This window comes from Affinirhizobium capsici, from assembly GCF_977018625.1.
On sequence record NZ_CDRNXD010000006.1, the window covers coordinates 5,001 to 62,671 of the forward strand.

A 57,671-nucleotide genomic window follows, 5' to 3' on the forward strand; every position below is an offset into this window, starting at 1 on the left:
GGACAACCGAATTTCGGCTGCAACCCGCATTGAGGTGGTGACTGAAGGTGTGTTTGCCCGGATGATTCTGGAGGACCCTGAACTGGGCGGCATATCGGTCGTGCTATTCGATGAATTTCACGAACGGTCTCTGGACGCAGATTTTGGCCTGGCTTTGGCGCTTGATAGTCAATCCGCATTGCGGGACGATCTACGCATCATAGTCATGTCCGCAACGCTGGATGTCGAGCGCATCGGACACCTTATGGATCAAGCGCCCGTGGTGCGAAGCGAGGGCCGCGCCTTCCCCATCGAGATTCTCCACCGTGAGCGTAACGCGCAGGAACGAATTGAAGAAACTGTTGCCCGCGCAGTTTGGGGCTCGCTTGATTCAGAGCCGGGATCGATTCTCGCTTTCCTGCCAGGGCAGGCTGAAATTCGTCGAACAGCTGATAAGCTGGCGGTTAGCCTCCCAAAAGATGTAGTTCTTGCACCCCTCTATGGTGCGCTTTCGCAACGCGAACAAGATCTGGCGATCAAACCGGCTCCTGAAGGCCGGCGTAAGGTGGTTCTAGCAACATCCATTGCGGAAACCTCGATCACGATTGATGGCGTTCGAATTGTCATCGACAGCGGTCTTCAACGTCTCCCGGTTTATGAGCCATCCACCGGCATCACACGGCTGGAAACGGTGCGAGTGTCCCGCGCTTCCGCAGATCAAAGAGCGGGTCGCGCAGGACGAACGGAACCGGGCATAGCCATTCGGCTGTGGCATTCGGGCCAGACTGCGTCCTTGCCTGCTTTTACACCGCCCGAAATTCTGGCAACCGACCTTTCAAGTTTCGCACTCGACCTCGCCCATTGGGGGGTGCGCGATCCATCTACCCTTCACTTCCTTGATCAGCCGCCGCCCGCCGCCTTGGCAGAGGCACGTCAGCTTCTCAAGATGATGGGTGCATTGGATGAACAAGACAGCCTGACCTCGCTTGGCAAACGCATCCGCGACCTCGCGCTCCCGCCGCGTCTTGCTGCCATGGTCATCAAGGGTTCAGAGCAAGGGCAAGCTCTGCTCGCCGCTCGTCTTGCTATCCTGATGACTGAGCAGGGGCTTGGGGGCAACGATATTGATCTCGATGCGAGGCTACGCCAGTTCGGCTACGAGAAAGGTGAGCGTGCAGAAGCTGCGCGTGGTTTGGCGCGACGTATGGCTGAATCACTTGGAAAGCCGATGGACCAAACGACCTCCCTCACGGCTGGCCAGCTTCTTTTGCATGCTTATCCAGATCGTGTGGCCATACAACGAGGCGCGCGCGGACGATTTGTCATGGCCAATGGCAGAGGTGCGGAGATTCCAGAAACAGAGAGATTGGCAGCAGCACGCCACCTCGTCATCGCAGATTTGACCGGACGTGCAGCCCAAGGACGGGTCCTCGCCGCAGCGGAAGTAACCAGGCAGGATATTGAGTCGGAATTGACCCACGCAATTCAAAGAGGTGCCGAAAGCTTTTTTGAGCCGCAGAGCGGACAAGTTCGCGCGCGATCTGTCGTGAGGCTAGGCGCGCTCATGCTGGAGGAATCTCCCCTTGCCCGACCCACAGGCGCGGCAGCGGCGACAGGATTGGCAGATGGAGTGCGGCAACTCGGCCTAAGCGTGCTTTCCTTTACAAAGGAGGCTGAACAGCTGCGGGACCGCATTGGCTTTCTTCATAGGACGGTGGGTGAGCCATGGCCCGCAGTGGATGATGAAAGTCTCATCGCTCGGCTGGAGGAATGGTTCACTCCCTTCCAGACCGGACGAACCAGTCTCGCCAGCGTCGATGCCGGCAGCCTTATGGAAGGGTTGAAATCGCTGGTTCCGTTTGAAGTGCGGCATGATCTTGCACGCATGGCACCGACCCATTTCGAAGCACCAACAGGCCAGAGGCATCCTGTTCGTTATGATGGTGAGGAGCCAGTTCTCTCCATTCGCGTGCAGGAACTCTTCGGCCTGAAAACGCATCCCTCTGTCGCCGGTGGCAAATTGCCGCTACTGTTGGAGTTGACTTCGCCAGCTCATCGGCCAATCCAGACAACGCGCGATCTTCCTGGCTTTTGGGCCGGTTCCTGGAGAGACGTGCGGGCCGATATGCGGGGTCGCTATCCCAAGCACCCGTGGCCAGAAGATCCGGCAAATGCGGCACCGACGCACAGAGCCAAGCCTAGAGGCACCTGAAAATGGAAACCACTTCCATACGCCATGTTCGCTTTGGCCGCAGCAATCGCAGCCTTCGGCTTCAAACTCTGATCTGGCTTCGTTGGCTTGCAGTCGCAGGGCAAACACTGACCGTATTTATCGTGACGGTCGTTCTCCATTTCCAGATGCCCGTGCTGGAAACCGGCCTGCTGATCGTGGCGCTGGCTGTGGTGAACCTCGTACTTGCGTTACGCTATCCTCCCACCCATCGTCTACAGCCGGGAGCAGCTTTGGCGTTGTTGGGCTTCGATCTCTTGCAGATGGGAAGTCTGCTGTTCATGACGGGTGGATTAGCTAACCCATTTGCCGCCCTCCTCTGCGTTCCGGTCATTATATCCTTCGCATCGCTTCCCCTGCGCTACTCCTTGTGTCTGCTTGCCTTTGCGATGATCTGCACGACAGCGCTTTCGATTACGCCTTACGCGGTGCCTTGGCATGAGGGAGAGACACTGGTGGTGCATCCATTCCTTCAACTTGGCTTCTGGTGCGCTATCATTTCCATGATGGTTTTCGCAGCCTTCTATGCCTACCGTGTTTCCATGGAGGCGACGCTATTGGCCGATGCCCTTGCGGCGACAGAGCTGGTCCTGGAGCGCGAAAAGCACCTTTCCCAGTTGGATGGGCTGGCAGCGGCGGCAGCGCATGAATTGGGTACCCCTTTGGCAACCATCAGCGTCGTTGCAAAGGAGATGGAGCGTGAACTGAAGAATGACGAGAAGTTCGGAGAGGATGTGGCGCTTCTCAGAAGCCAGAGCGAGCGCTGCCGCGATATCTTGCGCAGGCTAACCTCTCTTTCGGCAGAAGGTGAGGACCACCTTCGCCGCTTGCCGCTCTCTTCCCTTATGGAGGAAGTCATTGCGCCTCACCGCCAATTCGGAATTGAACTTGTGCTGGTCGAAAAGGGCGAGAAATCCAGCGAACCAGTAGGCGCGCGCAACGCCGCAATCATGTATGGATTAGGCAACCTCATCGAAAACGCTGTCGATTTCGCCCGTGAAACGGTGACAATCACCGTGGAGCATACGGCTTCCATCGTTTCCATAACGATCGAAGATGATGGAACAGGCTTCGCTCCGGATGTTTTAACCCATATTGGCGAACCCTATATGTCCTCCAGGAGCCGGCAGGATGAACGCGCGGGCGGCTTGGGACTTGGTCTTTTCATTGCTAAAACGCTTCTGGAGCGTTCGGGCGCACAACTGACCTTCACCAACCGCGCAACGGGCGCTAGCGGCGCAAAGATCACGATCCTGTGGCCACGCGATGCAATGGATATCAAGGGCCGCGTTTGAGCTAAATCAGGTCGAAGCTCGTATAAGAATGTGAGGAATGATCTAAGGAGAATGAAGATGGATGTGAATAATATGGAGGCGCTCGAGCAAGCCGGCTCCGAAATGGACATTGGTCCCGATGCCTCCTTGCTCCTTGTTGATGACGATGTGCCATTCCTGCGGCGTCTTGCCCGGGCCATGGAGAGCCGAGGCTTTCAAGTGGAAACTGCGGAATCCGTCGCGGAGGGCATCGCCAAGGCCAAAGCAAGGCCTCCAAAATTTGCCGTGGTGGATCTCCGTTTGGGTGATGGAAATGGCCTGGACATCATCGAAGCAATCCGCAGCGGTCGAGAAGACACGCGCGTTATCGTCCTGACGGGCTACGGCAACATCGCCACGGCTGTCACAGCGGTGAAACTAGGAGCGGTCGACTATCTCTCAAAACCCGCCGATGCGGATGATGTCTTCGCTGCCTTGACGCAAAGGCCAGGAGAAAAGGCTGATGTGCCGGAAAACCCGATGTCGGCAGATCGCGTCCGCTGGGAACATATTCAGCGGGTTTACGAGATGTGTGAGAGAAATGTCTCTGAAACCGCACGGCGTCTGAATATGCATCGCCGCACACTTCAGCGCATTCTTGCCAAACGTGCACCACGCTGAACGATCCTATTCCATGTCCTCAAAGCTGCGGCCTGTGGCCCATTCCGCAGCCAACAAGCGTTGGGCAGCTATACGGCCGAAACTGAGTGTTACGCTTTTGCGCGTAGCCGGTGATAGTTTCGTCTCTGGTGCCTCTCGCATAACATAGGCGCCATAACCATCGGATACCAGAAGTCCGCACTCTTCTGGAAAAATGTCCAGCGGCACATCCGCATGGGTTGCGAAAAGCAGGCGATCACTAAAATCGCGATAATCTGGCCACTTCTTATCTGTCCGAAAATCCTCGATGGAGGTCTTGATCTCAATGATCCAGATCTCCCCCTTTGGTGAAAGGCTGATCAGGTCCGCGCGCCGGCCATTGGCGAGCGTCAATTCCGGCAGGACGGCATGGCGCATTTCGCTCAATAAAATTTGCACGCCTCGGCGCACCATCATGGCCCGCTGCGATTGGCGTCCATCAATGAGTGGGCTGGCCGACCCTATATTCACAAGCGTCATTCTTATCTTCCCAATTGCCGCTCTCTGCCTTTGGCAGGCAAAATGAGCGCGAATCATGTGGGTACATCGGTGCATAGCGCGAATTTGCGGGGATTTTCAGACATTCCCTTGAAGTGACAGAGCCGAGGTTGTGAGTGGAGATAGCGCTCATCCGCAGTAGCATCTGTTGCAAAAAGGCCATGCCTCATTTCATTTGTGCAACCGCGAAGAGTTCAACCCGCTCATGGCCTTGCCAAGCTTGGCATTCCCTCAATAAACCTCAATCAGAGGCGGCTTTCAACGCTGCCGTATACACCCCTAGTCCAAGAGAAATCCATGCGCATCCGCACCAGCATGATCGCGTCCGGCCTGGTTTCCATTCTTGCCTTGGCCGGCTGCTCCACGACCTCCTCCGGCACAAACCCTGAAACCAAGGTCGCTGCCGTTCGCACAGAAACCAATCAGATCTTTACGGATGCCTACGGCCCTGTAACGGATGCTGGCTACGCGCTTCCCGCCATTCCGATTAACAGGGTGGATAAGAAGTTCCAGCGTCAGATCGTGGATTTCGATAGCAAAGAGCGTCCTGGCACGATCATCGTGAACACGCGCGAGCGCTTCCTTTATTACATCCTGCCGAACGGCAAGGCTGTTCGCTATGGCATCGGCGTTGGCAAGCAGGGCTTTGCATGGTCCGGTGAAGCTTATGTTGCATGGAAGCAGGAATGGCCTATGTGGCATCCGCCGAAGGAAATGGCGGAGCGTCGTCCCGATGTGGCTCGCTATGTCGAAAAGGGTATGGAGCCCGGTCCCCATAACCCGCTTGGGGCTCGCGCCATGTATCTGTTTAATGAAAAGGGCCAGGACACGCTGTTCCGTCTCCATGGCACCCCTGAATGGGCTTCCATCGGCACCGCTGCCTCTTCTGGCTGCATTCGCCTGATGAACCAGGACGTGATCGACCTTTACAGCCGTGTCCGTCCGGGCCGTGCAACCAAGGTTGTCGTGATCCAATAATTACGGCTGACATCAGTCTCTTCAACGGCGCGCCATCGGTGCGCCGTTTTCGTTTCTCTCTGATATAAAACCGGTTTTGATCGACCTCAGGAAAAATGCGTCGATACGACTGCATCGACGCCCTCCTCAATAGAGTAAATCAGTCGAGAGGAATTATGCCTTTTTCATCTTAGCCTTGGCTTCAAGGCGACGACGGTGAAGAACCGGCTCCGTATAGCCGTTTGGCTGCTCCCTACCCTTTAGAACCAATTCGAGGGCCGCCTGGAATGCAACCGAATCATCGAAACGTCCAGCCATAGGCAGATAAGCCGAATCACCTGCATTCTGACTATCCACCACAGCCGCCATACGTTTCATGGTTTCAATGATCTGCTGTTCCGTCACCAGCCCGTGATGCAGCCAATTGGCCATGTGCTGAGCGGAAATGCGCAATGTCGCACGATCTTCCATCAGGCCGATATTGTTAATGTCCGGCACCTTGGAGCAGCCGACCCCCTGGTCAACCCAACGCACGACATAGCCAAGAATGCCCTGTGCATTGTTGTCCAATTCGCGCTGAACCTCTTCTGCCGTCCAATTTGGCCGCGATGAAACCGGGACGGACAGGATGTCGGACAGTTTGGCGCGAGGGCGAGATTTCAACTCGTCCTGAACCTCCGCCACGTTGACCTTGTGGTAATGCGTGGCGTGAAGGGTGGCAGCCGTAGGCGACGGAACCCAGGCAGTATTCGCCCCAGCCTTGGGATGCGCGATTTTCTGCTCCAACATTGCCGCCATCAGATCAGGCATGGCCCACATGCCCTTGCCGATCTGCGCATGACCGGAAAGACCGCAGGAAAGACCGATATCGACATTCCAGTTTTCGTAGGCGGAGATCCACGCCGCCTGCTTCATGTCGCCCTTTCGGATCATCGGGCCCGCTTCCATAGAGGTGTGAATTTCGTCACCCGTGCGATCCAGGAAGCCGGTATTGATGAAGACAACACGATCCTTTGCCTGGCGAATCGCCTCTTTGAGGTTCACCGTCGTGCGCCGCTCCTCGTCCATGATCCCCATTTTGATGGAGTTCTGAGCCATGCCGAGCGCCTTTTCCACGCGAGAGAAAATCTCACAGGCGAAAGCCACTTCCTCGGGCCCATGCATCTTTGGCTTCACGACATACATGGAACCAGCGCGTGAATTCATGCGGCGACCATTCGGTCCAATGTCATAAAGGGCGATCAAGGCAGTGATCATGGCATCCATGATGCCTTCCGGCACTTCGCGGCCGTCACGATCTAGAATGGCGGGATTGGTCATCAAATGCCCGACATTGCGAACCAGCATCAGCGAGCGGCCTGGAAGCACGGCTGCTGAGCCATCCGGCGCGGTAAAGGAAATATCCGCGTTAAGCGCTCGAATGAATGTATTGCCCGCCTTTGTCACCTCTTCCTGAAGGTCGCCCTTCATCAGGCCCAGCCAGTTGCGGTAAACAACAACTTTGTCTTCCGCGTCCACAGCGGCTACCGAATCCTCGCAGTCCATGATTGTCGTGATGGCTGATTCCACCCAGACATCGGAAATATGGGCGGGATCATCCTTGCCGATAGCCGTGGAAGCATCGATTCTGAGTTCGATATGCAGCCCATTGCGACGCAGCAACACATTCGTTGGAGCTGATGCGGCCCCCTTGTAGCCGGCAAATTGCTGAGGATCGGAAAGTGAGGTTATTTGCTCCCCGCGTTTCACGTGAATCGATCCATCACTTACTGAGAAGCCGGTGACATCAGTCCATTCACCGTCTTGCAAAGGCACCGATTCATTAAGGAAGTTGCGCGCCCAGGCAATGACCTTCGCGCCCCGAACCGGATTATAGCCCCTGCCCTTCTCGGCACCGTCGGCTTCCGAAATAGCGTCGGTTCCATAAAGAGCATCGTAGAGAGAACCCCAACGCGCATTAGCGGCATTGAGAGCATATCGCGCATTCATCACCGGAACGACCAGCTGGGGACCCGCGATGGTCGCGATCTCGGCATCGACATTCTCAGTCGAAACCGTGAAGTCCGGCCCTTCTGGCAGGAGATAGCCAATCTCCTTCAGAAAGCTCTCATAGGCTGCAAGATCAGAGGGTGAACCGTTCTTGCGATACCATTCGTCCAACTTCTCCTGGAGCGCATCGCGCTTGGCAAGAAGTTCACGGTTTTTGGGCGCAAGCTCATGCACGATATTGGAGAATTCCGCAAAGAAACGCTCTGGATCGACGCCACTGCCCGGCAAGGCTTCCTCCACCAGAAACCGGTGAAGTGTCTCATCCATTGCTAATCCGTTCACATCGATTCGGCTCATCGGCGTCCTCCATCATTCGCTTATGTTGCGGTTCTTGCGCGATGGAGGGGCTTAGTCAATGCGGCATTGGTGGGATGGCTCAAGATGAGCGTGCGGAAACCCGCATCGGAAGCCCGTCCTTCGGCTGCGTGGTCAGGCGCTGAACCGGCCAGGGTTTGAAATCTGCTACTGCATCAAAACGGAACTTTCGCATCAGAACCGCCAAGGCAATGACCGCTTCCTGAAGGGCAAAAGTTGCGCCGATACAGGTTCTCGGTCCCGCACCGAAGGGAAGATATTGAAAGCGGTCAATATTTCCTCGGTGTTCCGGCAGGAAACGCTCAGGGATGAAGGCGCGTGGCTTTTCCCAGTAGAGTTGATGGCGATGCAGCGTCCACGGCATAACCAGAATTGTCGTTCCCGCCGCGATATGCACCCTTTCACCAGCCGGGCTGGTCCAGCTATCATCCTTGATGGCGGCGCGGTTGATGGATGGAGCAGGTGGATAAAGCCGCATTCCCTCCTCGAAGGCGGCCCTCACGTGAGGCATCCGATCGAGCCATTCCACAGGCTCGGCACCGCTTTCGACCACGCTGTCGATCTCGGCTTCCATAAGCTCACGAAACTGTGGCGCATGGGCGAGACAATAGAGCGTCCAAGCCAGCGCTCGCGCCGTCGTCTCATGCCCGGCACCGATGAAAGTCAGGATATTGTCTTCGATTTCATCAAGCGTCAGCCCATCGGGACCATCCAGCTCCAATAGGAGCGTCAAAAAATCATCCGGCGTGTTGGCGCGATCCTGTCGCATCTGGTTCTTGCGCTGCTCCATCGTCAAGCGAACGATTTCGCGAAATTTGCCCAGCACCTTCGCGCCGCCTATCCGCGTTATGCGAGGCACCCAGGGAGGTGCTCGCAGAAGATCCATAGGATCGACTCGTCCCATGCGATGAAGAAGATCATCGACATCATCGGCAAAGTTATCGCTGGTGGTTACGATGTCGCCGGAAAACAGAGTTTCAGACAGGATGGCGAAGGCCAGCTCCGTCATATCGACGGAAATATCGAAGCTACGTCCTTGCCTGCCCACATCCTCATACTTTTCAAGAAATTCCTCGGATTTCGCCAGCATCTTGCCTGCAAAGCCCTTGGCATGACGTGGCGTGAACACGGGTGCCATGGCTTTGCGAGAGCGTTTCCACACCGGCCCCTCTGCCGTCAGAAGGCCATCGCGCAAAATTGGCCGCAGAATAAGCTGGCGGATTTCCGACATCTCGTAGTTCTGGGCATTATCCACTAACACATAGCGGATCAGACGCGGATCGTTGATGATCAAGGTACGTTCTGAAAAGAACTTCGAGTCGATCCACGGAAGCGTGTAGGAGGGTTCGCCCCAGAGTTCCAGCGGATTGCGGAACACCGTCCTGATGATATCGAGACGTGACGGAATCGTGGTGCGCGGCTGCGGTGCCGGTGGTTCGAAGGGTTCCGGTCGCATATCCATGGGCCTGTTCTCCAAAGAGATTAACAGACCTCTATATCAGCACTCAAAGAAGCGATTTCAATTCGGACAGCTTCTGATTGACCAACCAGCCGTAGTAATTTTCTTCCGGCAACGCGCCCGCACCATTGCGATTGCGGGCGGCAAGGGCTGCTGCACGGCTAGCGGAGTTGCCTACGTTATAGAGTGTCGCCGTGATACCAGGATTTTTCGAGATATCCATGCCAGCAATGTCTGCATAGTCATCGATGGAGCGGCGGATGGTCGCGGCCATATAGGCCAGCGTCTTGTCCGGGTCCATGATGGCTTTGTAGACGCCTTGCGCATCGGATGGCTCGAGCTTGGGATAGCCGGATTTGGCAGCCACCATGTCTGATTGCATCAAAGCCGTCAGCGGATTGATTTGTCCAAGGCCAAAGGTCTGACCGGCATAAAATGGCTGGAAGAAGACGGCGCTGAACCGATCATCGGGATAAGACTTGCCATCCACGGTCTTGCCGCGAAACGCCTGCTCCCACACCGCCTCACGGCAGGACCACAGGCGATAGGAATCACTGAAGCGGTCGCATTTGTCGAACTGGCTGCGCGACGTGAACTGATCGACAGACTCGCCTTTATAGCCAAAGCGGAAGTTGTCGCCCGCATAGGCCGCAGCCTTCACATAATAGGATTGAAGGCGATCATAAGCATCGACGTTGTAAGTGTGTTCCCCGACAATCGCCCCAATAATGTGAATAGGATCGATGTCATACCGCTGTGCCGTCTGCTTGATCTTGGAGATCAATGCGCGATCGCCTGCCAACAGATCACGGATCTTCTCATACTTGTCGTCAAAGGTCGTGCGACCCTCACGCGTGCGGCGAACCGAAGCGCCGGGAATGCGCGGTTGCTCTGCGTTACGGTTACCGGGCGGCACAACCGTCAGACTGGCAGCTTCCGCGAAAGGAAGGCTCCAGGCAAAAACCATGAGCAAGGCAAGAACGGCGCGCTTCAAGATCGACTATCCTAGGATGTGGTTGTTAGGGCTTTCACTCGGCTGATGTCGCGGCAGCGAATCACACGTAATTGTCGCCATCGACATGATTTAGGTGACCCATACTGAATTAAAGGCTGCGGAGTCGAGCCCACAGCCTTCAATTAACTGTCAGTGATCGTACGGTGCAAAAGGGCCGTTGCACCCTTGCCACGGCCCTTTTTGCAAATTCAAAGAATGTAGCGGGAGAGATCCGTATCGGCTGCGATGTCTCCAACATGCTCACGCACGTAGCCGGCATCGATCATCGCCGAGCTTCCAGACCTGTCAGGAGCATTGAATGAGATTTCATCCAATACCCGTTCCATCACGGTTTGCAGACGTCGAGCCCCGATATTCTCAACCGACGAATTGAGGTGCACCGCCACATCGGCCAGCGCATCAATCGCATCTTCCGTGAAGTCGAGCGAGAGTTGCTCGGTTTCCATCAGTGCTTTGTACTGTCGGATCAGGCTCGCTTCTGTTTCCGTAAGGATACGGCGGAAATCTTCCTTGGAAAGCGGCTTCAACTCAACGCGAATGGGCAAACGGCCCTGAAGTTCCGGCAAAAGATCCGAGGGCTTGGCCACATGGAAGGCACCGGATGCGATGAAAAGAATATGATCCGTCTTTACCGGGCCGTATTTCGTAGAAACCGTCGTTCCTTCCACCAGTGGCAGCAGGTCTCGTTGAACGCCTTCGCGGGAAACGCCAGCACCCACGCCGCCATCACGCGCCGCGATCTTATCGATTTCATCAAGGAACACGATGCCATCGTTTTCGACCGCCCGAACGGCTTCACGCTGAATGACTTCGTTATCAATTAACTTATCGGATTCATCCCGGATCAATTCGCCGTAAGATTTGGAAACGGTCGTGCGCACCTTCTTCGTGCGTCCTCCCATGGCCTTGCCAAACATTTCCGATAGGTTCAGCACGCCAATATTGGCACCTGGCATACCCGGAATTTCAAAGCCTGGCATCCCGGCACCGGTATCGGCAACTTCAATGTCGATTTCCTTGTCATCCAGCTCGCCAGCGCGCAGCTTCTTGCGAAATGTTTCACGTGTGGCAGGCGAAGCGGTGGAACCCACCAGTGCATCCAGAACACGTTCCTCCGCCGAGGCATGGGCCTTGGCCTGAACTTCCGCCCGTTTCTTTTCGCGGATAAGGCCAATGCCGATCTCAACGAGATCGCGAATGATCTGCTCCACATCACGGCCCACATAGCCCACTTCGGTGAACTTCGTGGCTTCAACCTTGATGAAGGGCGCGCCGGCGAGCTTTGCCAGGCGGCGCGAGATTTCCGTCTTGCCGACGCCCGTTGGCCCGATCATCAGAATATTTTTCGGCATCACTTCGTCGCGCAGACTTTCATCCAGCTGCTGACGACGCCAGCGATTGCGAAGCGCAATGGCAACGGCGCGCTTCGCTTCGTGCTGACCGATGATGTAACGGTCCAACTCGGAAACAATCTCTCTTGGAGAAAAAGTCGTCATGTCATCCTCTTGGCGTCTCAACTGCACCGGCTCATCAAGCCCGGTCGCAGGGACCCTGTTGATTGAAGGAAATTACTCGGCGTCCAAAGTCTCAACCACGAGATTGTGGTTGGTATAGACGCAAATTTCTGCGGCAATATCGAGCGCCTGACGGGCAATCTCTTCCGCGCTCTTGTCGCTATCCATCATGGCGCGGGCAGCGGCATAAGCGTAATTGCCGCCAGAACCGATGGCGATTGTGCCATGCTCAGGCTCCAGAACATCGCCGTTGCCGGTAATGGCAAGTGTGATCTGCTTGTCGGCCACCAGCATCATGGCTTCGAGGTTGCGCAGATATTTGTCGGTGCGCCAGTCCTTGGCAAGCTCTACGGCAGCGCGCATCAACTGCCCGGGATATTGCTCCAGCTTTCTTTCAAGCCTGTCCAGCAGTGTGAAAGCATCTGCGGTCGCGCCTGCAAATCCAGCAATCACCTCACCCTTGCCAATACGCCGAACCTTGCGCGCATTGCCCTTCATGACGGTCTGGCCAAGACTGACCTGACCGTCTCCTGCCATGATCACCTTGCCGCCTTTGCGCACGGTAATGATTGTCGTCATATCTACACCTGTCGTCCGCTCTGACGGACTTACCAAATTGCCGGCTTATTCCGACCGTTGGCTCTCATGTAAGTGCGTCGTTTGCGATTGCAAATGGCCGAAGACTTGTTCGCCATACATTCGGAATCGTTTGCACGGCAGCGGTGTCACTGATAAGCAGCGTTCAGTTTTCCGTGTTCAGGACGGGTGAGAAAATGAGCGAACGCCGCGCTTCCATATCGCGCAAGACCAACGAGACGTCGATTTCCGTCAGTGTCAATCTGGATGGAACCGGCACCTCGAAGATCGAGACAGGCATCGGCTTTTTCGATCATATGCTGGAACAGCTTTCCAGACATTCGCTCATCGACATGGAAATCGATTGCAAGGGTGATCTGCATATCGATGATCATCATTCCGTGGAAGATACCGGCATCGCTATCGGCCAGGCCATTTCGAAGGCTCTTGGAGACCGTCGAGGCATCACCCGTTACGCTTCGCTCGATCTCGCCATGGATGAAACAATGACCAAGGCGGCAGTCGATCTATCGGGTCGACCGTTCCTCGTTTGGAACGTCATCTTCACATCTCCCAAGATCGGCACGTTCGATACGGAACTTGTTCGCGAATTCTTCCAGGCCCTCGCGCAGAACGCTGGCATTACGCTGCATGTTCTCAATCATTACGGTGCTAACAGCCATCATATCGCGGAAACCTGCTTCAAGGCAGTGGCCCGTGTTCTGAGAACGGCAACCGAAATTGATCCGAGGCAGGCCGGACGCGTTCCTTCCACGAAGGGCACGCTCGTCTAAGTCTCGCAGGAGGGCTCTTGAAGAGTTTTCTCGTATTACTGCCTCCCGGCGGCCCGACAACCGACCATCGCACCACACGCTTTATTGCGGATAAGATGGTCTGGGCGGCGTTCGTCTTTCCCGGCCCCTGGTTGCTGTTGCAACGGTGCTGGCTGTGGGGAATTATCGTTTTCGCCGTGCAGATGTTTGCTGGTAGCCTGATGGAATGGCCAGGGTTTTTCTGGACAGGCTTTTGTGCCCAAATAGCGCTAGGAATTCTAGTTGGGCTTGAAGGCCGTCAGCTGGTGGTGCGTCGCCTGGTGAAGCGCGGCTGGACCCTTGATTCCGTCGTTACCGCACCCGATCTCTCTACTGCTGAGCAAATCTATTTTTCTGGTCCCGCAGGACGGGTTCAGCCACAGACAGTTCCAAATCCGGATTGGTCGCAGCGCAGTGCTGTAAAGCCGGCCCTTCAGGGGTCTGCGCCGGCTTTGGGTCTCTTCGATATAGGAAAGCACTGATGCGGGTGGCAATCATCGACTACGGTTCGGGCAATCTTCGCTCGGCCACCAAGGCTTTTGAACGCGCAGCGCGCGAAGCGGGTCTCGACGCTCAGATCGATCTCACCGATCACCCCGAAACCGTTGCTGCGGCAGATCGGATCGTTCTTCCGGGGGTGGGTGCCTATGCCGATTGCCGCAGGGGGCTTGCTGCAGTTTCCGGTATGGAAGACGCGCTGATGGACACTGTAAAGACGAAGGGTCGTCCCTTCCTCGGCATTTGTGTCGGTATGCAGCTGATGTCTACCCGCGGGCTTGAGAAGGAAACCACCAATGGTTTGGACTGGATTTCCGGTGATGTATGCGAAATGACGCCTGCGGATCCGAACCTCAAAATCCCGCAAATTGGCTGGAATACGCTGACCCTCCACCACCCTCATCCGCTATTTGAAGGCATTCCCACGGGGCCTGATGGTCTGCACGCCTATTTTGTCCACTCCTATCACTTGGCGGCCACCAATTCGGAAGATGTCATTGCCACCACTAACTACGGTGGCCCGATGACAGCCTTTGTTGCCCATGAAAACACGGCAGGTGCTCAGTTCCACCCGGAAAAGAGCCAGAAGCTCGGCCTTGCCATGATCGCCAATTTCCTCCGCTGGAAGCCCTGAACATGATCCTATTTCCCGCAATCGACCTAAAGGATGGACAATGCGTTCGGCTGAAGCTGGGCGATATGGATCAGGCGACCATTTACAATCCCGATCCCGCAGCACAGGCCAAGGCTTTTGAAGATCAGGGTTTTGAGTGGCTTCATGTCGTCGATCTCGACGGCGCTTTTGCCGGTGAGAGCCGCAACGGTTTTGCCATTGATGCAATCCTGAAGGCCACGAAAAATCCCGTGCAATTGGGTGGCGGCATTCGAACGCTTGAGCATATCGAGGCTTGGTTGAGCCGTGGTCTGGCTCGCGTCATTCTCGGCACCGTTGCCGTTCGTAATCCCGCTCTAGTCATCGAAGCCTGCCAAAAGTTTCCAGGTCAGGTCGCCGTTGGAATCGACGCGAAGGGCGGCAAGGTTGCGGTTGAAGGCTGGGCAGAAGCCTCCGAGCTCGGCGTTATTGAACTTGCGAAGAAGTTTGAAGGTGCCGGTGTCGCAGCCATTGTTTACACCGATATCGACCGCGACGGTATTTTGACGGGTATCAATTGGACATCAACGCTGGAACTGGCAGAGGCCGTTTCCATCCCCGTCATTGCATCTGGCGGCTTGGCCTCGTTGGAGGATATCAAGCGGATGCTTCAGCCCGACGCTGCCCGTCTTGGAGGGGCCATTTCCGGCCGCGCTTTGTATGATGGTCGGATTGACCCTGCCGAGGCTCTTGCTTTGATCCGCGCTGCCAAGGGAGAAAAGGCATGACCCTCAAGGCCCGTGTCATTCCCTGCCTCGACGTGAAGGACGGTCGCGTAGTGAAAGGCGTCAACTTCGTTGACCTGATTGACGCTGGTGATCCGGTAGAGGCTGCTAAGGCCTATGATTTGGCGGGCGCTGATGAGCTTTGTTTTCTGGACATCACCGCCTCATCGGACAATCGCGATACGATCTTCGACGTTGTGGCCCAAACGGCGGAACATTGCTTCATGCCCGTCACCGTCGGGGGCGGCGTGCGTGCGGTCAGCGATATCCGCAAGCTCTTGCTTGCCGGTGCCGACAAGGTGTCGATTAATTCAGCTGCGGTGAAAAACCCGGATTTCGTGGCGGAAGCAGCCGACAAATTTGGCAATCAATGTATCGTTGTTTCGATCGATGCAAAGCGCGCCTCCACAGACGGTGAAGCACCTCGCTGGGAAATCTTTACCCACGGTGGGCGCCAGGCGACTGGCATTGATGCGGTGGAGTTTGCGATCCGCATGGTCGAACGCGGTGCGGGCGAGCTTCTCGTCACCTCGATGGACCGCGATGGCACCAAAAGCGGCTACGATATCGGTCTGACGCGCTCGATTGCGGATGCCGTACGCGTGCCGGTCATCGCCTCAGGTGGCGTCGGCGATCTGGATGATCTGGTTGCTGGCGTGAAGGAAGGCCATGCAACCGCCGTTCTGGCCGCCTCGATTTTCCACTTCGGCACCTATTCGATTGGTGAGGCCAAGCGCTATATGTCTGAGCACGGCATTGCCATGCGGCTGGACGAGGGTGCGTGAATGAGCGAGTTTACCCTCAACCAATTGGAATCGATTGTTGCGGAACGCGCCCAGGCCGATCCAGCGCAATCCTGGACCGCAAAACTCTATACTGCCGGACAGGAACGGGCGGCCAAGAAACTGGGCGAAGAAGCGGTAGAAACCGTTATCGCAGCAATCCAGGGCGATAGGAACGACCTTACGTCAGAGGCAGCTGATCTTCTCTATCATCTCATGGTCGTATTGAAGATTGCCGATATTCCGCTACAGGATGTATTGGATGAACTTCAACGCCGAACGGCCCAATCGGGCCTGCAGGAAAAGGCGAACCGAAAGCCAGCATGACGATCGCCAGCCAGCCCATTGAAGCGGATATACCCTCGACGGACAGCAGTTACTCTCCTTTCTTTCTGTTCCGCTCCGAAGAATGGGCTCGCTTCCGCGCTGATACGCCTCTCACCCTGACGGGAGATGAGGTCAAGCGGCTGCGCTCGCTGCATGATCCCATCGATCTGGATGAAGTCAGGCGCATCTATTTGTCTCTCTCGCGCCTGCTCTCGGCCCATGTTGAAGCCTCGCAGCTACTGTTTCAGCAGCGAAATCGGTTCTTGAGCCTTTCCGATCAGGTGAAGACACCATTTGTCATCGGCATCGCTGGCTCGGTGGCGGTCGGCAAATCGACCACGGCCCGTATTCTGCAAGAACTTCTCAAACGCTGGCCATCGAGCCCCAAGGTTGACCTTATCACGACGGACGGATTTCTATTTCCGAATGCTATCCTGAAGCGCGATAACTTGATGGAGCGGAAGGGCTTTCCTGAAAGCTACGACATTGGTGCGCTGCTTCGCTTTCTTTCCGCGATCAAGGCGGGCAAGCCGAACGTAAAGGCGCCGAGATATTCACACCTCACTTACGATGTCCTGCCCGATGACTTCAGCATCGTGGACAGGCCGGACATACTGATTTTTGAGGGCATAAACGTGCTCCAGTCCCGCACATTGCCAGAGGATGGCACTGCCGTACCCATGGTCTCGGACTTCTTCGATTTTTCGATCTATATCGATGCTGAGGAAGACCTCATCCATAATTGGTATGTGCAGCGTTTCATGCGTTTGCGCGAAACGGCGTTTCGCGATCCAAGCTCCTATTTCAACCGATACGCAACCGTTGATGAACAGGCAGCCTTGGATATTGCCGAGGGCCTCTGGCAAAACATCAACCTCAAGAACCTCCGCCAGAACATTCTGCCGACACGTCCTCGCGCCGACCTTATCCTACGCAAGGGTAGTAACCACTTGGTCGAGACGGTTGCGCTTCGTAAATTGTAAGCGATCCATCGCTGACAATAGAAACAGATCGTTAGCGATTGACCCGTCTTAGGGTGAGATTTATACGGCCGCCGTTTTTTAGAAGCGTCGATGTACCTGGATAAATTCGATCCACGCCGTGAAAAGCCAGTCTTCCCTCCCCGCCCAGAACGACGATATCACCGCTTTGTAATTTCACAGAACTGGTTTTCGCTGCGCGCTCCAGCCCGCCGATGCGAAACAGGCAACTATTGCCGAGGGAGATCGAAAGCACTGGCGCTTCAAGATCCTGCTCATCGCGGTCTTGGTGAAGGCCCATCTTGGCGTCATCGGAATAGAAATTGATCAAACATGCTTCCGGGGGCTTGCTGCTTTTGGCGTAGATCGCCCAGAGATCAAACAGTTGCTGTGGCATTTCAGGCCACGGCTTGCCGGTTACCGGATGCGTTTCCTGATACCGATAGCCCTTGTCCTTATCAGTCACCCAGCCAAGCAACCCACAATTCGTCATCCGCACTGACATAGGCTTTCCGGTCTTCGGCATCACAGGCGTGTAAAGCGGTGCTTCGCTGACAATCTCGCGAATGACATCTACCAGTTGCTGCTGTGCGTCCCGGTCAAGTGCTCCAGGATGATGTTCAATGTCGAGCGGTAGACGAATGACTGCCATGATTCACTCTCCGTCTGGACGGCCTCGCATCTTCTTGACTTCCGAGCGGCCCGACTTTTCCTTCAAGCGGCGCTCGATAGCGCCTTTGCTCGGTTTCGTCTTGCGACGCGGTGGCGGTGGCGGTTTGGCAGCCTCCAAAAGAAGTTCCCTCAAGCGCTCCCGAGCATCCTCTCGATTGCGTTCCTGGCTCCGGAACCGATTGGCCTCGATAATCAGAACTCCCTCTTTGGAAAGGCGGCGTCCGGCGAGCTTAGCGGCGTTTTCCTTGATGCGATCCGGCAAGGAAGGGGAGCTCATCAGGTTGAAGAACAGTTGAACGGCTGTCGACACCTTATTGACGTTCTGACCGCCCGGACCGCCAGCCAGCACGAATTGCTCCGTCAGTTCCCATCCGGCAAGGGTCAGTCGGCTGTTGATGATGAGGGGGTCGCTGGCCATGATTTTCTCCGTGGCCTTCTATTCCACAGAGAATGCAAAAAGAAAACCGCCGGGCGCAACGCACCGGCGGCTGTCTGTGTTCCGAGTAATGCTTATTCGGCAGCAGCCAGAAGACCCGGCGCTGCATCGCGCACCTTGCTGTCCACGTGATCTTCGAACTTGGCAAAGTTAGTCGTGAACATCGAAACTAGCTTCTTCGCCTGCGCATCGTAGGCACCGCCATCCGCCCAAGTGGAGCGAGGATCAAGGATAGAGGTCTCCACGCCCGGCACATTCACAGGAACCGCAAACCCGAAGTTTGCGTCCGTGCGGAATTCGGCCTTCTTTAGCTCGCCGTTGAGGGCCGCCGTCAACAGAGCGCGTGTCGCCTTGATCGGCATACGGCGGCCCGTGCCATAAGCGCCCCCGGTCCAGCCAGTGTTGACCAGCCAGCAATCAACCTCATGACGCGCAATCAAGTCGCGCAGCAGGTTGCCGTACTCTGTCGGGTGGCGAGGCATGAAAGGTGCGCCGAAGCACGTCGAGAAGGTGGCTTCTGGCTCAGTAACGCCCTTTTCCGTACCGGCAACCTTAGCCGTATAGCCGGAGAGGAAGTGGTACATGGCCTGCTCAGGTGTGAGCTTTGCAATTGGCGGCATGACGCCGAAGGCATCTGCCGTCAGCATGATGATCGTCTTCGGATGCGGTGCAATGCCGGTGGCAGACGCATTCGGAATGAAGTGCAGCGGGTAGGCGCTACGGGTGTTTTCGGTCAAAGACGAATCGTCGAAATTCGGAACGCGGTTTTCGTCCATAACGACATTTTCGAGAACGGTGCCGAAGCGGCGGGTCGCAGCGTAGATTTCCGGCTCGGCCTCTGCGGAAAGACGAATGGCCTTGGCATAGCAGCCACCCTCGAAGTTGAAGATGCCAGTTTCGCCCCAACCATGCTCGTCGTCGCCGATAAGTGTGCGGTTCGGATCAGCAGAAAGCGTGGTCTTGCCGGTGCCGGATAGACCAAAGAACACAGCCGAATCACCCTGCGGGCCAACATTGGCGGAGCAGTGCATGGGCATAACGCCTTTTTCCGGCAGCAGGTAATTGAGAACAGTGAAGACCGACTTCTTGTTTTCACCTGCGTAGGAAGTTCCGCCGATCAAAACGAGACCGTTGGCGAGATCGCAGGCAATCACGGTTTCCGAACGGCAGCCATGACGGGCTGGATCTGCACGGAAGCTCGGCAGGTTGATGATGGTCAACTTTTGCTGGAAGCTCGCAAGCGTCGAACGGTCCGGGCGAATCAGAAGATTGCGGATGAACAACGCGTGCCAGGCAAGTTCGGTCACAACGCGTGTCGGCAGCGCATTTTCCTTATCGGCACCGCCAATCAAGTCCTGCACATAAAGCGTCTTGCCAGCAGCATGAGCCAGCATGTCCTTCTTCAGGATTTCGAAATGCTCTGGCGAAAACGGCTTGTTGTTATCCCACCAGATCTTGCCTTCCGTCGTCGTGTCACGAACCACGAACTTATCCTTTGGAGAGCGGCCTGTGTGTTGACCGGTCACAGCGCGCAAAGCTCCATCCACCGTCAACTCAGCTTCACCATTGCGCAGAGCCGCTTCATAAAGCTCACTCTCGTTCAGGTTATAGTTGACGCGTTGAGCACCAACCAGACCGAGGGCTTCGATGCCGTTTGACGGGTTATGAACTCCGTGATGCTCCATGACGCGCTATCCTTTGGATCATGTTAACAATTGGCCGAACGCTAGCCATGGTTTCCTCCAAAGAGCAAGAGCAAAATGAAGAAAATATCAATAAAATCATATAATTAATCGATTTAAAGAATTTTTTGCTTTTTTAAATCGTTTAGATGACCATTGTATTCCGCCTCCTTCTAACGGACCAGAAAGGCCTTTTGACTGACCTTCTTCTGCCTACCCCTTTATCTTTGCCACAATTTGTTCCACCTTTATCCTCAAACACACGCTGAACTCGGGCGCGGCCCGACTGGGCCACAATCCAGGAGAAGCGTGACAGTATGGCGGAGACAGATAGAATGCAGACGATCGCCCTTGTAGATGACGACCGTAACATCCTCACTTCGGTTTCCATCGCCCTGGAAGCAGAGGGATACCGCGTCGAGACCTATACGGATGGAGCCTCTGCTCTGGACGGACTTCTTGCCCGTCCACCGCAACTGGCAATCTTCGACATCAAGATGCCCCGTATGGATGGAATGGAGCTTCTGCGCCGTCTCAGACAGAAGTCGGATCTCCCTGTTATTTTCCTCACCTCCAAGGATGAGGAGATCGACGAGTTGTTCGGCCTGAAAATGGGTGCGGATGACTTCATCACCAAGCCCTTCTCGCAGCGCCTTCTCGTTGAACGTGTCAAAGCCATTCTGCGCCGTGCGAGCGCCAAGGACGGCGCTGTTGCAGCCGGTGGCGCGCCGAAATCCGCAGCGGACCTGGCTGCCCGTACGCTTGAGCGCGGCCAGTTGGCGATGGATCAGGAGCGGCATACCTGCACATGGAAGGGCGAACCCGTTACGCTGACCGTGACTGAATTCCTTATCCTGCATTCGCTGGCGCAGCGCCCCGGCGTGGTGAAGAGCCGCGATGCCCTGATGGATGCCGCCTATGACGAGCAGGTCTATGTAGACGACCGCACCATCGACAGCCACATCAAGCGGCTTCGCAAGAAGTTCAAGATGGTCGACAATGATTTTGATATGATTGAAACGCTCTACGGCGTCGGCTACCGCTTCCGGGAAGCTGCCTAAACATTGAGTGGCTGGCAAATTTTTGCCTGCCCTCTGCCGTCAAACGCAAGCGACGGTTATAAAGCGCGAATCAAGCAATGCGCTTTCGGTTGCCTTCAGTATGGGACCGCGGGAAAGGAATTGGCCTTGGCCGATCAGGCACTCCATTCTGACGATGCAGGTGCGGGAGAGCAAGACGCTCCCCGCCCCACACGTCGGCTATGGAGGCATCCCTTTACCCTGATCCGGCGCATTTTCGGCAATGCGGTCTTTTCGAGCCTCACGCGCCGAATCCTGTTCTTCAACATTGCCGCGACAGTGGTTTTGGTCGCAGGCATTCTCTACCTCAATCAGTTTCGTGAAGGCCTGATTGATGCGCGAGTGGAGAGCCTGCTGACCCAGGGCGAGATTATTGCGGGTGCCATTTCTGCTTCCGCATCCGTGGATACCAACTCCATTACCATCGACCCGGAGAAACTGCTGGAGTTGCAGGCCGGTCAAAGCATCACGCCTGTTCCAAACGATGAAGATCTCGATTTCCCGATTGACCCAGAGCGTGTTGCGCCGGTTCTGCGGCGTCTGATTTCACCCACCCGAACACGCGCACGCCTGTTCGATGCCGACGCCAACCTTCTGCTGGACTCACGCCATCTCTATTCCCGCGGCCAGGTGCTGCGTTATGAATTGCCGCCGGTTGAAGGGGAATCGCAAACCTGGTCTGAATGGTTCACCAGCCAGATCAATCGTATGCTTCAGCCTGGTAACCTTCCTGCCTACAAGGAGGCACCGGGTGGCGATGGCTCGATCTATCCGGAAGTGATGAATGCCCTGACGGGCGTACGCGGTGCCGTGGTTCGCGTAACTGATAAAGGCGAACTCATCGTTTCTGTGGCCGTGCCGGTTCAGCGCTTCCGTGCCGTGCTGGGCGTCTTGCTGCTTTCCACGCAAGCGGGCGATATTGACAATATCGTTCACGCCGAACGTCTGGCTATCATGCGCGTGTTCGGCGTTGCAACACTCGTCAATATCCTTCTATCGCTGCTCCTCTCATCCACGATTGCCAATCCGCTACGCCGCCTCTCCGCTGCGGCCATTCGTGTGCGGCGTGGGGTAAAGCAGCGTGAGGAAATTCCGGATTTCTCCGCACGCCAGGATGAAATTGGAAACCTCTCGATCGCGCTGCGCGACATGACGAATGCGCTTTACGATCGGATTGATGCCATCGAGAGCTTTGCGGCGGATGTCAGCCACGAGCTGAAAAATCCTCTCACCTCCCTTCGAAGCGCGGTGGAGACCCTGCCACTGGCAAAGAACGAGGATTCGAAGCAGCGGCTGACCAATATCATTCTGCACGATGTGCGCCGTCTCGACCGTCTGATCAGCGATATTTCGGACGCCTCCCGCCTTGATGCGGAACTGGCGCGATCTGATTCAGCCCCCGTCAATATGGAGGTGCTGGTCGCTAATCTTGTCGATATATCCCGCCAGATTCGAACCGGCAGAAAGCCCGTCGATATTGATTTGACTGTCGATCATAAGCCGGGGACGAAATCCAATTATCTGGTTCAGGGTCACGATCTGCGTCTTGGCCAGATCATCACCAACCTCATCGAAAACGCGCGCTCCTTCGTGCCAGAAAAGGGCGGGCGGATTTCGATCAAGCTGTTCAAGAGCCGTAGCCGCTGCATCATTCAGGTGGATGATAACGGCCCTGGTATTCGAGCTGAAGATATCGACCGCATTTTCGAGCGCTTCTACACCGACCGTCCCGAAGGTGAGAGCTTTGGCCAGAATTCTGGCCTCGGCCTCTCCATTAGTCGCCAGATCGCAGAAGCCCACGGCGGCAGCCTTCGTGCTGAAAACCTTAGCGACGGACAATCAGTAACAGGCGCAAGATTCATTCTGTCCCTGCCTGCCGGGGATGCTGCGTGACACAAGCGCCGGTCAACCTCCATGCAACAGCCGTTGTGCTTGGCAAGCGAGGGATTCTGATCACCGGCCCTTCCGGCAGCGGCAAATCCAGCCTTGCTTTCACTTTGATGGCAGAAACAATCCGGCAAGGGTCCTTCGCCGCGCTCGTCTCAGACGATCAGGTTTTCATTCGGCGCCATTCAAACTGCATCATTGCCAAACGTCCAGCCTCGATCGCGGGACTCATCGAAATTCGTGGCAGCGGCATCGTCAAAGTCCCAAGCGTCGAAGAGTCGGAACTGCACCTTGCCGTTCGCGTCGTCTCGATTGAGAGCACCGAGCGCCTTCCTCCTCAGAATGAAAGTCTTGATTTGCCGCCCTTTGGTGCACTGCCACTCGTGCGAATTGCAGCCGGTTGTCGCACGCCTTTGGCTGTTTTGTCAGCACTTTGGCCAGAATTTTGTCGCGAAGAGCCGTTTAGAGGTCTCCTTTCGCTTGATTTTTGACTTGCACTTAGCCGAGACATGGAGAAGATGGCTTCCCACCGCCGTACTTCCTGTTGCAGTGCAAAACAGACGTCGGTCGTCATGCATAGTGGGGGATGATTTTAAATGATCGGACTTGTGCTTGTCACCCATGGCAAGCTAGCTGAGGAATTTCGACTGGCGCTCGAACATGTGGTCGGCCCTCAGAAACGCATTGAAACGGTCTGCATCGGACCCGAAGACGATATGGATAAACGGCGGCAGGACATTGTGGATGCCGTCGAAAAGGCCGAAGACGGCCATGGGGTGATCATCCTGACAGATATGTTCGGAGGCACGCCATCCAACCTTTCCATATCCGTAATGAGCAGTGGCAAGGTAGAGGTCATTGCTGGGGTCAACCTGCCGATGCTGATCAAGCTGGCAGGCGTGCGCGGCGAAAACGACATGCAAAAGGCGCTGGTGGAAGCATCGGATGCCGGCCGAAAATATATCAACGTTGCCAGCCGCGTTCTCAGCGGCAAGTGAAAGCTTCCATGTCATCCATCTCCCGGGAATTGCTAATCATCAACAAGCGTGGCCTTCATGCCAGAGCCTCTGCAAAATTCGTACAGATGGTGGAAACCTTCCAGGCAGAAGTGCATGTTTCCAAGGATGGAATGACAGTAGGCGGAACATCCATCATGGGGCTCATGATGCTGGCAGCGAGTCCGGGCTGCACGATTGAAGTTAGCGCCAGCGGCCCGGATGCCGAAAAAGCTATCGAAGCCTTGGCACATCTCGTAGAAGATCGCTTTGGCGAAGAGATGTAACAATCATATAAAGACTTCTTTATATCCTTATTGCTAGTTTCGGGTAAGGCTGCTACATCCGCAGCAGAGACGCCTGTGAATTTTTGACAAGCCATAGTGCCACCTGCCGTATGCACTATGGCCGGATTGTCATTAGGCGCAGAAACCGAAACCAGGGCTCTAGAAGTAATTCATGCTTTAGAGCCCGAGCTTGGAGATAACTATGAGCATCGAGAAAGACTATATCGTCGCGGATATCGGACTTGCCGATTTCGGCCGTAAGGAGCTGGATATCGCTGAGACCGAAATGCCGGGCCTTATGGCCTGCCGCGAAGAATTTGGTGGTTCCAAGCCGCTGAAAGGTGCGCGCATTTCTGGTTCGCTGCACATGACGATCCAGACGGCAGTTCTCATTGAAACCCTCAAGGTTCTGGGCGCAGACATTCGCTGGGCCTCCTGCAACATCTTCTCCACGCAGGACCATGCTGCTGCAGCCATTGCTGCTGCTGGCATTCCGGTTTTCGCAGTGAAAGGCGAAAGCTTGACGGAATATTGGGAATATACTGACCGGATATTCCAGTGGACCGATGGTGGTGTTTCAAACATGATCCTCGATGATGGCGGCGATGCGACCATGTACATCCTGCTGGGCGCACGCGCTGAAGCGGGAGAGAACGTTCTCTCAAACCCAGGTTCGGAAGAAGAAGAAATTCTGTTCGCACAGATCAAGAAGCGTCTTCAGGCTTCGCCAGGCTGGTTCACCAAGCAGCGTGATGCCATCCAGGGCGTGACGGAAGAAACCACCACGGGTGTTCACCGTCTTTACGATCTGGCCAAGAAGGGCCTGCTTCCCTTCCCGGCCATCAACGTCAATGACTCGGTCACCAAGTCAAAGTTCGACAACAAGTACGGCTGCAAGGAATCACTGGTTGACGGTATTCGTCGCGCAACTGACGTGATGATGGCTGGCAAGGTTGCTGTCGTGTGCGGTTACGGCGATGTGGGCAAGGGCTCTGCCGCGTCTCTCTCCGGCGCTGGCGCACGTGTGAAGGTGACGGAAGTCGATCCGATCTGCGCGCTGCAGGCTGCCATGGATGGCTATGAAGTGGTTCAGCTGGAGGATGTCGTTTCTTCCGCCGATATCTTCATCACCACGACCGGTAACAAGGACGTCATCCGCATCGAGCATATGCGCGAGATGAAGGATATGGCCATTGTCGGCAATATCGGTCACTTCGATAACGAAATTCAGGTTGCCTCGTTGCGGAACCTGAAGTGGACGAACATCAAGCCTCAGGTGGACATGATCCAGTTCCCGAAGGGCAACCGCATGATCCTTCTTTCAGAGGGCCGCCTGCTGAACCTCGGCAATGCAACGGGCCACCCGTCTTTCGTAATGTCCGCCTCCTTCACCAACCAGGTGCTCGGCCAGATCGAACTCTTTACCAAGGCTGAAGAGTACCAGCCGGGCGTTTACATCCTGCCGAAGCATCTCGATGAGAAGGTTGCGCGTCTGCATCTCGCCAAGCTTGGTGTGAAGCTGACGACGCTTTCTGACGAGCAAGCAGCTTATATTGGCGTGACACCGCAGGGTCCGTTCAAAGCAGAACACTACAGGTACTAATCCTACCTAAATTTTCCACAAGATATAGTGGCCGCGGGATTGACAATTCCGCGGCTTCTTTTTTGCCGTCAGCTCTTTGCCGAAATTTGCGAAGCAGATATTGTTAACTCACTTGATTCGTGGGGTTTGGCGACCCGCGCGAACTGGGATGTCTTGTCGGAGATGCGGCACATGGACGGAAGACAGACCGGAATGGCGATCAATTTTTCTGCTTTGCGCAAGCGGGCGGAGGACGATGTTTGCGCTCAAGCGCTTTCATCAACAACACGGGGAATGGCAAGTCAGGTGCGGAAGAAGGATTTAACCGGCATGCGGCAGCTGTTTCGGACAGCCCGTATTTGCCTTGCGGGAACAGCATTGTCGGGACTGGCAGGTTCAGCTTGGGCGCAGGAGCGCGTTCTTCCCACGGCGCGGTTATTCACCTCATCAGAAGTTATCTTCTCATCGCTGGCGGTGGGCGCTATCGCCGCCGCGCTTTTATCTACCATCTGGCTGGTGCGCCAGAAGGGCAATCTGGAAGCCGAAAGCCAGGAAATGCGCGGCGCGCTTTCCGATGCTCGCCAGAAGATTTCCAAATACGAAGCTCTGATCGCCGATAAAAATCGCCGGATCGTCGTTTGGGAGGCGGGTCCCTCTCGCCCGGAATTTCTTGGTCAGTTGCCACCAGAAACGGGCGCTCCCGCTGAGGATCGTGACTTTCTCGCTTTCGGAAAATGGATGCGAGCCCATTCTGCTGTGGAGCTCGAACGTGCTGTGGAGTCTCTGCGCAGCTCTGGCCACACATTCGATCTCGTTGTGGAAACCCAGCGTGATGAAATTCTGGAAGTTCAGGGCCGCGTTTCGGGCGGCAAGGCATTTGTTCGCTTTATCGCCCTCAACAATCTTCGCGCCGAACTGGCCGAACTGAAGATTGAACGGGAACGGCTGGTCTCCTCCATCGACCTGTTCCAAAATCTCCTCGATGCTTTGGAACAGCCGGTATGGCACCGGGACTCTGACGGGTCGCTCGCCTGGGTAAACCATGCCTATGGAGAAGCCGTGGAAGCGGCTAGTCCTTCGCAAGCCATTCAGGAAGCGCGGGAATTCCTTGGAACCATCGCACGTGAGCAGATCCGTGCCAGTGCGACACCGACATCTCCTTTTCACGATCGGCTCTCCACGGTGGTTCGCGGTAATCGCACCATGTTTGACGTTGTAGATGTGGTTGGCATCGCCGGTTCTGCTGGTATGGCAATCGATGTCTCCGAGGCTGAAGCCATTCGCGCCGAGTTGGATCGTACGCTGAAAAGCCACGCGGAAACGCTGGATCATCTGGCGACACCCGTTGCCATTTTCGACAGGAACCAGCGCCTCCAATTCTACAATCAGGCCTTTGTTCGGCTTTGGGATCTGGATCTCGGCTTCCTTGAAAGCAGGCCGGACCATAACGAACTTCTCGACAAGCTTCGCAGCCAGAATAAACTGCCGGAGCAGTTGAACTGGCGGAACTGGAAGGAAAGCGTTCTTTCTGTTTATCGCGCACTCGATACGCAGACCAACCGTTGGCATCTGCCGAACGGACAGACCTTGCAAGTGATTGCGACAGCCCATCCGCAAGGCGGGGCGACGTGGGTCTTTGAGAACCTGACCGAGCAGGTGGATCTTGAAACCCGCTACAATACGCTGGTGAAAGTACAAGGCGAAACCATCGATCATCTCGCAGAAGGTGTGGCCGTGTTTGGCCCGGATGGTCGCATTCGCTTGTCAAACCCAGCCTTTCGCGCACTTTGGGGAATTACCGAAGATCAAACCAAGCCCGGCACGCATATCAAGGCAATTGAAGCAGCCTGTGCACTCGAATACGAAAAACCGGATGGCTGGCGTCTCTTTGGTCAGATGCTCACCAATTTTGATGATGAGCGCCCATCGCTGCAAGGCACATTTGAGCTTCACTCCGGCATCGTGCTCGATTATGCGGTAATCCCGCTGCCGAACGCGCAGACCATGCTGACCTTCGTCAACATGACGGATAGCGCCCGTGCCGAACGCGCCTTGAAGGAAAAGAACGAAGCCTTGCGGAAGGCCGACGAGTTGAAGAACGATTTCGTTCAACACGTCTCCTACGAATTGCGTTCACCTCTCACCAACATCATCGGCTTCACCGACCTGTTGAAGACCACCGGCATTGGTCCACTGAATGAGCGTCAGGCCGAATATGTCGATCATATCTCCACGTCCTCCGCAGTTCTGCTCACCATCGTCAACGACATTCTCGACCTTGCGACAGTCGATGCCGGCATCATGGAGCTGAACTATGCTGAGGTCGATCTGGATGATCTTCTTGACGACGTATCGATGCAGATTGCCGATCGGCTGAATGAAAACAGCGTCATGCTGGAAATTGTCGCTCCACGGGGCATGGGTGCCATCGTGGCGGATCAGCAGCGGCTGAAGCAAATCCTCATCAAGCTGATCACCAATGCGGCCAATTTCGCACCGGAAGGTTCGACGATCACGCTCAGCAGCTGGCGTAGCGGGCTCGATTTCTTCTTCTCCGTCGCAGACAAGGGGCCTGGCATTCCAGAAGAAATGCTTCCGACCGTGTTCAACCGCTTCTCCAGCGGCAAGGGTGGCAAGCGTACCGGGGCGGGACTGGGCCTTTCGATTGTTGAAAGCTTCGTCAACCTTCACAAGGGCGACGTGAAGATTGAAAGCAAGCCAGGACAAGGCACCATCGTTACCTGCCGTATTCCAAGCGCCATAACCGCCCGTTCCGTCGCGGCCGAATGAACAATATTGAACCGATTGTCCTGACACTGACAGACGAGGCGGAGACAATCCGCCTTGGAGAAGATCTGGCGCTCGCACTTCGGGTGGGTGATTGTCTTGCCCTCTCTGGCGATCTGGGCGCTGGTAAATCCACCCTCGCTCGCGCGTTTCTACGAGCCATGGCGGATGACGACACTTTGGAAGTGCCAAGTCCGACATTCACGCTGGTTCAAACCTATGAGCTTCGCATTGCCGTTGCGCATTTCGATCTCTATCGCATTGCCGATGGGTCGGAGCTGGATGAGCTTGGCCTGGATGAAGCTCTCAATGATGGCATCTGCCTTGTTGAGTGGCCAGAAATGGCAGAGGCAGAATTGCCCGCCCACCGCATTACGCTTCGACTGACCCATCAGGATTCCGGCCGTAGGGCTGAAATCTTCGGCCCGGAACTCGCAGTTGCCCGCATCCGTCGTGTGCTGTTCATCCGCGAGTTTTTGCAGCAACACGGTTATGGCGCGCATCGCCGCCGCTATCTTACCGGCGATGCTTCTCAACGCGCCTATGAGACCGTTCTCAAGGATGACGGCAGGCAATATGTGCTCATGGATTGGCCTCGTCGCCCTGAAGGGCCTGCGGTTCTGAATGGTAAGCCCTACCCCAAGGTTGCGCACATCGCAGAAGATATTCTGCCCTTCGTAGGTGTCGATATCTACCTCCAAGACGCTGGCCTTCGTGCGCCAGAGGTGCTGGCTGCCGACTACGATAACGGCCTTCTTCTTCTTGAGCATCTCGGTTCGCAAGGCGTCCTCTCTCCAGAAGGCGAACCGATTTCCGAACGATATCGTGTCGCGATTGAATGCCTTGCGCATCTTCATGCCGCCTTGCCCGTCCGAACCGAGATTAAGGTGGACGCGGAACGCATCCACGTCATCCCGGATTTCGATCCTGTTGCGATGAAGATCGAAACCCGCCTTATTCTTGATTGGTATCTTCCGTGGCTGAGAGGCGGAGAACCTGTCGCAGAGGAGCTTCTGCAAGAATACGGGCAGATCTGGGACAATCTCATCCAGCAGCTTGGCGAGTCAGAACGGCACCTTTTGCTTCGCGATGTGCATTCGCCAAACCTCATCTGGCGTGATCATGCTGAAGGTCTCGATAGAATTGGATTGATTGACTTTCAGGACGCAATGATTGGGCCGACGGCCTATGATGTTGCTTCACTTGTTCAGGATGCGCGGGTCACAGTGCCGGATGCCTTGGGCCAACAGCTTCTGGAACACTATATCAGCCTTCGTCTTGCCCAAGGCGTTTTTGATGAGGCAGGTTTTCGCAAAGCCTTTGCCATCATGTCTGCGCAGCGCAACTGCAAGCTTGCCGGTCTCTGGGTTCGCCTAAAGGAGCGCGACGGCAAGCCCGGCTATATGAAACACATGCCGCGCACGCTTCGCTACCTCTCCACCGTTCTTCAACATCCCGCGCTTGCGCCTCTGGCCGATTGGATGGCAAAAACCGGTATAGACCTTAGCGAATCACGGATCTGATCCCATGATCATCGAAAATGCCATGGTGCTGGCCGCAGGGCTTGGCACGCGCTTGCGACCGATTACGGACAGCCTGCCGAAGCCTCTCGTATCCGTCGGCGGACGGCCCATGATCGATTACGTGCTGGATTCGCTGGCGGAAGCCGGTGTTAGCAATGTCGCTATCAACGTCCACCATCACGCAGACCAGATGGAGGCGCATCTCTCCAAGCGGCAGGATTTGAACATCCTCATTTCCAATGAGAGACAGCAGCTTATGAACAGCGGCGGTGGCTTGGCGAGGGGGCTGAAGCTTCTGTCCTCCGGCCCTGTCTTGGTTATGAATGCCGATCTCTTCTGGGTGGGAGAGCCAAAGGACCAACCGTCCAATTTGCGCCGCCTGATTTCATTCTTTGAGCCTGAGCGCATGGACATGGCCATGCTTTGTGTGCCTATCGAGCAGGCAATCGGTCACGATGGCAAAAAGGATTTTAATCTGGGTCAGGATCACCGGCTGATACGATATAAAGAAGGTGATTCAAACCCGGTGGTTTATGCGGGCGCCTTCGCCATGCATTCGAACTTCTTGGGTGATGCGCCGGATGAGCCATTCAATCTAAACCGCTACTTCGACCGTGCGATTGAGCAAAGAGCCTTGTTCGGCACCGAGTTGAAGGGGCATTGGATCACAGTCGGCACACCAGAAGGCCTGAGAGAGGCTGAAGAGTTTTTGTCCATCCAGCCGACCGCGATTTGACCATGGAGCGGCACCGCGAAAAACGTATCCTGACGATCCCGCCAGCCATTCCCTTCCTCAGAACAGTGGCTGCGGCTCTTTGCGACGGGCGCTTGTTGCCCAGCTACAGATACGATGAGCAAGATCCGCTCTCACTCGCCAAGGTCACCATCTATGTGCCGACTCGCCGTGCAGCGCGTGTTTTGCGCTCGGAATTCGTCGATCTTCTCGGGGGGCGCTCCGCGATCCTGCCTGTCATCAGGCCCCTGGGTGAAACGGATGACGATAGCGGCCTTTTCGATGTCGTCGCGCCGGAAGAAATGGATCTGGCCATTCCTATCGGCGGCACTCAGCGGTTGCTGGAGCTTGGCCGCCTCATCCTTGCTTGGCGCAATGCCCTGCCTAAGGCCATCACGGATGTTCACTCCGATTCACCGCTCGTGGCGCCCGCCAGTCCCGCCGATGCCATCTGGCTTGCCCGCTCGCTGGTTGAACTCATCGATGCGATGGAGACCGAAGATCTGGACTGGTCCGCTCTGGACAACCTGAACACGGCCGAGCATTCCCTGTGGTGGCAGCTTTCCGCGGAATTCCTCAAGATCGCCAGCCAGTTCTGGCCAACGCGGCTGGAAGAGCTCAAGCGTTCCTCTCCCGCGAAGCATCAGGCAGCCGTCATCAATGCAGAAGCGCGCCACATAAGCCTGCGCGATCATTCCGGGCCTGTCATCGTGGCGGGTTCCACCGGGTCGGTGCCAGCCGCTGCCAATCTCATTGCGTCCATCGCAGACCTGCCAGATGGCGCCGTCGTTCTGCCTGGCCTTGATAAAACGATGCCGGAGGAGCAATGGGCACTGCTTGGTTTAGGCGATCATGCCGGTCGCCCCGATCCTGCCAGCCGAAGCCATCCGCAATACGGTCTGCACAGATTGCTGCGAAAGCTCGCGGTTAGCCGCGATGATGTGCCTGTGCTTGGTGATGTACCGGACGATCTTGCATGCCGTGATCTCCTGCTCTCACGCGCCTTGGCTCCCGCCGAGGCGACCGATAGCTGGAACCGCTGGCGGGAGGAAGCCTCGCCCGAGACGGTTCGCAAAGCCTTTGCTGATGTCTGCCTGATTGAGGCCGCTAATGAGCGAGAAGAAGCGGCGGCTATCGCGATAGCGCTTCGCCTTGCCTTGGAACGTCCGGGCGCGGATGGTGAGTCACAGGCTGCCCTCATCACGCCAGACAGGGGTCTCGCTCGGCGCGTCTCGGCAGAACTTGCACGCTTCGGTATTACGGCGGACGATACGGCTGGCACTCCGCTATCTTCAACCCCGCAGGGGACGCTGCTTTCACTTGTGCTGGAAGCGACCCTCCGCCCTGGAGATCCGGTAGCGATTACCTCTCTATTGAAACACCCTCTTGCTCGCTTTGGCCTGACATCACGGCAAGTGTTTTCGGCGGGCAATGCAGTAGAGCTTTTGGCATTGCGCGGGGGTACTGCCGAGCCCGATATCGCACATCTGCCTGAGCTACTTCAAGCAAGCCTTGCCGAGCAGGACAATGATCGTCATCCTCGTCAATGGCGGGTCTCCTTGAAGCCGGAAGCGTCAGATGAGGCTCTCGAGCTTGCCAGTCGTATGGCACGTGCAGCCTCTCCTTTGAGCGCCGCCGTACGCCCTCCGCTTGCCGATGGGCGAAGGTTGACCGATAGACTTACGCTTTCCGATTGGGCAACGCGAACCGGGCGCGTGCTCGAAGCAGTGGCAATCACCGAGACGGGCGATCTCAGTACTCTCTGGACCGGTGAAGCCGGAGAGAGGCTCGCTAACCTCTTGGGCGATATTATTGCCACGGATGGACAGATCGAAGCGGATGGACCGCAGTGGATCGATATCATCGCAGCACTGATGGCCAGTGAAGCAGTCAAACCAAGAGCATTGAGCCATCCACGTGTCTTTATCTTCGGTACGCTTGAATCCCGCCTGCAGCGGGTCGATACACTGATCATCGGTGCGATGAACGAAGGTTCCTGGCCGGCGCAATCGGTCAATAACCCTTTCCTGTCCCGCAGCATGAAGGGCGATATGGGGTTAGAGCCACCGGAACGTCGCACCGGCCAGCTGGCGCATGACTTCATCATGGCGAATGGCACGCGAGACTTGATCTATACACGCTCGCTGCGCCAAGGCGGAGCACCCACCGTTGCGTCACGCTGGCTACAGAGGCTACTCGCCCTGGGCGGAGACGGCTTGAAGAAGGATCTTCTGGCGCGCGGAGAAGACTATCGGCGCTGGGCGCAGATGATCGATGATACGCCGTTGAAGGAACGCCAACCGCTTGGCAAGCGCCCCGCCCCGACACCTCCTGCCGATCTCCAGCCCAAGAAGTACTCGTTCAGCGAAGTCGCGCGGCTGCGCCGCGACCCATATTCCATCTATGCGCGTCGTATCCTGAAACTCGATCCAGTCGATCCTTTCAATGAAGATCCCGGCGCGTCTCAGCGTGGCACGCTCTATCACCGGATCGTCGAGCGTTATACCAGCGAAGTGGCATCCAGTTCTGGGGATGGCTGGTCTCCCATGCAACGCATCATCGCAGAGGAATTCCAGGCAGCCCGGCTGCCAATCCATATCGAGCAGGTCTGGCGCCCTCGCTTCGTGGAGGTGGCGCGGGCCTTTCTGCGCTGGCAGAGCCGTCGTGTCGATGATGTTCGTGAGACCTATACGGAGCTTTCATCCGGCTTTGAACTGCCGGAAGCAGGCATCAGGCTGACGGGTATTGCCGACAGAATTGACATCAAGGGCAATGGCTGCGCCGATATCATTGACTACAAAACTGGCCTTAGCCCCACGGCACCGCAAGCGCGTGCCCTTCTGGACCCACAGCTGGCACTGGAGGCGGCAGCCTTGCAGGCGGGCGGTTTCAAAGGCCTCGAACCTATCCGCGTGGATGATCTGCTTTATGTGCGGCTTCGCCCCGGCGAACGTTTCACGTGCGACAAGGTCAACAACGAGGGCGCGAAAGAGACGGCCAAGGTAAAACCCAAATCGGCTATGGACCTTGCAACCGATTCGATTACCCAATTGACCGCTTTCGTTAACCGCCTGCGCGATGGAGATGTGGGATACGCATCGCGCCTGATCCCCTTCCAACAGGGGGATTACGGCGGGGAGTATGACCACTTGGCTCGGGTTGCGGAATGGGCAACTGCCGATGCCGAGGAGAGTGAAGCCGATGAGTAGCGACGATCTTCACCAGCTCGGCAACGATCCGGCGCAATGGCTGAATTGGACCGCGCGGCAGCAGGCTCTCGCATCCGATCCGGCAAGCTCCGCCTGGGTTTCCGCTAATGCCGGTTCCGGCAAGACGCATGTTCTAACGCAACGTGTCATACGCCTGCTTCTCTCCGGCTGTCGCGCATCGGCAATTCTCTGCCTGACTTATACCAAGGCAGCGGCGTCAGAAATGTCGAACCGCGTCTTCCAACGATTGGGCGAATGGGCGGTTCTTTCCGATGACGAGCTATCGAAGCGCATCGCATCCATCGAAGGTGCCATGCCTGACAAGATCAAGCTGGCGGAAGCGCGGCGGTTGTTTGCCAAGGCTTTGGAAACACCGGGCGGATTGAAGATCCAGACGATCCATGCCTTTTGCGAAGCATTGCTCCATCAATTCCCCCTGGAGGCGAATGTCGCAGGTCATTTTTCGGTTCTGGATGATGCATCGGCTTCAGCCCTGCTTGCTGAGGCGCGCCGATCGCTGCTGACAGCGACCTCCGTTGAGGGTGATGTCAATCTCGCCGATGCTTTTGCGCATGTGCTCGATCTGGGGGACGAAGGCGGGTTAGAGACCCTCCTTTCGGACATCATCGCAAACCGGACTGCGCTACGTCGCTTCTTTATGTGGGCTCTTGAAAATGGTGGCGTGGAAGGCGAACTTCGCCATGCATTTGGCTTGGACGGGCAAGATGATGAGCAGAGTATCTTAGGAGGGTATTGGCCGCTCCCTGGCTTGGCTGGCCCAACTCTGAGCACCTACATCGACCTTGCTCAATCCGACAAAGGCGGCTCAAAATCCGCAGAAGCGGCTTTCAGTCTGCAACAAGCTATTGCGCAACCGGATTCTGCTGAACGCGCTCGTATCCTGGAGCAAGTTTTCCTGACACAGGCCGGAAAGCCAAAGGCAGATACCTCCCTGTTTACAAAGAAAATGGCGTCAGCGGCACCGGGTCTCGAAGAAGCAGTGGCCCGAGCGCGAGAGCATGTCGTCGCCTGCCGCGAGAGGCTGACAAGGGCGCGCATGCTGCGGGCAACACTTTCTGCGCTAACATTGGCAGCGAGACTGGATGCGGATTACGAAGAACTTAAGCGTCGACGGAGCCTGCTGGATTTCGAAGATCTTATTACCCGCACCGCAGAGCTTTTGGGCCGTGGCGGTGTCGGGGCATGGGTTCATTACAAGCTGGATCAGGGCATAGACCACATTCTGGTCGATGAGGCTCAGGATACGAGCCCCGTTCAATGGAGCATCATCCAATCACTGGCGGAAGATTTCTTCTCAGGCGAAACCGCTCGCCCCGGAACACGCACTATTTTTGCGGTGGGGGATGAGAAGCAATCGATCTATTCTTTCCAAGGCGCTCGGCCTGAGCGTTTCGCTGAAGAACGATCCGGGACGCAGAGACGCGTGTCTCGCAGCGGGCAGATTTTTAATCCGGTCCGGCTTCCGCTTTCCTTTCGCTCCACTGCGGATGTCTTGAGCGCTGTCGATCAGGTCTTCACCCTGCCAGACCACGCCCGCGGCCTTAGTGCAGAAGGCGAACCTGTGATCCATCGCTCGAACCGTGTTGGCCATGCCGGTGCCGTAGATCTCTGGGAGACAGTGGTTCCCGATCAAGCTGATCTGGAAGATGACTGGACGGCTCCTTTCGATTCGACACCTGATCGTGCGCCATCTGCCATTCTTGCAGGCCGCATTGCGCATGTGATTGGCGAGATGGTGGGCAAGCAAACTATCATCGAAAAGGGTGAGCAGCGCTTCATCGAGCCCGGTGATATTCTCGTTCTGGTGCGCAAGCGGGATGCCTTCGTCAATGCGCTCACCCGCGCCCTCAAACGGCGCGGCGAGATACCGGTTGCCGGTGCGGATCGTTTGCGCCTGACCAGCCATATTGCGGTTCAAGACCTGATGGCCTTGGCGCGCTTCGTTCTGCAACCGCATGATGATCTGTCATTGGCTGCCGCTCTGAAAAGCCCGCTGTTCAACCTTTCGGAAGAGCAGATCTTTCTTCTGGCAGCCCTGCGGAAAGAGAGACAAAGCGTCTGGCGGCGTCTTAACGTGCTTGCGGATGCCGGAGACGCTCCCTTCGTTGAGCTACGGGACCGGCTCTCATATCTGCGTGCGCTTGGCAGCCAGCTTTCGGTGCATGATTTTTTTGCCCGCATTTTAGGGGCGCAAGGAGGCCGACGGTTGTTCCTATCCCGTTTAGGCAGCGAAGCGGGCGATATTCTCGATGAGTTCTTGAGCCTTGCTCTTGATCATGAGGACAAGGCTCTGCCCGGACTACAATCCTTTGTTTCAGCGCTGGAACTGGAAGCACCGGAAATCAAGCGAGAGCAGGATAGTGGACGAAACGAAGTTCGCATCATGACTGTCCATGCCTCAAAGGGTCTTGAAGCGCCGGTGGTCTTTCTGGTCGATAGCGGCTCCAAGGCCTTTATCTCTACCCATGTCCCGAAGTTCCGTTTCCTGAAAATTGGAGAGCAAGAAGTTCCAGCCTGGGTGCCGGGTAAAATCCTGACCAATGATTTGACTGCTGCCGATGACGAGCGCCTGAAGCAGGCGGCAGAAGAAGAATATCGACGGCTTCTTTATGTCGGCATGACCCGGGCTGCTGACCGCCTCATCGTCTGTGGCTATCGCGGCAAGCGGGAAAATGACGAGAGTTGGCAAGCCATGATTACCCGCGCACTCAGTGCGGATGAAGCGCGCTGCACGGCAACAACTTTCTCGAGCCCGGAAGGGGAATGGTCCGGCTATCTCTGGCGAGAGGGCGGTATGGTTTTGTCGTTTCCGAAGAGTTTGGACAAGGAAGAGCTGAACGAGCAGAAGCGCAGCCTTCCGCCTGAAGTCTTCAGACCTCTGCCAGAACCGAAGCCGCTTCCACGCCCGCTCGCTCCTTCCGGTGTTGGCGTCATGATTGAGGATGAGGATGGGGATGCACCATTTGTTTCTCCTCTTTTCGGGGAGAAGCAGGGGGCTGACCTGGCACTGCAAAAGGGCCAACTTAGCCACCGGATGCTTCAAACACTGCCGAGCCTTCCACGCCCGGAGTGGCGCAATGCTGCTAACCGTTATCTGGAGCGTACGGCAAGCCTTTGGTCGGCAGAAGAACGGGATGCGCTGGTTGAAACCATTCTCGGCGTGCTGGAAAAGCCCGATCTTCAACCCCTGTTTGACGGCCATGCGCAAGCTGAAGTCTCGATCATGGGGCGTTTGACCCTAAACGAGCGGCATTATGCGGTGTCGGGTCGCATCGACCGACTGGCAATTGCGCCGGATGGATCGGTGATCATTCTCGACTACAAGACCAACCGATTTGTGCCGCGCACGGCGGAAGAGATTGTCTTTGCCCACCGGGCACAGCTTGCCATTTACCGCGAGGTTCTGGCACCCCTTTATCCCGGAAAATCCATACGCTGTATTCTGGTCTATACCGAGGCGGCAAAAGTGCTGGAAATCCCAGCGGCAGACCTCGACAGGTCGCTTGCCGAACTGGCGACAAAGTGAGATAGCGGGATTGAATTTCCCATCTGCGCACCTCACATTGTTTCCAACAATGCTAAATTCTGAAGGAGAGCCTCATGGCTACCGTGAAAGTCGACAACTCCAACTTCCAATCTGAAGTTCTGGATTCCGCCGAGCCCGTCGTTGTTGATTTTTGGGCGGAATGGTGCGGCCCGTGCAAAATGATTGCTCCGAGCCTGGAAGAAATCTCCACCGAGATGGCCGGCAAGGTGAAAATTGCGAAGCTGAACATCGATGAAAACCCGGAACTGGCCGCCAAGTTTGGCGTGCGCTCCATCCCAACCCTTGCGATGTTCAAGGGCGGTGAAGTGGCTGACATCAAGGTTGGTGCAGCGCCGAAGACAGCTCTCTCCAGCTGGATTTCCGGTAACGCCTAATTGGTCGAAAAACTTTTGAACAAAAAACCCGGCCTAGTAAGCCGGGTTTATTTTTATCCGCTTTCTTTATCGCCGTTACGTCGGCGGTGTTCCATTATCGGCAAGCACTGCGCCCGCGAGATAAAGCGAACCACCGACCAAAATGCGCGGCGGTGGACTATCTGGTAACTGACGGTCGTCTATGGCCTTCAAGGCCTCGCGAACGGTGGACATGGGTTCCGCCACCAGACCAGCATCGTAAGCGGATTGAGCCAATGCCACGGGGTCTAACCCCGCATCGCTGCTTTCGATGGGCACGGTGAACACGCTTTCGGCTATGTCAGTAAATGCGCGGAAGAAACCAAGCGGCTCCTTTGTGTTCAGCATACCGATGATGAGATAGAGCGGGCGAGCTTGGCGCTCTTCGAAGGAAGCCATGGCCTCCGCGATAACCTCGCCAGCGCCAGGATTATGACCGCCATCAACCCAAATCTCTGAACCTTTTGGCGCGAGCGAGATGAGTTCGCCTTCTGTCAGGCGCTGCAAGCGGCCCGGCCATTCAACAGATGCCATTGCCTTGTCCATCATGGATTCGGTGACATCGAAACCCGCAGCCTTGACGGCCCGAATGGCGGCAGCGGCATTGGCCAATTGGTGACGGCCGGGAAGACGCGGCAGCGGCAGATCTGCCAGACCAAACTCATCCTGATAGACGAGCCGACCAAACTCCTCGTGACCCCAAAAGTCTTGGCCATAAACGGAGAATGGACAGCCGAGCCGTTCGGCAAAAGATACAAGCACTTCACGCGCTGCATCATACTCCTGATGGCCGATTACGACTGGGCAGCCCTTCTTGATGATGCCCGCCTTTTCGGCGGCAATCAACTCAACACGATCTCCAAGATAGGCTTGATGATCGAATGAAATTGGCATGATCACCGATACTGCCGGATGATCGACCACATTGGTGCAATCCAGCCGCCCTCCCATGCCGACTTCCATGATGACGACATCGGCAGGAAGTTCGGAAAAGAGCAAGAAGCCCGCGGCAGTCAAGATTTCGAAAACAGTGATGGCCTCGCCTGCATTCGCTGCCGCCACGCGACGCAAAGCATCGGCGAGCAGCGCATCCTCTACCAAGCTACCCGGCTTCCCGCGTTGGCCTATGCGGTAACGCTCATGCCAATTCACCAGATGGGGCGATGTGTGAACATGAACCGCATGGCCCGCTGCTTCCAGCAGGGCGCGGCAAAAGGCACTGACGGAGCCTTTACCGTTCGTGCCTGCAACATGAATCATAGGTGGCAGGCGGTTTTGCGGATTGCCAAGCACTTCGAGCAGCCGGCGCATCCGTCCCAAGGTCATATCGAAACCTTTGGGGTGCAGGGTCATCAGCTCGTTAATGACCTGTTCTGCCTTGCTAAGGGCGACGTCGTTCATGGCAATCCCTAGGCTCGAAATAGTAAGATTGCCGAGCCTGTCCGGTTCGGCAATCGCTGATTACTTCTATGTAGTTTAACCTTGATCAGGCCGTCTTTGCGAGTACTTGCTCGGAATTGGCAGGCTGCTTCAGCATGATCTTGAGCAGCGAAGCAATCGTCGGCGCAAGATCGTGGCGCTTGACCACCATATCGACCATGCCGTGCTCCAGCAGATATTCAGCTGTCTGGAAGCCTTCCGGCAGCTTTTCGCGAAGGGTTTGTTCAATCACGCGCTTGCCAGCAAAGCCTATTTCCGCACCAGGCTCAGCAATGTGTACATCGCCTAGCATGGCGTAAGAGGCTGTGACGCCGCCAGTGGTCGGATTGGTCAGCACAACAATATAGGGCAGACCAGCTTCCTTCAGCATGTTCACCGCCACAGTCGTCCGCGGGAGCTGCATGAGAGAAAGGATGCCTTCCTGCATGCGCGCGCCACCGGATGCCGGGAAAATGATCAGCGGGCAACGCTCCGCAAGCGCCCGCTCGCAAGCCTTCACAATTGCTTCGCCGGCCGCCATACCAAGCGAACCGCCAATAAAGTTGAACTCATGCACAACAGCGACAAGCTTGACGCCCCGCATCTTGCCGAGCCCGGCGAGAATGGTGTCTTCCTGTTCGGTCTTTAGGCGGCTGTCTTTCAGACGGTCGCTATACTTTTTGGAATCGCGGAACTTTAGCGGGTCCTGAGCGACCTTCGGCTGCGGCAGGTTTTCATAAACGCCACCGTCGAACAGATCTTCCAAACGCGCCTTTGCAGGCATCTTCATATGGAAGCCGGAGGCGGGGATGACCCATTTGTTTTCTTCGAGATCCTTGTGGAAAACCATCTCGCCCGTTTCCGGGCATTTGATCCAGAGGTTTTCCGGCACTTCCCGGCGGCCCAGCATGGAATTGATCCGGGGGCGCACATAGTTGGTGATCCAGTTCACTGGCAGAACTCCTGATTGACGCTCGTCAATGTGGTGATGTTACTCGGCAGCAACAAGGCGCGCCGCGCGGACGCCGCTTGCCAGCCCGCGAACGAGCGTGGAGACGGCGGAGATAGTATGTTCAGTGGCTTTGCCATCCGCCGTGAGGCTTCCGGCCACTTGCGCCACAATGGCGGAGCCGACAACCACGCCATCCGCTGCGGCACCGATAGCCTTGGCATGATCGGCTGTTTTGACGCCAAAGCCAACACAAACGGGAAGGTCCGTATGCGCCTTGATGCGGCGGACAGCGCCTTCAATCTTGCTCAAATCCGGCAAGGCAGAGCCGGTGATGCCGTTCATCGAGACATAATACACAAAGCCGGAAGTGTGACGCAAAACTGTTGGGAGACGGCGGTCATCCGTTGTGGGCGTTGCCAGACGAATAAAATTGATGCCCTTGGCGATAGCTGGCAAGCATAGTTCATCATCCATTTCCGGTGGCAGATCAACCACGATCAATCCATCGATACCCGCTTCCACGGCAGCATCGAGGAAGGTCTCGACGCCCATATTGTAGATTGGGTTGTAGTAACCCATCAGGACAATCGGCGTATCCTGATCATCCTCGCGGAATTCACGCGCCAGATCCAGCGTTTTCAGCAGGGTCTGTCCACCGATCAGCGCGCGGTGACCAGCAAGCTGGATGGCTGGGCCATCTGCCATAGGATCGGAAAACGGCATTCCAAGCTCGATCACATCCGCACCAGCGGCAGGTAGCGCCTTCATGATACCAAGAGATGTCTCATAATCAGGATCGCCACCCATGAAATAGGTGATGAGTGCGGGACGACCTTCAGCCTTCAGATCCGCAAACCGCTTTTTCATACGTTCAGTCATGATCAGAGGCCCATTCCGAGAATTTTGCCGACAGTGAAGATGTCCTTGTCGCCACGGCCACAAAGGTTCATGAGGATGATCTGGTCCTTGTCCATCTTCGGTGCACGCTTGATCACCTCAGCCAAGGCATGGCTTGGCTCAAGTGCAGGGATAATGCCTTCCGTGCGGGTCAGCAGCTGGAATGCTTCCAGCGCTTCGTCATCCTTGATCGGTACATATTCAACACGACCGATATCCTTCAGCCAGGAATGCTCAGGCCCAATGCCGGGATAATCGAGACCAGCTGAGATGGAGTGACCCTCCGTGATCTGACCGTCATTATCTTGGAGCAGATAGGTGCGGTTACCATGGAGAACTCCAGGGCGACCAGCAGTCAACGACGCACAGTGCTCATCACCTTCAAGACCCTTACCGCCAGCTTCGACGCCGACGATACGGACGGACTCGTCATCCAGGAAAGGATGGAAAAGGCCGATAGCGTTCGAACCACCGCCAACAGCGGCAACCAGCATATCGGGAAGACGTCCTTCAACGGCCATCATCTGCTCACGCGCTTCCTTACCGATCACTGACTGGAACTCGCGCACCATCTCTGGATAAGGATGCGGACCTGCTGCCGTGCCGATGATGTAATAGGTGTCCTCGACGTTGGTCACCCAATCGCGAAGCGCTTCATTCATGGCATCCTTCAGCGTTCCGTGACCTGCAGTCACTGGCTTCACCTCGGCACCGAGCAGCTTCATGCGGAAAACATTCGGTGCCTGACGTTCAACATCCGTTGCGCCCATATAAACAACACAGGGCAGACCGAAGCGAGCAGCAACCGTCGCGGATGCCACGCCATGCTGACCGGCACCGGTTTCCGCGATGATGCGTTTCTTGCCCATGCGCTTGGCAAGCAGAATCTGGCCAATGCAGTTGTTGATCTTGTGGCTGCCGGTGTGATTCAACTCATCGCGCTTGAAGTAGATCTTCGCGCCACCGAGTTCGGCAGTCAGACGCTCTGCAAAATAGAGCGGGCTCGGCCGACCGATGTAATGCGTGCCCAGATGCGCCAGTTCGGCCTGAAACTCGGGATCAGTCTTGGCCTTATTCCATTCATCCTGAAGATCGAGAATAAGCGGCATCAGGGTTTCAGCTACGAAGCGACCGCCATAGATGCCGAAGCGGCCATCTTCATCGGGGCCCGCCCGGAACGAATTCGGTTTCATCGGCTGGTTCACTGGGTTACTCCCTCTGATGCATTCGCCTGCCAATTTTCGATTGCATCGAAAAAAGCGTTCATCTTGTTCAGGTCCTTCACGCCTGGTGCGCTTTCGACACCGGATGAAATATCAATGCCGGGAGCACGCGTCATGCTCAGTGCCTGACCGACATTATCCTTATTCAGCCCACCGGAAAGCATGTAATCCACGCCTTCGTCAAGCGCAGCCATCAGGCTCCAATCAAAGGAAACTCCGTTCCCACCGGGAAGTTCGGAACCAGCAGGTGGCTTGGCATCGAAAAGAAAGCGATCAGCCAACCCATCGTAACTTCCGATCTGGCCGAGATCTTCGGAACTTCTGACAGAAAACGCCTTCATAACCGGAAGCCCGAACACAGCTTTGATGTTCAAGACCCGCTCTGGGCTTTCATGACCATGCAGTTGAAGTATGTCGGGTTTGAGGAAGGAGATGATTTCTTCAAGTTCCTCATTATCTGCATCGACAGTCACCGCCACAATCTTCGCATTGCCACGAACGCGATCAGCCAGCGTTCCTGCAGTCAAAGGATCGATATGACGCGGGCTCTTCTCAAAGAAGATGAAACCGATGTGGCTTGCACCCCGTTGCACGGCAAGGTCCACTGCCTCGGCTGTTTTCAATCCGCAGATTTTGATGTCAGGTTTCATGAACGCGAAGTGACATGAATTGGGCTCGGAGTCGAGCAAAATAGGTTGAACAGCCCTGCCCTGCATGGGATCTCGCGACCTCCTAACGGAGCTTCAGGCTTCTTGGATCAGGAGAAATCCAGTGCGTGAAGCTGCGATCCGTTTGCCTTTAGCCATCGCCGTGCCTCTTCGGTGCGCGGGCAGAGCTTCTGGCACAATGCCCAGAAACGAGGACCGTGGTTCATTTCCTTAAGGTGGGCGACCTCGTGTGCCGCCAGATAGTCAATGACGAAGGGTGGGGCCATTACGATCCGCCAGGAAAAGCTCAAGGCTCCATCCCATGTACAGGAGCCCCACCGGCTGCGCGTATCTTTCATAGTAATGGAGCGAACAGACCTGCCGATGGACGCGGCATGGGCAAACGCCAATCTTTCCAGATCGGCCTTGGCTTCCTTTTTAAGGAATGCCGCCAGCCGCCTTGGCAGGTGCTCCTCCAGCCCGCTGACCTGCAATACGGGACCGTCATCACGCTCAACAATTTGAGTAAGGCCACGAATTGCGCCCGTATGAACAATGCGGTGGGAAAGGCCACGAATAGCGATATGACCACCGACGCAAAGTCCATCGTGATGTTCGAACTTAGAAAGCTTCTTTCTCAGCCACTCGTCGTGACGATCCAGGAAGCTGTCGATCTCCAGAGACTTGAGACCGCGCGGCACTGTCAACTTGAGGCCCCGTCCGCCTGCATCGATGCGAAGTGTAATTCGCGTCGCGCTGGCATGTTCCCGAATAGTGAGCGGCAGCGACCGCTCGCCGACACGAAGCACCCTCTCCTCCTTTTTCAGAGGCTTGGGTTTGGTTCGAACCGGCTTTCTCAGGATGGTGAGCATAGGCGTCATTTAAAACTGATTCGCCACTTCACCAAGTCCTACCCTCCAGGTGGTTGCGCGTATTTGAAGTAGAACCGGCGCCACAGGGGCGCCGGGGAATGTCGCTGAGATCTCAAACCGTGGGATACTGACCCTCAGACCCGCGATTGTTGCGTTCGCGCATGAAGCGATCAAATTCTTCCTGATCCTTTGCGCGGCGAAGTTCGCGCAGATAGCTGTCGAATTCCTCGCGCATCTCCTCCAGCTTCCGGCGCTGTTCTTCCATGCGATCGAGTTCGGCCTTGCGCCAATCATCGAATGCAACATTGCCGGTTGAGAATGGCGTGCTGTAGCGACGACCGGACCTGCGGAAATTGGAAAATAGTCCATCAGCGCGTTCGTTCGCATTACGTTTGAAATCACGTAAACGATCGCCGAACAGTATGTAGGCAAGCATGGCCAGGCCAAGCGGCCAGAAGACCACAAAACCCAGCACCATGAGAGCGATGGTCGCTGGCGTCCAATCCGGACGTATCAATGCTGACTGGTTCATGGGGGCATTACCTCGTTCGTAAAAAGGCTCGCATCATGCGTCCTTCGATAATTCGATGTGGTAAGCCCATATCGGCGCTTCAAGAACAGGCACCCCTGATTTGCCGAAGTGTCTGTTCTCATTTTCTGAAATTGCCGTGATCAGCCGGCTTTACCGCCTCTAATGACCCGTGGAGCCGGGTTCTTTCGAACGGCCTTGGAATGCTCACGGGTAAAGGCGAGAATACGCGGCGCGATTTCCTTGCGGAAACGCGAACCATTGAACACGCCGTAATGCCCAACATCCGGCTGGACATAATGTAGACGCTTATTGTCCGGGATATTGGTGCAAATGGTCTGCGCGGCGTGGGTTTGACCAACGCCGGAAATATCGTCGTTTTCACCTTCAATGGTTAAAAGAGCGACATTGTGAATTGCCTTCGTGTCCACCGACGTGCTCCGGTGCATCATCGTGCCCTTTGGGAGGGCATGCTGAATGAACACTGTGTCGACCGTCTGCAGATAGAATTCAGCCGTCAGATCCATGACTGCCAGATATTCATCGTAGAAATCGCGATGCTTCTCCGCCGATTCACCGTCGTTTTTCACAAGGTGCTGGAAAAAGTCCTTATGCGCCATCAGGTGGCGATCAAGGTTCATGGACATGAAGCCGGACAGTTGCAGGAAACCGGGATAAACCGGACGCATGAAGCCTGCCTGAGGCCAAGGAACAGTCATAATGACATTGTCCTTAAACCATTTCAGCGGACGCTCCTGCGCAAGCTGATTAACAGCCGTAGGGTTGATGCGTGTGTCGATCGGCCCGCCCATGAGGATCATTGACGAAGGTACAAACGGATCATCAGCCGCTTCCATGACAGCAACTGCCGCCAGTACAGGAACGGACGGCTGACATACGGCGACTACATGCGTATCGGGGCCGAGGTGATGGAGCATGTCGATAATGTAATCGATGTAGTCATCCAGATCGAAAGTGCCGTCCGTGATTGGAACGGTGCGCGCATCTTTCCAGTCGGTGATGTAGACATCCGCACCCTGCATCAGCGCTTCCACCGTACCCCGAAGCAGGGTTGCATAGTGGCCTGACATTGGAGCGACGATCAGGATCTTTTGATCTGCTGGGCGGCTTGCAGGCAGCGCTCGCTCAAAATGCAAGAGATTGCAGAAGGGTTTGGACCAGACCACTTTCTCCGTGACCTTGACGGGATGCCCGTCCACCGTCGTGGTAGGCAGGTTGAATTCCGGCTTCCCATAGCGACGGGTTGCGCGCTCGAACACTTCCAGACTCGCTGACAAAGTTCGCCCGAACGTGGTTTGTGAAAGAGGGTTCAATGGATTTGTATAAAAGAAGCGCATGGCTTCGGTCGTGGCGCGAAATGGCGCCATGGCCGCGTGGTTCAACTCATAGAGCTGGTAAAACATGCAGACGCCACCTTTCTTATTTGTTTCCGCTCGCGGCATTCCGTTTAGCTGACTACAGGTCTAGCATGGCGAAAGTAAACTAACAGGTACCGTGTGCGGTGCAACACGCCCGATGAGGCGCTGAGCATCACAATTGTGCAATGCATCAATTCAAAGAATTGGTGTTTGGTTCCAACGAGCTGGATTGTGTTTCACGTGAATCAATCCACAGAAAAGATTCACGTGAAACAAATCGTGATTAGATGTCCAGGTTGGCGACGCTGAGTGCATTATCTTGGATGAATTCGCGACGCGGTTCCACCTCGTCGCCCATAAGGCGAGCGAACAGGCCGTCCGCATCGGTAGCGTCGTTGATCTTCACTTGAAGAAGCGAACGTACGTTTGGATCGAGCGTAGTTTCCCACAACTGTTCGGCGTTCATTTCGCCAAGACCCTTGTAGCGCTGCATTGAAAGACCCTTCCGCCCCGCGGCGAAAATCACGTCTAACAGTGCACGGGGACCAGAAATCTCGGTCGGTTTATCCTTCAGGGTGAGGACTGGCGGCACCGAGTAGATCTCTTTCAAACGGTCGGTCATTTGATCGATGTGACGCGCATCGGCCGAGCCAATCAGGGCCACATCAATAATCGCAGATTCCTTTACGCCGCGCACCATGCGCTCGAATCGCAGGCCGCCTTCGCCAGTCACGTGTCCGGTCCAGCCCCGCTCCGTTTCTTCAGCAATCATGTCCAGACGACCGGCAACCTCATCCGCTGTCTGCTGCGCGCGCTCACGATTATCCGTCAGATCAGGATGCAAGGCTCCACCGATCGCAGCCTGCTCCACGATAGAGCGGCTATAACGCGAGTGAAGCCCTTCAACCAGCGATCTCAAACGCAACGCATCCTGGATAACGTCACGCAAATCAGCGCCAGCGCGAACTTCGCCAGAACCAAGGGTCAACGTTGCGTCTTCAAGGCCTTGACCAATCAAGTATTCCTCAAGCGCCTTCTCATCCTTCAGATACTGGATCGATTTACCGCGTGTCACCTTATAAAGCGGCGGCTGCGCGATATAGAGGTGGCCACGCTCTATAAGCTGCGGCATTTGGCGGAAGAAGAATGTTAGCAACAATGTACGGATATGTGCACCATCGACGTCAGCATCTGTCATAATGATGATCTTATGATAGCGAAGCTTATCCGGGTTGAATTCATCCTTACCGATAGAAGTGCCCAGAGCAGTAATAAGTGTACCGATTTCCTGACTGGACAGCATCTTGTCGAAGCGCGCGCGCTCGACGTTCAAGATTTTGCCACGCAGGGGCAGAATGGCCTGGTTTTCACGCGAACGACCCTGCTTGGCAGAACCGCCAGCGGAATCCCCTTCAACGAGGAAGAGTTCAGATTTTGAAGGATCACGCTCAGAGCAATCCGCCAGCTTGCCCGGCAGTGATGCGATATCGAGCGCACCTTTCCGACGGGTCAGTTCTCTTGCTTTTCGGGCAGCTTCGCGTGCAACGGCAGCTTCGACCACTTTCCCCACGAGGATCTTGGCTTCTGTCGGATGCTCCTCAAACCAAGTGCTCAAGGCCTCATTTACAAGATTCTCGACTACGGGACGAACTTCGGAAGAAACGAGCTTGTCTTTCGTTTGCGACGAGAATTTGGGGTCAGGAACCTTGACTGAGAGAACAGCGCTCAAGCCCTCTCGGCAATCTTCGCCCTGAAGCGATACCTTTTCCTTCTTCAGGATGCCGGACGAGTCCGCATAGGATGTAACCTGCCGGGTGAGTGCAGCACGGAAGCCCGCCATGTGCGTGCCGCCGTCGCGTTGCGGAATGTTGTTGGTGAAGCAAAGCACGTTTTCGTGGTAGCTATCATTCCACCACAGAGCTACCTCGACCGAGATGCCATCCTTTTCGCCACGAATGGCAACCGGCTTTTCAACGAGAGGCTTCTTCGCGCGATCGAGATAGCGAACGAAGGCTTCGAGACCGCCATCATAGATCATCTCTTCCTGGCGGATATCGGACTTACGCTTGTCAGTCAGCAGAATTCGAACACCAGAATTCAGGAATGCCAGTTCGCGCAAACGGTGTTCCAGCGTTCCGTAATCGAACTCGGTTTTGGTAAAAGTCTCGGTGCTGGGCAGGAAGGTCACTTCAGTGCCGGAGCGACCTTCGTAATCGCCAGTAACCTTGAGCGGCGCATCTGCGACCCCATGGGTAAAGCTCATCTCGTGAACTTTGCCACTTCTGCGAATTTTAAGGCTCAGACGAACAGAAAGCGCATTGACAACCGACACGCCAACGCCGTGCAGACCGCCAGAGACTTTATATGAGTTCTGGTCGAATTTGCCCCCTGCATGCAGCTGGGTCATAATCACTTCGGCTGCGGAAACGCCTTCACCTGTGTGGATATCCGTTGGAATACCGCGACCGTTATCGGTAACCGTTACGGAACCATCCGCATTGAGCGTCACCGTAACAATGTCAGCGTGACCTGCGAGAGCCTCGTCAATCGCGTTGTCTACGACTTCATAGACCATGTGGTGCAGGCCCGAACCGTCGTCCGTATCGCCAATGTACATGCCTGGCCGCTTGCGTACTGCATCAAGACCCTTGAGAACCTTGATGGAATCGGCGCCATATTCTGCACTCGCGCTGACGGGTGTATCGGTCATCAATCAACTTTCTTGTCTTTGGTGCTCACGGTGTCAGGCGAATCACCGCTGTCCTGGTTCGGACTATAAGAAAATCCCGTCAAGTTTCCAAAGCGCGGAACGGCGAAAACCGGGGATGACTGCCTGAGTTACCCGTTAATTTGGGCGTTTTCCAGCAAGCTTGTCATTTCTTCTATCACCTTTGGTTCCAGAGTGCGAATCCGGCGCGCTAAAAGATTGGCAAAAGCGGTATATTCTGGGGGCAAACCGACGGTATCCAACACGACGCGCGGATCTGACGCTTCAGCCACCCGGTACAGTTCTTCCGCTTCATCCCAGATTATATGAAAATAGCCAGCCACCCTTTGCAGGAAATCAAAACTCGGCTTTCCACGCTTTCCGTGCTCGAGAGCAGAAAGATAGGCGGCAGACACCCCAAGCGCATGCGCCATTTGCTGCTGCGTCACACCTTTGCGCAGTCTCAGTTCCCGCAAGGTCTGCCCAAACGGTGTCACTGGGACCCTTCCCGGCGGCTTAAACGCACATACAGCGCCCCCTCCCCGCCATGCTGGCGTGCGGCTGATTCATAGGAAGAGATCAAAAAGCGGAATTCTGCCTTTGAAAACCACAGTGGCACCGCCCGTTTCAACGCGCCTTCGCTTCCAAGGGAACTTCCCTTGCCAGTGATAACCAGCACATGGCGGAGACCCCTCTCGTGGGCACGAAGCAGAAAATCCAAAAGCACCCCATGGGCCTCACTCTGGATCATGCCATGAAGATCAATGCGCGCCTCCAGCGACAAACGACCGCGTGCCAGCTTGCGCTTTACAGGTCGTTCCAAAGGATGATGCTGACCGGAAGCGGGCTTTGTCGGGTTATTGACCTGTTCGGGGCCGGAGGAGATTTTAGCTGGATTCGTCTCCGATGTATCCGTCTCAGGCGCAGCGTCCTTCAAGGCCTCTTCAAACTCCAGAAGTGTTTCCAGGCGTCCGGGCAGTGGCCGCGCCGTCTTGGCCACCTTACCCCAAAGGATGCGTTCCTCATCCTGAAGTTTGCGGCCCTTCTTCATGAAAGATACCGCTCGGCGGCTTGCTTGGGGATCAGAATGGTGAAATCGGCTGAATGCCGGACGGTTCCAGCCAATTCCCCTGCATCATATCCGGAACCGGTAAAAATGTCTCCTCGCGCTGGTCCTACAATGGCAGAGCCGGTGTCCAACGCCAGCATCAACCGACCAAAGCTCCGACCGTCATCAAGGTGCGTCAGACCTTCTGCTTCTATGAAAAAAGGGAAGCCGAAGGTATGGATCAATCGATCAACAGCCAATGAGCGACCTGCAATCAAAGGCACTTTGGCAGCGGCAATCGGGCCTAAATTATCATCGGAAACGTCCGCCTCGCGGAAGAAGATGTAGGATCGATTATGCCACAGAACTTCATCCACCTTAGCCGGATTCTCCGCCAACCAACGGCGAATGGACTGCATAGAGATTTGCGAGGCATCAATCTCGCCGCGATCGATCAACAACTTGCCGATAGGTGAAAAAGGATGGCCTGCTTTGCCAGCATAGGTGATCCGCTTAAGACTGCCATCTGTAAAGCGAAGCCGGGCGGCACCCTGTACATGGGTAAAGAACACATCGACCTTGGAACGAGCCCAGGCGATTTCCAAGCTCTGCCCTTCAAGATAACCCTGGTCGATTGTACGCCTGTCTGGATAGAGGTCAAGGCCGTCCAGTGTCTTTCGGGCGAAAGCATAATAAGGGTCTATGCCAGATGGGCGGTTACTACCATCTATATCCACGAGATCCAGTGGACGGCGATAGAACGGAAATTGATAGCCGGATTCCTTTGTGGCTGAAACCTCTACTTCCGGTTCATAAAAGGCTGTAACAAAGCCACGTCCGCCGCCTTCTTTCTCTATACGGAACGGTTGGCACTGATTTTCAAAAAAGTGCCGAGCCTCTTTTGCACTCTCTGTGTCTTGAAATTTTGCTGCTTCGAAGAGCGGCAAAAGGTCATCCGCCGTTAGACCGAGTGTGCCTGTTTTATAGGGTTTTGTGCCGCGAAGATAATCGAGGCAGCTTCGCATAGCAGCGAAAAGGGGACGGGGGTCGTCGACCTCCCACCCCCTCAACTCTGAAAATGAGATCGGCTTTAGCTTTGGAAGTTCAAGGAGAGTCATTGCTCGGATTCTGTTGCAATCAGCTTCCAGTTTGGATCGCGCGAACGCACATCGCGAGCGAAAGTCCAAAAATCGATGACTTCGGCCACAGCTTCTGCGTCACCTTCGATGAGGGTATTGTTCCTGTCATAGGTAGCAGAAATGAGCTGGCTGACGATTTTTAGCGTAATCTGCTCTTCGTGATCCTTCACAGAGGCATGAACGAAATCGGACTTGTGGATGCCAACGAAAGTAGACTTAACCACTTCTCCGCGGCTCTCACGTTCCGAAATTGCAGCTTCAAAGCCATCATAGACTTCCTTCGACAGCAAATTCTTGAGGCTTTTTCGATCGCCATCGGCAAATGCCATGACAATCATTTCATAGGCCATGCGCGCACCGTTGATGAACTCCTTTGGCCTGAAACTTGGATCAGCGCGAACGAGGTCTCGCAGTCCATTATTCAGGTCAGAACCAGCAGGTGCCACAGCGTCGATCTCAGCCCATTTCTGTTCTTCATCGACAGTTTCGCGGCGAGGAAGTTGAACAACCTTTTCTTCTTGGCTGCCAACCTCGCGACCAGATTGGCGAGCAGCAAAAGGATCAACAGGCGGCTTCTCATGTCCGGTCCGGCGGCCAAGCACGCTCCGTAACTGCAGAAAGATCAGAACGGCAGCGACCAGAAAGAACAAAGTTATGAAGTCATTCGCGCCCATTTTCACCCGCAGATCGTTGGAATATTGATTGTTCCATCTCATATAGTCTGATCTGTTCCGCATTCAAATAGCGGCTGTTATCTTCCTTTCTCCTCAACACGAGTACCAGCAAACCATGCGAACCTCTCTTCTACCCATCCTGCTTCTTGGCCTGCCCCTGGCAGAGATTGCCGGCTTCGTTATCGTCGGCAAGTGGCTGGGCGTGTTCGGTACTCTGGGTCTGATTGTGCTTTCCTCATTGATCGGAATTGTACTTCTACGATCTCAAGGGCTAGCAGTCTTGCGTCAGGTCAACCAAGAAGGCCGTAGCGGACGGGTTCCGAGCGAAGCAATCGGTAACGGCGCAATGATAGTCATTGCTGCCATCCTTTTGATAATCCCAGGATTTCTGACGGATATCGTAGGAATCTTGCTTTTCATTCCCGCCGTGCGGCGCTTCATCTGGCGTGGATTAGGGCAGCGGGTTGTGGTGCGGACATCCTATTCCCAATCAGAAAGCCACCAAGGGCCGGGTCAATCTCAGCGTCCAGCAGAAAAGGTTATTGAGCTTGATGCAGATGAATTCGAGCGGGGGCCGAACCCTTCCTCACCTTGGTCATCCGGCCCCAAAAAAGAAGATTGAGCCAGGAGTGGCCTGGCTCACAAGGTTGTAAGGGTCACGCTGAAGTGATAGACGGCGCTAAAGATACAAGCCGAGGAACAGCCAATGGCAAACGAAAATGATTCCCAGAACCCGTCTTTGACGATTCTCGCCCAGTACACCAAGGACCTTTCTTTTGAAAATCCAGGTGCACCGCGTTCGCTGCAGGCACGTGACAAGGCTCCAGCAATCAACATCAACGTTAATGTGAATGCCAATCCGCTTTCTGAAACTGAATTCGATGTCATTCTGTCGCTGAGCGCCGAAGCAAAGGACGGCGACAAGGTCGTTTTTGCAACGGAACTGGTTTACGGCGGCGTGTTTCGCATTACAGGTTTCCCACAGGAGCACATGCTGCCGGTTCTCTTCATTGAGTGCCCGCGCCTTCTGTTCCCGTTCGCTCGTCAGATCATCTCGGATGTGACCCGCAACGGCGGCTTCCCCCCACTGATGATCGACCCGATCGACTTCGGCCAGATGTTCGCGCAGCGTATCGCGCAGGAACAGAACCAGCCTTTGAACAGCTGATCATTCTTAGGAAGATCAATTCTGAAAGCCGGCCATGCGCCGGCTTTTTCATGTTCGGTTATAAGGAATAGCGGGACCACAGGGCCTTCGCACCAAGCGAGGAAACCATGGCCTGATGCGCTTCCAATTCTGATGCCGATACGCGTGACGGCAGAGGACGAGGGCGGGTCATGATCTCCACCTCAACATCATCGACTTCAACAGTCGTTGTACCTTCATCGGCACTCATCAGGCCGAGCGCCGCCTGACGACCCCCGATCATTTCGATATAGACTTCAGCAAGCAGTTCGGAGTCGAGCAAGGCTCCATGCTTGGTGCGGTGTGAGTTATCTATGCCGTAGCGTCTGCACAGTGCATCAAGCGAATTTGGTCCCATCGGGTGCTTGCGGCGTGCGAGAGCCAACGTATCGATGACCTGATCCTGGGGAACTGGCGGAAGACCCAATCTGTCAAATTCCGCATTGATAAAGCCCATATCGAAGGTCGCATTGTGCGCGATCCATTTTGCACCTTCGAAGAAAGCTTGCAGCTCATCAGCGATGTCGGCGAAAAGCGGCTTATCCTTCAGAAAATCATCCGTAATACCGTGAACGGCCAAGGCATCGGGGTGAACCTTGCGTTCGCCAGGATTGATATAGACGTGGAATGTGCGCCCAGTCGGAAAATGATTGAGAAGTTCGATACCGCCGATTTCAATCACGCGGTCTGCCTTGCTCTCAAGGCCGGTGGTTTCTGTATCGAAAATGATCTCACGCATTGCTATTCTCGCTGAGTATACCCGCCCGAAGTTGACGCAAAATATCCGTCACCCTTGCCTTGGCTTGCTCAATACCATGGCCGGTATCAATGATGAAATCCGCACGACGCCGTTTTTCCGCATCCGGTACTTGCCGTGAAAGAATGAGGTTGAATTTCTCCGGGGTCATGCCCGGACGCGAAAGCACCCTTTGCTCTTCAATTTTAGCATCGCATGTCACCACTATAACTGTATCGACCCGGTCATCCCCATTTGTTTCGAAGAGAAGCGGAATATCGAGCAGAACAAGGTCTGCACCATTGCCGCCTTGCCTTTCCAGAAATTTTTGTTCACGCTCACGCACAAGAGGATGGACAATTTGCTCCAATATCTTGAAGCTTGAAGGATCGTTTGCCAGCTGGCGAGAAAGTTCTGCTCGATCGACATGACCATCTTTTATGGTGCCTGGAAAGGCTTGTCGAATTGGCTCCACTGCGTCCGTGCGGTAAAGATCATGAACCACAGCATCGGCATCATTAACTGGAATACCTTGCTCAGCGAAAATTCCAGCCGTGGTTGATTTGCCCATGCCGATAGACCCGGTCAGTCCAATGATGATCATGTGGATTTTTCCATATCGGCAATAATCATTTGGCGCAGGGCATCATCCACCATCGGGCGGTGACCGAACCACCGCTCAAAACCAGGGACTGCTTGATGCAACAACATCCCAAGCCCATCGACAATGGTTCTTCCCTGTTGTTCCGCCCTCGATAGCATCGGCGTTTTCAACGGCACGTAAACGATGTCTGTCACTACAGCGGTCTCTGAGAGAAGAGAAAAATCGACATCAATTACCCCCTCTCCCTTCATGCCAAGCGAGGTAGTGTTAATGAAAAGCCCTGCCCCCGCCATCACTTCGCTAAGCGCTTCCAAAGGGTGCGCGTGGATGCAGGAACCGAAGCGATCTGCCAATTCCTTGGCGCGAGAGACGGTGCGATTGAGAACATGAATTTCGCGGATGCCCCGATTGCGTACTGCCTGAATAATCGAGCGGCTGGCACCTCCCGCCCCCAGAATGATGGCACGATCTGTGTTGTGCCAGCTGGGAGCGCGCTGATCGAGATTGGCGGTGAAGCCATGACCATCCGTGTTGGTGGCGCAAAGATGTCCGTCCGCAAGCCAAAGCGTATTGGCGGCTCCGAGTTCTTCAGCCAATTCATCCGGGCGGTCAGCTAGTTTGAACGCTGCTTCCTTGTGAGGAATGGTAACATTGCCGCCCCGAAAACTGCGACCAGTTTTCACCTCGGCGATAAAGCTTGCAAATTCGGCTTGCGTTTTTTCGACAGCGGTATAGCTGCCGTTGATGCCGAACCTACGCAGCCAGTAAGAATGGATAAGAGGTGAACGTGAATGACCGATAGGATGGCCAACCACAAAAGCTGTTAACGTTTCACGTGAATCAGCCATCAATCGCTCCCAGATTTCGCAGTGCATCCAGAAGCGGGAGCATTGGAAGGCCGAGGATGGTAAAGTAGTCACCTTCAATGGCAGAGAAGAGCTGAATTCCTTCCCCTTCAAGCTGATAGGCGCCAACGCTCGACATGACCTTTTCGCCTACCTTGTCCAGGTAAGCTTCAATAAACTCGTTTGATAGCGGCCTGACATGCAGCTTGGCCGAAAAGACCCCTTCCCAAAGAATGGCTCCGTCCTTTACGAGGCTGACCCCGCTATTCAACTGATGCGTCCTTCCCGATAGCGCCACCAGAGTTTCACGTGCCTCCTCTCGTGAGGCGGGCTTATGAAAAACACGATCCTCGAGGGACATCGTCTGGTCCGAACCGATTACCAGACAAGCCGATTTGCGAGCACTCACCTCTAGCGCCTTCGCCCGCGCTAGAAGAAGCGCAATATCTGCTGGTGACGTGGGTGACGCGCCGAATTCTGCCTCTAGCGCGCGTTCATCAATGTTGGCTGGTAACGCTTCAAAGATCAGACCCGCATTTTTCATCAACATGCGACGAAACGGACTGGAAGAGGCAAGGACTATCGATTCTTTCACATGAGCACCCTGCAGGGAAAACGGGAATTGGACGCGAATCGCTCTATCGCAGCTTGGGACGCAGAGCAACGATGGCCGCTGCCGTCTCTTCAATGGATCTGCGTGTCACATCAATGATTGGCCATTGATGGCGTGCGCAGAGGGCCCGAGCGTATTTCAGTTCTTCGTTGATGTTGGCTCGATCCGTATAGGGACTGCGATCAAACCCTTGAACTGTTCCCAGTTCGCGATTTTCCCTCACCTGGGAAATCCGGTCAGTCGTTGCAATGAGACCAACAACTAGCGGGCGGGTGGCACTCAGTAGAGCGGCTGGCAGCGGTGTCTCCGGTACGATCGGAACATTGGCAACCTTGATGCCCCTGTTGGCGAGGTAAATGCTCGTCGGTGTCTTGGACGTGCGGCTGATGCCGACGAGTACCACATCAGCCTCATCATAGTCTTCTGCCATCTGGCCGTCGTCATGATCCATTGCGAAATTCAGCGCTTCGATGCGCCGGAAGTAATCGGCGTTCAAGGCATGTTGCGCACCGACCCTGCGTCTGGATCGGGAACCGAGATAGGTCTGAAAAACAGCCAGAACCGGTTCAAGTAAATTGACCGAGGGAACCCCTAACTCTCGGCAGCGTTCATCCAAGTGTGCCGCAAGAATCTGGTCCACAATCGTATAGAGCACGATGCCTGGTTTTTCATCGACAGATTCCAGAACTGAGGCAAGCTGCTGCCGATTTCTTATGAGCGGATAAACATGCTCGATAGGCATTGCGGTGCGAAATTGCGCGGAGGCTGCACGACCGGCGGAGATCAATGTCTCTCCTGTTGAGTCAGATATGAGATGAAGATGGAAGAAGGTTTTCCGGTTCTCCACGCTAATCTTCCTCTCCTGTTTATAACCTGGGACAATCTGACTGGCGGAGATAGGGCGTGCTGACCCATCGGGAAAACTGCCAGCTTATCCACATTTGGCTTCGGCTTGGGCTTCTCTTCATCCTATCTGTGAGTTCTGGGGACAATATGCCGCGATAATGAAGATCTCCAGACTTATCCACAGTTAAGCATGATTTTCAGACGAAACAAGCCTCTGATTTTTTTGGATTATCCAGATTATACCATTTTATTGGCCGAGCGTTACATATTGCGCTTACAGACGCGTTAATGAAGGCTTTACCCTTGTTACCTGTGCAAGAGAAATGATCCCTGCTACCCACCGACTCTAAGAATCAGAAAACAAAAAGATTCTAGATTTCTTTGTTTAGGAGAACTCCGCTTGACCATCATTCGCCGTAAGCTTCTGGAAGTGCTGGATGGTAAAACTGTCACCCCTCCTCCAATTTGGCTTATGAGACAGGCCGGTCGTTATCTTCCCGAATATCGCGCAACACGTGCGCAGGCTGGCAGTTTCCTTCAACTCTGTTATTCGCCTGAACTTGCGACAGAGGTGACACTTCAACCGATCCGTCGTTACGGTTTTGATGCGGCCATTCTGTTTTCGGATATTCTGGTTATCCCAGATGGGCTACGACGCAATGTTCGTTTCGTTGAAGGCTCGGGTCCGAAAATGGACCCCATCGACGAAGCGGAAATTCGAGCTCTCGATGCATCGAACGTTTTGGATCACTTGAAGCCGGTTATGAAGGCCGTCAGTAGCATTAGGGCTGCCCTGCCACCAGAGACCACCTTGCTAGGCTTCTGTGGCGCTCCCTGGACCGTTGCGACCTATATGATCGCTGGACATGGGACGCCGGATCAGGCTCCAGCCCGCCTCTTTGGTTACAGGTATCGTGAAGCCTTCGAATTCCTTCTCAATCTGCTTGCAGAGATTTCAGCTGATTACCTCGTCGCTCAAATCGATGCCGGAGCAGATGCGGTACAGATCTTCGATTCTTGGGCCGGTGTTTTGGGTGAAGCAGAATTCGAGGCTTTCGCCATTGCACCTGTCGCAAAAATGATCCGCTCCATCAAAAGCCGCCGTCCTCAGGCCAAAATCATTGCTTTCGCCAAAGGCGCGGGCATGAACCTGAAAACCTATCGACAAAAGACGGGGGCAGACATGATTGGTCTCGACTGGTC

The 57,671-nt window shown here is 55.4% G+C and carries 53 protein-coding genes (2 of these 53 cut by a window edge); 26 read left to right on the plus strand and 27 right to left on the minus strand.

All coding sequences use genetic code 11. The features are described from left to right. The 3 genes in view from hrpB to AC0JZ1_RS17510 are tightly spaced (at most 57 nt apart) and all read left to right on the plus strand, a layout consistent with a single transcriptional unit that may run on beyond the window. Positions 1 to 2,191, plus strand: partial view of an ATP-dependent helicase HrpB gene (gene hrpB / locus AC0JZ1_RS17500; RefSeq protein ID WP_471883725.1) — the 3' portion only. Its footprint begins 272 nt before the window's first position; only the last 2,191 of its 2,463 coding nucleotides appear in the window; the start codon falls outside the window, past its left edge; the stop codon is at positions 2,189 to 2,191. Positions 2,192 to 2,193: 2 nt separating this feature from the next. Continuing rightward, positions 2,194 to 3,504 carry an ActS/PrrB/RegB family redox-sensitive histidine kinase gene (locus tag AC0JZ1_RS17505; RefSeq protein WP_471883726.1) on the plus strand — a complete coding sequence of 437 codons (1,311 nt, stop codon included), beginning with the start codon at positions 2,194 to 2,196 and terminating at the stop codon, positions 3,502 to 3,504. 57 nt (positions 3,505 to 3,561) lie between these two features. Next, positions 3,562 to 4,143, plus strand: a complete 582-nt coding sequence (locus AC0JZ1_RS17510; protein ID WP_471883727.1) for an ActR/PrrA/RegA family redox response regulator transcription factor — start codon at positions 3,562 to 3,564, stop codon at positions 4,141 to 4,143. A 6-nt stretch (positions 4,144 to 4,149) separates the two neighbouring features. Here AC0JZ1_RS17510 and AC0JZ1_RS17515 read toward each other — a convergent pair whose 3' ends face one another. Beyond that, positions 4,150 to 4,641, minus strand: coding sequence for an MmcB family DNA repair protein (locus AC0JZ1_RS17515; protein ID WP_471883728.1), 492 nt, complete (start codon positions 4,639 to 4,641; stop codon positions 4,150 to 4,152). A 315-nt stretch (positions 4,642 to 4,956) separates the two neighbouring features. Between AC0JZ1_RS17515 and AC0JZ1_RS17520 the strand changes: the two genes are divergently transcribed. After that, positions 4,957 to 5,637, plus strand: a complete 681-nt coding sequence (locus AC0JZ1_RS17520) for a L,D-transpeptidase (RefSeq protein ID WP_471883729.1) — start codon at positions 4,957 to 4,959, stop codon at positions 5,635 to 5,637. A 153-nt stretch (positions 5,638 to 5,790) separates the two neighbouring features. On the opposite strand, the gene AC0JZ1_RS17525 is transcribed toward AC0JZ1_RS17520, so the two are convergent. The 5 genes from AC0JZ1_RS17525 to hslV all read right to left on the minus strand — a co-directional run bounded on the left by AC0JZ1_RS17525 (position 5,791) and on the right by hslV (position 12,547). Then, a complete protein-coding gene (locus tag AC0JZ1_RS17525) occupies positions 5,791 to 7,962 on the minus strand; it encodes a malate synthase G (RefSeq protein WP_471883730.1) in 2,172 nt (723 codons plus the stop codon). Positions 7,963 to 8,041: 79 nt separating this feature from the next. After that, the gene (locus tag AC0JZ1_RS17530; RefSeq protein WP_471883731.1) at positions 8,042 to 9,442 is read right to left on the minus strand and encodes a cytochrome P450; all 1,401 of its coding nucleotides are present in this window, start codon (positions 9,440 to 9,442) and stop codon (positions 8,042 to 8,044) included. A 43-nt stretch (positions 9,443 to 9,485) separates the two neighbouring features. Beyond that, a complete protein-coding gene (locus AC0JZ1_RS17535) occupies positions 9,486 to 10,406 on the minus strand; it encodes a DUF1402 family protein (protein WP_471883854.1) in 921 nt (306 codons plus the stop codon). 236 nt (positions 10,407 to 10,642) lie between these two features. Further along, the gene (gene hslU / locus AC0JZ1_RS17540) at positions 10,643 to 11,950 is read right to left on the minus strand and encodes an ATP-dependent protease ATPase subunit HslU (RefSeq protein WP_471883732.1); all 1,308 of its coding nucleotides are present in this window, start codon (positions 11,948 to 11,950) and stop codon (positions 10,643 to 10,645) included. 72 nt (positions 11,951 to 12,022) lie between these two features. Next, the gene (hslV, locus tag AC0JZ1_RS17545) at positions 12,023 to 12,547 is read right to left on the minus strand and encodes an ATP-dependent protease subunit HslV (RefSeq protein ID WP_471883733.1); all 525 of its coding nucleotides are present in this window, start codon (positions 12,545 to 12,547) and stop codon (positions 12,023 to 12,025) included. A 194-nt stretch (positions 12,548 to 12,741) separates the two neighbouring features. On the opposite strand from hslV, the gene hisB reads away from it, so the two are divergent. The 7 genes from hisB to coaA are packed head-to-tail and all read left to right on the plus strand — an operon-like array spanning position 12,742 to position 17,323. Next, entirely contained in the window at positions 12,742 to 13,338 is a 597-nt protein-coding gene (gene hisB / locus AC0JZ1_RS17550) for an imidazoleglycerol-phosphate dehydratase HisB (RefSeq protein ID WP_471883734.1), read from the plus strand. A 17-nt stretch (positions 13,339 to 13,355) separates the two neighbouring features. After that, positions 13,356 to 13,838, plus strand: a complete 483-nt coding sequence (locus AC0JZ1_RS17555) for a DUF2628 domain-containing protein (RefSeq protein WP_471883735.1) — start codon at positions 13,356 to 13,358, stop codon at positions 13,836 to 13,838. Continuing rightward, positions 13,838 to 14,488, plus strand: coding sequence for an imidazole glycerol phosphate synthase subunit HisH (gene hisH / locus AC0JZ1_RS17560; RefSeq protein WP_471883736.1), 651 nt, complete (start codon positions 13,838 to 13,840; stop codon positions 14,486 to 14,488). The genes AC0JZ1_RS17555 and hisH overlap by 1 nt, the downstream gene beginning before the upstream one ends. Positions 14,489 to 14,490: 2 nt before the next feature. Continuing rightward, entirely contained in the window at positions 14,491 to 15,234 is a 744-nt protein-coding gene (gene hisA, locus AC0JZ1_RS17565) for a 1-(5-phosphoribosyl)-5-[(5-phosphoribosylamino)methylideneamino]imidazole-4-carboxamide isomerase (protein WP_471883737.1), read from the plus strand. Then, positions 15,231 to 16,016, plus strand: a complete 786-nt coding sequence (gene hisF, locus AC0JZ1_RS17570) for an imidazole glycerol phosphate synthase subunit HisF (protein WP_471883738.1) — start codon at positions 15,231 to 15,233, stop codon at positions 16,014 to 16,016. The genes hisA and hisF overlap by 4 nt, the downstream gene beginning before the upstream one ends. Beyond that, entirely contained in the window at positions 16,017 to 16,340 is a 324-nt protein-coding gene (locus AC0JZ1_RS17575) for a phosphoribosyl-ATP diphosphatase (RefSeq protein ID WP_471883739.1), read from the plus strand. Next, positions 16,337 to 17,323 (plus strand): type I pantothenate kinase, encoded by a 987-nt coding sequence (gene coaA / locus AC0JZ1_RS17580; RefSeq protein ID WP_471883740.1) that lies wholly within the window; start codon positions 16,337 to 16,339, stop codon positions 17,321 to 17,323. Before AC0JZ1_RS17575 ends, coaA begins: the two co-directional genes overlap by 4 nt. Before the next feature lie 31 nt (positions 17,324 to 17,354). Here the strand turns inward: coaA and AC0JZ1_RS17585 are convergent, their stop codons facing one another. The 3 genes from AC0JZ1_RS17585 to AC0JZ1_RS17595 form a co-directional block, all read right to left on the minus strand. After that, positions 17,355 to 17,972, minus strand: coding sequence for an alpha-ketoglutarate-dependent dioxygenase AlkB family protein (locus AC0JZ1_RS17585; RefSeq protein ID WP_471883741.1), 618 nt, complete (start codon positions 17,970 to 17,972; stop codon positions 17,355 to 17,357). A gap of 3 nt (positions 17,973 to 17,975) precedes the next feature. Then, positions 17,976 to 18,410, minus strand: coding sequence for an alternative ribosome rescue aminoacyl-tRNA hydrolase ArfB (arfB, locus tag AC0JZ1_RS17590; RefSeq protein ID WP_471883742.1), 435 nt, complete (start codon positions 18,408 to 18,410; stop codon positions 17,976 to 17,978). A 92-nt stretch (positions 18,411 to 18,502) separates the two neighbouring features. After that, the gene (locus AC0JZ1_RS17595; protein WP_471883743.1) at positions 18,503 to 20,113 is read right to left on the minus strand and encodes a phosphoenolpyruvate carboxykinase; all 1,611 of its coding nucleotides are present in this window, start codon (positions 20,111 to 20,113) and stop codon (positions 18,503 to 18,505) included. Between the two features lie 332 nt (positions 20,114 to 20,445). Between AC0JZ1_RS17595 and AC0JZ1_RS17600 the strand changes: the two genes are divergently transcribed. The 12 genes from AC0JZ1_RS17600 to trxA all read left to right on the plus strand — a co-directional run bounded on the left by AC0JZ1_RS17600 (position 20,446) and on the right by trxA (position 38,134). After that, complete coding sequence (locus AC0JZ1_RS17600; RefSeq protein WP_471883744.1) at positions 20,446 to 21,171, plus strand: response regulator transcription factor; 726 nt, start codon at positions 20,446 to 20,448, stop codon at positions 21,169 to 21,171. A gap of 126 nt (positions 21,172 to 21,297) precedes the next feature. Continuing rightward, entirely contained in the window at positions 21,298 to 23,082 is a 1,785-nt protein-coding gene (locus AC0JZ1_RS17605) for a stimulus-sensing domain-containing protein (protein ID WP_471883745.1), read from the plus strand. Then, complete coding sequence (locus tag AC0JZ1_RS17610) at positions 23,079 to 23,567, plus strand: HPr kinase/phosphorylase (RefSeq protein WP_471883746.1); 489 nt, start codon at positions 23,079 to 23,081, stop codon at positions 23,565 to 23,567. Before AC0JZ1_RS17605 ends, AC0JZ1_RS17610 begins: the two co-directional genes overlap by 4 nt. Before the next feature lie 105 nt (positions 23,568 to 23,672). After that, positions 23,673 to 24,074: a PTS sugar transporter subunit IIA gene (locus AC0JZ1_RS17615; protein WP_471883747.1), complete on the plus strand. Its 402-nt coding sequence runs from the start codon at positions 23,673 to 23,675 to the stop codon at positions 24,072 to 24,074. Positions 24,075 to 24,082: 8 nt separating this feature from the next. Further along, on the plus strand, positions 24,083 to 24,358 hold the full coding sequence (locus tag AC0JZ1_RS17620; protein ID WP_471883748.1) for an HPr family phosphocarrier protein: 276 nt from the start codon (positions 24,083 to 24,085) through the stop codon (positions 24,356 to 24,358). A 202-nt stretch (positions 24,359 to 24,560) separates the two neighbouring features. After that, a complete protein-coding gene (ahcY, locus tag AC0JZ1_RS17625; RefSeq protein ID WP_471883749.1) occupies positions 24,561 to 25,961 on the plus strand; it encodes an adenosylhomocysteinase in 1,401 nt (466 codons plus the stop codon). Between the two features lie 192 nt (positions 25,962 to 26,153). Beyond that, entirely contained in the window at positions 26,154 to 28,730 is a 2,577-nt protein-coding gene (locus AC0JZ1_RS17630) for a PAS domain-containing sensor histidine kinase (RefSeq protein WP_471883855.1), read from the plus strand. After that, positions 28,727 to 30,250, plus strand: a complete 1,524-nt coding sequence (tsaE, locus tag AC0JZ1_RS17635) for a tRNA (adenosine(37)-N6)-threonylcarbamoyltransferase complex ATPase subunit type 1 TsaE (RefSeq protein ID WP_471883750.1) — start codon at positions 28,727 to 28,729, stop codon at positions 30,248 to 30,250. The genes AC0JZ1_RS17630 and tsaE overlap by 4 nt, the downstream gene beginning before the upstream one ends. Before the next feature lie 4 nt (positions 30,251 to 30,254). Then, complete coding sequence (locus AC0JZ1_RS17640; RefSeq protein ID WP_471883751.1) at positions 30,255 to 30,986, plus strand: nucleotidyltransferase family protein; 732 nt, start codon at positions 30,255 to 30,257, stop codon at positions 30,984 to 30,986. A gap of 2 nt (positions 30,987 to 30,988) precedes the next feature. Next, positions 30,989 to 34,192: a double-strand break repair protein AddB gene (gene addB / locus AC0JZ1_RS17645; RefSeq protein ID WP_471883752.1), complete on the plus strand. Its 3,204-nt coding sequence runs from the start codon at positions 30,989 to 30,991 to the stop codon at positions 34,190 to 34,192. After that, on the plus strand, positions 34,185 to 37,739 hold the full coding sequence (gene addA / locus AC0JZ1_RS17650; protein WP_471883753.1) for a double-strand break repair helicase AddA: 3,555 nt from the start codon (positions 34,185 to 34,187) through the stop codon (positions 37,737 to 37,739). The genes addB and addA overlap by 8 nt, the downstream gene beginning before the upstream one ends. 74 nt (positions 37,740 to 37,813) lie before the next feature. Beyond that, the gene (gene trxA / locus AC0JZ1_RS17655) at positions 37,814 to 38,134 is read left to right on the plus strand and encodes a thioredoxin (RefSeq protein WP_471883754.1); all 321 of its coding nucleotides are present in this window, start codon (positions 37,814 to 37,816) and stop codon (positions 38,132 to 38,134) included. 75 nt (positions 38,135 to 38,209) lie between these two features. Here the strand turns inward: trxA and AC0JZ1_RS17660 are convergent, their stop codons facing one another. The 13 genes from AC0JZ1_RS17660 to AC0JZ1_RS17720 all read right to left on the minus strand — a co-directional run bounded on the left by AC0JZ1_RS17660 (position 38,210) and on the right by AC0JZ1_RS17720 (position 51,638). Next, the gene (locus tag AC0JZ1_RS17660; RefSeq protein WP_471883755.1) at positions 38,210 to 39,553 is read right to left on the minus strand and encodes a bifunctional folylpolyglutamate synthase/dihydrofolate synthase; all 1,344 of its coding nucleotides are present in this window, start codon (positions 39,551 to 39,553) and stop codon (positions 38,210 to 38,212) included. Positions 39,554 to 39,638: 85 nt separating this feature from the next. Further along, the gene (gene accD, locus AC0JZ1_RS17665) at positions 39,639 to 40,523 is read right to left on the minus strand and encodes an acetyl-CoA carboxylase, carboxyltransferase subunit beta (RefSeq protein ID WP_471883756.1); all 885 of its coding nucleotides are present in this window, start codon (positions 40,521 to 40,523) and stop codon (positions 39,639 to 39,641) included. Positions 40,524 to 40,562: 39 nt separating this feature from the next. Next, complete coding sequence (trpA, locus tag AC0JZ1_RS17670; protein ID WP_471883757.1) at positions 40,563 to 41,402, minus strand: tryptophan synthase subunit alpha; 840 nt, start codon at positions 41,400 to 41,402, stop codon at positions 40,563 to 40,565. Positions 41,403 to 41,404: 2 nt separating this feature from the next. Beyond that, entirely contained in the window at positions 41,405 to 42,625 is a 1,221-nt protein-coding gene (gene trpB, locus AC0JZ1_RS17675; RefSeq protein ID WP_471883758.1) for a tryptophan synthase subunit beta, read from the minus strand. Beyond that, positions 42,622 to 43,293 carry a phosphoribosylanthranilate isomerase gene (locus tag AC0JZ1_RS17680; protein WP_471883759.1) on the minus strand — a complete coding sequence of 224 codons (672 nt, stop codon included), beginning with the start codon at positions 43,291 to 43,293 and terminating at the stop codon, positions 42,622 to 42,624. The genes trpB and AC0JZ1_RS17680 overlap by 4 nt, the downstream gene beginning before the upstream one ends. 107 nt (positions 43,294 to 43,400) lie before the next feature. Then, the gene (locus AC0JZ1_RS17685) at positions 43,401 to 44,162 is read right to left on the minus strand and encodes a M48 family metallopeptidase (protein ID WP_471883856.1); all 762 of its coding nucleotides are present in this window, start codon (positions 44,160 to 44,162) and stop codon (positions 43,401 to 43,403) included. Positions 44,163 to 44,274: 112 nt separating this feature from the next. Then, positions 44,275 to 44,694 carry a DUF2852 domain-containing protein gene (locus AC0JZ1_RS17690; protein WP_471883760.1) on the minus strand — a complete coding sequence of 140 codons (420 nt, stop codon included), beginning with the start codon at positions 44,692 to 44,694 and terminating at the stop codon, positions 44,275 to 44,277. Positions 44,695 to 44,834: 140 nt separating this feature from the next. Beyond that, positions 44,835 to 46,115 (minus strand): polyhydroxyalkanoate depolymerase, encoded by a 1,281-nt coding sequence (locus tag AC0JZ1_RS17695; protein WP_471883761.1) that lies wholly within the window; start codon positions 46,113 to 46,115, stop codon positions 44,835 to 44,837. 238 nt (positions 46,116 to 46,353) lie between these two features. Then, a complete protein-coding gene (gyrB, locus tag AC0JZ1_RS17700) occupies positions 46,354 to 48,780 on the minus strand; it encodes a DNA topoisomerase (ATP-hydrolyzing) subunit B (protein WP_471883762.1) in 2,427 nt (808 codons plus the stop codon). A 128-nt stretch (positions 48,781 to 48,908) separates the two neighbouring features. Beyond that, positions 48,909 to 49,274, minus strand: coding sequence for a helix-turn-helix domain-containing protein (locus AC0JZ1_RS17705; protein WP_471883763.1), 366 nt, complete (start codon positions 49,272 to 49,274; stop codon positions 48,909 to 48,911). Further along, entirely contained in the window at positions 49,271 to 49,828 is a 558-nt protein-coding gene (locus AC0JZ1_RS17710) for a Smr/MutS family protein (RefSeq protein WP_471883764.1), read from the minus strand. The genes AC0JZ1_RS17705 and AC0JZ1_RS17710 overlap by 4 nt, the downstream gene beginning before the upstream one ends. After that, positions 49,825 to 50,943, minus strand: coding sequence for a murein transglycosylase A (gene mltA / locus AC0JZ1_RS17715; RefSeq protein ID WP_471883765.1), 1,119 nt, complete (start codon positions 50,941 to 50,943; stop codon positions 49,825 to 49,827). The genes AC0JZ1_RS17710 and mltA overlap by 4 nt, the downstream gene beginning before the upstream one ends. Beyond that, a complete protein-coding gene (locus AC0JZ1_RS17720; protein ID WP_471883857.1) occupies positions 50,940 to 51,638 on the minus strand; it encodes a Tim44/TimA family putative adaptor protein in 699 nt (232 codons plus the stop codon). Before AC0JZ1_RS17720 ends, mltA begins: the two co-directional genes overlap by 4 nt. Before the next feature lie 115 nt (positions 51,639 to 51,753). Between AC0JZ1_RS17720 and AC0JZ1_RS17725 the strand changes: the two genes are divergently transcribed. Together AC0JZ1_RS17725 and secB are read left to right on the plus strand one after the other, a co-directional pair. Next, a complete protein-coding gene (locus AC0JZ1_RS17725) occupies positions 51,754 to 52,260 on the plus strand; it encodes an FxsA family protein (protein WP_471883766.1) in 507 nt (168 codons plus the stop codon). 84 nt (positions 52,261 to 52,344) lie between these two features. Continuing rightward, entirely contained in the window at positions 52,345 to 52,806 is a 462-nt protein-coding gene (gene secB, locus AC0JZ1_RS17730) for a protein-export chaperone SecB (RefSeq protein WP_471883767.1), read from the plus strand. Between the two features lie 58 nt (positions 52,807 to 52,864). On the opposite strand, the gene dnaQ is transcribed toward secB, so the two are convergent. From dnaQ to AC0JZ1_RS17755, 5 genes are read right to left on the minus strand one after another with little or no spacing between them, the layout of a single operon-like run. After that, the gene (gene dnaQ / locus AC0JZ1_RS17735; protein ID WP_471883768.1) at positions 52,865 to 53,563 is read right to left on the minus strand and encodes a DNA polymerase III subunit epsilon; all 699 of its coding nucleotides are present in this window, start codon (positions 53,561 to 53,563) and stop codon (positions 52,865 to 52,867) included. After that, positions 53,556 to 54,164 (minus strand): dephospho-CoA kinase, encoded by a 609-nt coding sequence (coaE, locus tag AC0JZ1_RS17740; protein WP_471883769.1) that lies wholly within the window; start codon positions 54,162 to 54,164, stop codon positions 53,556 to 53,558. The genes dnaQ and coaE overlap by 8 nt, the downstream gene beginning before the upstream one ends. After that, positions 54,161 to 55,012 (minus strand): shikimate dehydrogenase, encoded by an 852-nt coding sequence (locus tag AC0JZ1_RS17745; RefSeq protein WP_471883770.1) that lies wholly within the window; start codon positions 55,010 to 55,012, stop codon positions 54,161 to 54,163. The genes coaE and AC0JZ1_RS17745 overlap by 4 nt, the downstream gene beginning before the upstream one ends. Next, positions 55,005 to 55,604, minus strand: a complete 600-nt coding sequence (locus AC0JZ1_RS17750; protein ID WP_471883771.1) for a Maf-like protein — start codon at positions 55,602 to 55,604, stop codon at positions 55,005 to 55,007. Before AC0JZ1_RS17750 ends, AC0JZ1_RS17745 begins: the two co-directional genes overlap by 8 nt. Positions 55,605 to 55,647: 43 nt before the next feature. Then, entirely contained in the window at positions 55,648 to 56,469 is an 822-nt protein-coding gene (locus AC0JZ1_RS17755) for a pyruvate, water dikinase regulatory protein (RefSeq protein WP_471883772.1), read from the minus strand. 399 nt (positions 56,470 to 56,868) lie between these two features. Between AC0JZ1_RS17755 and hemE the strand changes: the two genes are divergently transcribed. Continuing rightward, positions 56,869 to 57,671: the 5' portion of a uroporphyrinogen decarboxylase gene (hemE, locus tag AC0JZ1_RS17760; protein WP_471883773.1), read on the plus strand. Its footprint extends 238 nt past the window's final position; 803 of the gene's 1,041 nt are visible here — the first part of the coding sequence; it begins with the start codon at positions 56,869 to 56,871; its stop codon lies off the right edge, out of view.

Coding starts and splice junctions, on each gene's coding strand:
- AC0JZ1_RS17515 (WP_471883728.1), bottom strand. CDS start 4,641: ATGACGCTTGTGAATATAGGGTCGGCCAGCCCACTCATTGATGGACGC.
- coaA (WP_471883740.1), top strand. CDS start 16,337: ATGACGATCGCCAGCCAGCCCATTGAAGCGGATATACCCTCGACGGAC.
- trxA (WP_471883754.1), top strand. CDS start 37,814: ATGGCTACCGTGAAAGTCGACAACTCCAACTTCCAATCTGAAGTTCTG.
- addA (WP_471883753.1), top strand. CDS start 34,185: ATGAGTAGCGACGATCTTCACCAGCTCGGCAACGATCCGGCGCAATGG.
- ahcY (WP_471883749.1), top strand. CDS start 24,561: ATGAGCATCGAGAAAGACTATATCGTCGCGGATATCGGACTTGCCGAT.
- AC0JZ1_RS17720 (WP_471883857.1), bottom strand. CDS start 51,638: ATGGGCGCGAATGACTTCATAACTTTGTTCTTTCTGGTCGCTGCCGTT.
- AC0JZ1_RS17690 (WP_471883760.1), bottom strand. CDS start 44,694: ATGAACCAGTCAGCATTGATACGTCCGGATTGGACGCCAGCGACCATC.
- AC0JZ1_RS17725 (WP_471883766.1), top strand. CDS start 51,754: ATGCGAACCTCTCTTCTACCCATCCTGCTTCTTGGCCTGCCCCTGGCA.
- hisH (WP_471883736.1), top strand. CDS start 13,838: ATGCGGGTGGCAATCATCGACTACGGTTCGGGCAATCTTCGCTCGGCC.
- gyrB (WP_471883762.1), bottom strand. CDS start 48,780: ATGACCGATACACCCGTCAGCGCGAGTGCAGAATATGGCGCCGATTCC.
- trpA (WP_471883757.1), bottom strand. CDS start 41,402: ATGACTGAACGTATGAAAAAGCGGTTTGCGGATCTGAAGGCTGAAGGT.
- AC0JZ1_RS17615 (WP_471883747.1), top strand. CDS start 23,673: ATGATCGGACTTGTGCTTGTCACCCATGGCAAGCTAGCTGAGGAATTT.
- hslV (WP_471883733.1), bottom strand. CDS start 12,547: ATGACGACAATCATTACCGTGCGCAAAGGCGGCAAGGTGATCATGGCA.
- AC0JZ1_RS17660 (WP_471883755.1), bottom strand. CDS start 39,553: ATGAACGACGTCGCCCTTAGCAAGGCAGAACAGGTCATTAACGAGCTG.
- AC0JZ1_RS17505 (WP_471883726.1), top strand. CDS start 2,194: ATGGAAACCACTTCCATACGCCATGTTCGCTTTGGCCGCAGCAATCGC.
- AC0JZ1_RS17535 (WP_471883854.1), bottom strand. CDS start 10,406: ATGGTTTTTGCCTGGAGCCTTCCTTTCGCGGAAGCTGCCAGTCTGACG.
- tsaE (WP_471883750.1), top strand. CDS start 28,727: ATGAACAATATTGAACCGATTGTCCTGACACTGACAGACGAGGCGGAG.
- dnaQ (WP_471883768.1), bottom strand. CDS start 53,563: ATGCGTGAGATCATTTTCGATACAGAAACCACCGGCCTTGAGAGCAAG.
- addB (WP_471883752.1), top strand. CDS start 30,989: ATGGAGCGGCACCGCGAAAAACGTATCCTGACGATCCCGCCAGCCATT.
- secB (WP_471883767.1), top strand. CDS start 52,345: ATGGCAAACGAAAATGATTCCCAGAACCCGTCTTTGACGATTCTCGCC.
- AC0JZ1_RS17680 (WP_471883759.1), bottom strand. CDS start 43,293: ATGAAACCTGACATCAAAATCTGCGGATTGAAAACAGCCGAGGCAGTG.
- AC0JZ1_RS17525 (WP_471883730.1), bottom strand. CDS start 7,962: ATGAGCCGAATCGATGTGAACGGATTAGCAATGGATGAGACACTTCAC.
- hslU (WP_471883732.1), bottom strand. CDS start 11,950: ATGACGACTTTTTCTCCAAGAGAGATTGTTTCCGAGTTGGACCGTTAC.
- mltA (WP_471883765.1), bottom strand. CDS start 50,943: ATGACTCTCCTTGAACTTCCAAAGCTAAAGCCGATCTCATTTTCAGAG.
- AC0JZ1_RS17695 (WP_471883761.1), bottom strand. CDS start 46,115: ATGTTTTACCAGCTCTATGAGTTGAACCACGCGGCCATGGCGCCATTT.
- AC0JZ1_RS17640 (WP_471883751.1), top strand. CDS start 30,255: ATGATCATCGAAAATGCCATGGTGCTGGCCGCAGGGCTTGGCACGCGC.
- AC0JZ1_RS17620 (WP_471883748.1), top strand. CDS start 24,083: ATGTCATCCATCTCCCGGGAATTGCTAATCATCAACAAGCGTGGCCTT.
- AC0JZ1_RS17585 (WP_471883741.1), bottom strand. CDS start 17,972: ATGGCAGTCATTCGTCTACCGCTCGACATTGAACATCATCCTGGAGCA.
- AC0JZ1_RS17575 (WP_471883739.1), top strand. CDS start 16,017: ATGAGCGAGTTTACCCTCAACCAATTGGAATCGATTGTTGCGGAACGC.
- AC0JZ1_RS17530 (WP_471883731.1), bottom strand. CDS start 9,442: ATGGATATGCGACCGGAACCCTTCGAACCACCGGCACCGCAGCCGCGC.
- arfB (WP_471883742.1), bottom strand. CDS start 18,410: ATGGCCAGCGACCCCCTCATCATCAACAGCCGACTGACCCTTGCCGGA.
- AC0JZ1_RS17710 (WP_471883764.1), bottom strand. CDS start 49,828: ATGAAGAAGGGCCGCAAACTTCAGGATGAGGAACGCATCCTTTGGGGT.
- hisA (WP_471883737.1), top strand. CDS start 14,491: ATGATCCTATTTCCCGCAATCGACCTAAAGGATGGACAATGCGTTCGG.
- AC0JZ1_RS17745 (WP_471883770.1), bottom strand. CDS start 55,012: ATGGCTGATTCACGTGAAACGTTAACAGCTTTTGTGGTTGGCCATCCT.
- AC0JZ1_RS17595 (WP_471883743.1), bottom strand. CDS start 20,113: ATGGAGCATCACGGAGTTCATAACCCGTCAAACGGCATCGAAGCCCTC.
- hisF (WP_471883738.1), top strand. CDS start 15,231: ATGACCCTCAAGGCCCGTGTCATTCCCTGCCTCGACGTGAAGGACGGT.
- AC0JZ1_RS17685 (WP_471883856.1), bottom strand. CDS start 44,162: ATGCTCACCATCCTGAGAAAGCCGGTTCGAACCAAACCCAAGCCTCTG.
- AC0JZ1_RS17630 (WP_471883855.1), top strand. CDS start 26,154: ATGGCGATCAATTTTTCTGCTTTGCGCAAGCGGGCGGAGGACGATGTT.
- AC0JZ1_RS17600 (WP_471883744.1), top strand. CDS start 20,446: ATGCAGACGATCGCCCTTGTAGATGACGACCGTAACATCCTCACTTCG.
- AC0JZ1_RS17510 (WP_471883727.1), top strand. CDS start 3,562: ATGGATGTGAATAATATGGAGGCGCTCGAGCAAGCCGGCTCCGAAATG.
- AC0JZ1_RS17520 (WP_471883729.1), top strand. CDS start 4,957: ATGCGCATCCGCACCAGCATGATCGCGTCCGGCCTGGTTTCCATTCTT.
- hisB (WP_471883734.1), top strand. CDS start 12,742: ATGAGCGAACGCCGCGCTTCCATATCGCGCAAGACCAACGAGACGTCG.
- coaE (WP_471883769.1), bottom strand. CDS start 54,164: ATGATCATCATTGGACTGACCGGGTCTATCGGCATGGGCAAATCAACC.